The following is a 54,906-nucleotide window of genomic DNA, read 5'->3' as shown; positions in this document are numbered from 1 at the left end:
CCTCACCGCGGAACCCGCCGCCGGATACCGCGTCGCCGCCTGGGTGGTCGACGGGGAGCGACGCGACATCACCGAGGAGGACGTGACGCTGACGATGGACCGTCCGTACACCGTGAGCGCGGTCTTCGTCCCGGTCTGAGCGGAGGCGGACACAAGAACGGCCCGCACCCGGTACGGGGTGCGGGCCGCTCAGAGATCAGAGACCGGAGGCCGGACGAGGGGTCAGACGGCGGAGCCGGCCTTCCACTGCGCCCAGTCCATGTTCCAGCCGTTGAGGCCGTTGTCCGGGGCGATGGTCTTGTCGCCGGTGTTGCGGACGTCGACGACGTCACCGGTGATGGAGTTCTCGTAGAACCAGGAGCCCGGGGTGCTCTTGTCGTTGGCGCCCTTGGCGTCCTGCAGACCGATGCAGCCGTGGCTGGTGTTCGCGCCGCCGAAGATGGAGGGCGAGCCCCAGTAGTTGCCGTGGATGAAGGTGCCGGAGCTCGACAGACGCATGGCGTGCGGCACGTCCTTGATGTCGTACTCGCCCTTGCCGTCGCCGTCCTTGAAGCCGACGGTGGCACCGTCCATGCGGGTCTCCTTGAACTTCTCGGAGATCACCATCTTGCCGTTGTACGTCTTGTTCTCGGGCGAGCCGGCGGAGATCGGGATGGACTTCACGACCTTGCCGTCCCGCGTCACCTTCATCGTCTTGGTCTTGGCGTCGACGATGGAGACCTGGTTGCGCCCGATCTTGAACTGGACGGTCTTCTGCTGCACTCCATAGACACCGTCGGCACCCTCGACTCCGTCGAGGTTCAGCTTCAGGGTGACGGTGGAGTTGCCCTTCCAGTAGTCCTCGGGGCGGAAGTCCAGACGGTTCGCGCCGAACCAGTGGCCGACGATCTCCTGGCCGCTGTCGGACGACACCTTGACCGCGGACTGGACTTCCTTCTTGTTGGTGATCGCCTTGTCGAAGTTGATCGACACGGGCATGCCGACGCCGACCGTGGAGCCGTCCTCGGGCGTGAAGTTCCCGATGAAGCTGTTGGCCTTCGAGACGGTCGTGAACGCCGAGTTCTCGTGCGCCTTGCGGCCCTCGGAGTCCTTGGCGGTAGCCGAGATCTTGTACTTCGTGGCGCGCTCGAGCTGGCCGCTGGGCTTCCAGCTCTTCTTGTCGGCCGATATCTGCCCCTGGACGGCGGCGCCGCCGTCGGCGGGCTTCATCGTCACGTCCGTGAGCGTGCCCTCGGTGACCGTGACCTTGGCCGCGCTGTTGATGCTTGCGTTGTCGGAGCCGTTCTTCGGGGCGATCTCGATCCGGGCGGCAGAGGTCTTCTTGGCCGCCGCCTCGTCGACCTGGTTCTGCGACTCCTTGCCGCCCGAGGCCTTGTCGCCGTCGTCGCTGCTGCACGCCGAGAGCACGAGCACGCCGCCCATCAGGGCGGACACGGCCGCGACGCTCCTGCGTCCGCGCCCGAGCCTGCGAGGCCTACTGTCCGTCATCACACGCATCTCCATAGTTGCCGAATCCCCGAACTCCCCCCGAGATGTCCCGCTGTCCCGGGAGTCCCCGTAACCCCGCATAACGTCCTGCCCGGTTCGTCCCGTTCCACATCTGCGGAAAATGTGGGGAACACCACGTCCGCGGTACTGGATCACCGGTACCGGAACGCTCCCGTCGATCACCGCGCACGCTGAGACGACGGAACCCCGGGCGGCGGTTGCTGCCCGGGGTTCCCGATTCCGGATCCTTCAATCAGGATCCGTCCCACCGCTCACGCCCTACAGCTCGTCGTCCTCTTCGTCATCATCCTCGTCCGGGTCCCAGTCCGGCGAATCGGGGTCGTAGTCGATCAGCTCGCTGCTCCAGGAGGCCCGGGTGAGCTCGGTCCCCGGCACCTGGCTGACCATGTCGAAGGGGTCCACGAGGTAGGCGAGCGCCTCGGCGACGTCCTCCTGGACGGCGGTCTCGGCGTGCGCCCGCTCCTCGGCCGGCATGTGTGCGTCCTCGGCGATGCGGCCGAGGGCGGCGCCGGTCAGCTTCTCGGCGTCACCGACCTCGACCACCATTTCCACCCGTAGCCGTACAAACCGTGATGTCTCGTCTCCACTCATACGACGGAGCGTACGGCCCCCGCCCCTCGCGACTTTCCCGCGACCCGCACCTTTCATTAGCATCGCCCCACACGGCCAATTCGCCAGCGCCACAAGGGGGATCCGATTCCGTGTCCGCACGCCGATCGTTGCTGACCACCGCCGCCGCGGGAGCCCTTCTCGGCGCCCTGTGCTTCGTCCCCTCCGCGAACGCGACCTCCCCCGCGACGCCCGAGACCCCCCGGGACGACCGCCCCGCCGCGTCGTCCGCGACCGCGACGTCCGCCCGCCACGAGGCCCAAGGGGCCACCACCACGGCCTCGGCCCACCTGGCCGAGACGGGCGGCTTCGACACGACTCCGTACGTGGTGGGCGGCACGGCGTTCCTGAGCCTGGGCGCCGGCTTCGTCGTCTTCTCGGTACGCAGGGAAAGGTCCCCGCGCGCGGCGTGAGCGACTCATACGCGTATGCCGATGACGTCGAGGTCGCGACAGCCGCGGCATGTGCCGGGGCGGACGTGGTGCGTGCCCTCTACGGCCGGCGGCTCGACCGCTTCGACAAGGGCGCGGGGGACTTCGCCACCGCTGCCGACGTGGCGGCGGAGAAGGCGATCCTCGACGTCATCCGTGCCGCCCGGCCCGAGGACTCGCTGCTCGGCGAGGAAGGCGGACAGCAGGGTGCCGCGGACGCCGCCCGCCAGTGGCTGGTCGACCCCCTGTGCGGGACGTTGAACTACGCCGTCGGCAACATGCTCGTCGCCGTCAACGTCGCGCTGCGCGACGGGGCCGCGGCGGTGGCCGACCCGTTCAGCGGCGAGGTCTTCTGCACCGACGGGACCACGGCCTGGGTCCGGCACGAGGAGGCCGACACCCCGCTCTCCCCCACGTCGGCCACCCGCCTGGTGGACGTCAACCTGGATCCGCCGTTCCCGAGCGCCCCCGGGTTCCGGGCCGTGGACCTGCTGGCCGACCCCGACTTCGTCGCCGGGTTCCGGCCGCGGGTCGTGTCCACGACGCTGGCCCTGGCCTGGGTCGCGGCCGGCCGGCGCGCCGCGTACGTCACCGACGGCGGCGACCTCTCGCAGAGCGTGCACTTCGCCGCGGGCATCGCCCTGTGCCGGGCGGCGGGATGCGTGGTCACCGGGGTCGACGGCGCCCCGATCGGCCCCGGGAGCCGCGGACTTGTGGCGGCGGCGGACGCCGAGACCCACGCGCGACTGCTGTCCCATACGCTCGCCCCGTGACGCACGCACCCTGGGACATCCTGCTGATCGGCGGCGCCTCCGGTGTCGGCAAGAGCCGGGTGGCGGCCCGGCTGGCCGAAGCGCACCGCGCCTTCGTCGTCGAGTTCGACGACGTCGTCGAGGCCGTACAGACGATCACCACCGCCGAGCAGCACCCGGGGCTGCACCTCTTCGACCAACTCGGCGACCCCGCGGCCCTGCCCGCCGACCGCGTGCTCGACCTGCAGATCGCCACCGCACGCGCCCTGGAGCCCGCCGTCCTCGGCGTCGTGCGCAACCGCCTCACGGTCGACGTGCCCGCCGTGGTCGAAGGGGACTACCTCACCCCGGCCGCCGCCGCGCGGGCCGTCCGCGAGGGGAGCGCCGCGGGCCGGCGCGTGCGGGCCGTGTTCGTGCACGAGGGCGACCCGGAGCGGATCGCCCTCAACTACGCCGCGCGGGAGCCGGAGCACGGGGTCCAGCGGGAGCGCGCCGAGGTCAGCGCGGCGTACTCGCACTGGCTGCGCCGCGAGGCCGCCCCGCACTCCCTCCCCGTGCTCGACGCGCGCCCCTGGGACACCCTCGTGCCCCGCATCGGGGCGGCGCTCGCGGAACCGCTTACGCCAGCGTCCCCGTGACCGGCTCCACCGCCGCCACGAGCGCACCCGCGCGCACGAACGCGTCCGCCGCCGCGAGGTCCGGCGCGAGGAAGCGGTCCGGGCCCGGACCCTCCAAGCCCGCCTTGCGGACGGCCTCGATGACCGCCTGCGTCGCCGGCGCGGGAGTGAGGCCCTCGCGGAGCTCGACGGCGCGTGTGGCGGCGTACAGCTCGATGGCGACGATGCGGGTGAGGTTGTCGACGGCCGTGCGGAGCTTGCGGGCCGCCGACCAGCCCATCGACACGTGGTCCTCCTGCATCGCGGAGGACGGGATGGAGTCGGCCGAGGCCGGGACGGCGAGCCGCTTCATCTCGCTGACCAGCGCCGCCTGCGTGTACTGGGCGATCATCAGGCCGGAGTCGACGCCCGCGTCGTCCGCGAGGAACGGCGGCAGGCCGTGCGAGCGGTTCTTGTCGAGGAGGCGGTCCGTGCGGCGCTCGGCGATGGAGCCGAGGTCGGCGGCGGCGATCGCGAGGAAGTCCAGGACGTACGCGACCGGGGCGCCGTGGAAGTTGCCGTTGGACTCCACGCGGCCGTCGGGCAGGACGACGGGGTTGTCGACGGCGGCCGCCAGCTCGCGCTCGGCGACGAGCCGGGCGTGCGCCATCGTGTCCCGGCCCGCGCCCGCGACCTGCGGGGCGCAGCGCACCGAGTACGCGTCCTGCACGCGCGGCGCGTCGTCCTGGTGGTGGCCGGTGAGGCCCGAACCGGCGAGCACCGCCAGCATGTTGGCGGCGGAGGCGGCCTGGCCCGGGTGCGGGCGGATGGCGTGCAGCTCGGGGGCGAGGACCTTGTCCGTGCCGAGCAGGGCTTCGAGGGTGAGGGCCGCCGTAATGTCCGCGGACTTGTAGAGGGTCTCCAGGTCGGCGAGGGCCATGATCAGCATGCCGAGCATGCCGTCGGTGCCGTTGAGGAGGGCGAGGCCCTCCTTCTCGCGGAGCTCGACGGGCGCGATCCCGTGCGCGGCGAGGAGCTCGCCCGCGGGCCGCACCACCCCGTCGGGCCCCTCCGCGTCGCCCTCGCCCATCAGCGTCAGCGCGCAGTGGCTGAGCGGCGCGAGGTCGCCGGAGCAGCCCAGCGAGCCGTACTCGTGGACGACGGGCGTGATGCCCGCGTTCAGGACGTCGGCCATCGTCTGCGCGACCTCGGGGCGCACGCCCGTGTGGCCCGAGCAGACCGTCTTGAGGCGCAGGAACATCAGCGCGCGGACGACCTCGCGCTCCACGCGCGGGCCCATGCCCGCCGCGTGCGAGCGGACGATGTTGCGCTGGAGCTGGGCGCGGAGGTCGGGGCCGATGTGGCGGCTGGCCAGGGCGCCGAACCCGGTCGAGACGCCGTACACCGGCTCGGGCTTGGCGGCGAGCGCGTCGACGATCTCGCGGGATGCGGCGAGCGCCGCCAGCGCCTCGGCGGAGAGTTCGATCCGTGCGTTTCCGCGCGCGACGGCGACGACGTCCGCCGCGGTCGTCCCGGAGGTCCCAAGGGCCACGGTGCCCACGCTGTGCATATCCATATTCAGCAGCGTACGGACTGAATCGCCGAGTGTCACGGGTGGATTCGGCGGGAGCCACTTACCGCGAGGTCAGCCGCGGCCGAGCGCCCCGCGGAACGTGATGCCGTGATGACCCCGCAGCCTGCGGATCTCCCACACTGACAGCGCGGTCACGGAGACCGGGGCCCCGAGCATGAACGCGTAGAGGACCGTGGGAGGCGCGGCCACCACCGCGTCGTCGAAGAACTGCAGGACCGCCAGGCCCCACAGCAGCACCGGCGAGAGGACGGGCGGCAGGAGCTCGTGGATCGCGCCGGCGCGGAAGCAGCTGTTCACGGCGTACACGAGGAGCGCGACCGTGTAGACGAGGGCGACCAGGATGCCGACGAGGGCCGCGGCGCCGGCGGCGAAGGAGAGGAGGTAGTAGAAGAGGACGGTCAGGAACGAGCCCTGGTTGTCGGTGAGCCCGATGCCCTCGCGCAGCACGTACCCGCAGAGCCAGACCGCCCCCGCGCCCGCCGCGAGCGCCGCGAGCGTGCCGAGCGGCTGGACGGACCGGCGCAGATAGACGCGGCGCAGCGAGGCGTCGGCGAGGCCGGTGAAGAGCGCGGCGGCGACGAGGATCGCGACGACCGCGCAGCCTGCGGCGATCACCAGGTCCTCGATCTTCCCCATCACGAACTCCTCCCGTCCCTGCCGCAGCGGATAGGCGAAGACGAGCCAGACGGTGGCGCCGAGGCCGAGCAGCGTCCGGGCGGACTGGAGGGCGGTGATGGTGCGGTCCTCGACGGCGCCGGGGCGGTCGGGGGTGCCGAAGCGGCGGGCGAGCCCGAGGGGCTGCGCGGCGGCACCGCGGACGCCCCGGGCCGGGGGCCGGGGGCGGGTGGGGTGCGGGGGGTTCGTGGGGTGGGTGGTCGTGTGGTGGTACGCCGCCGGGTCCCCGTACCCGTATCCCTGGCCGTACCCCTGCCCCTGCCCGTACCTCTGATCGCTCAACGCCCGCTCCCCCGCGCGGTCTTGTGCGGTCCCGCGTACCGCGCGGCCCGGCTTCCGGGCGCGGCACACCCTAACTGATCATGCTCATGCCGCCGGTCGGAGGTGCGTCGCCCGCTAGCCGGAGGTGCGCCGCCCCCGGAACCTCCGCCGCTCTCCGGCCCAGGGGACACCGGGGGGCGAGTCGGCGAGGCGGACCACCGGGTCGTCCGCGCCCTCCCGGCCCGCCACCACCGGCTTCGCCGCGCGTGCGGCCTTCGCGCGGTACTGCGCCGCGTCGGCGAGGCGGAAGAGGCGGCGGGCCGAGCGGACGGGACCGATCGGGTCCCCGGTCGACGCGACACCGCAGGCGACCCCGTCGCCCAACTCCAACTCCGCCGCGCGTACGCAGAGTTCGTCGGCGGCCCGCACCACCTCGTCGGCCGTGGGGCCGACCGAGAGCAGGCAGAACTCGTCGCCGCCGAGGCGCGCCGCGAGCGCCCCCGGCAGCATCGCGCCGCAGAGCGAGAGGACCGACCCGAAGCGCTCGAGGAGGCGGTCGCCGACCGCGTGGCCCTGGGTGTCGTTGACCTGCTTGAGGCCGTTCAGGTCGCAGACGACCAGGCTCACCACGGCCCCGTCGGCGAGGTGCCGCTCCACCGCCCGGTCGAGCCTGAGGTCGACGGCGCGGCGGTTGGCGAGGCCCGTCAGGGCGTCCGTGTAGGCGAGGCGGCGCGCCTCCTCCAGGCGCTCCGTCTGCGCGATCCCCGCGGCCACCACGGCGGCGAGGACCGTCGCGAAGTCGGCGTCGGCCCGGTCGAAGACGGGGGCGCCCGGCGGGCGCGCCACATACAGCTCGCCCCACGCGCGCCCGTGCAGCACGACCGGCGCGACGACGCAGCAGCCGCGGCCCCTGCGGCGCAGCGCGGCCACGCGCTGGTGGCAGTAGCCGGGCGCGCGGGAGTCCGCCGGGCCTTCGGCCGTCTCGACCCAGGCGTGCGGTTCGCCGCCGCCGGCCCAGTGCTCGTGCAGGAACTCGGTGATCTCGGGGAAGCGGTTCACGGGATACGCCTCGTTCTCCGGGAACTCCTCCTCGCCCTGGACGCGCTCGCCGGCGTTCACCAGGACCCGCAGCCGTCCCATGTCCCGCTCCCAGACGGAGAGCGCCGCGAAGGTGCCGTTCAGCGCGCGGCAGGCGCCGGCGGCGGCCGCTCGCCAGGACTCGCGCGGAGTCTGCGCGGCGGCCATTCCCTGCGCCAGCTCCACCACGGCCCGCAGCCGGACATCCTCTCCCATTTCCCCAGGTTAGGAGGTTTGCACCGGTTTGGAACCTCGAGCCGTCACGGAACGTGAGGCTCCGAGGGGCGCGCCCCTGCTCCCCAGGCCACTCGGGCTTTTACTCTCCAGGCCACTCCGGCTTCCGCTTCTCGTTGAACGCCGCGACGCCCTCCGCCCGGTCGCCCGAGAAGGCCACCGTGCGCCACGCCGCGTCCTCGACCTCCAGACCCGCCCGCAGGTCGAGGCCGTGGCCGAGGCGCAGGGCGCGCTTGGCCGCGCGCAGGCCGACTGGCGAGTTCGCGGCGATGCGGGCGCCGAGCGCCAGCGCCTCCGTACGGGCCTCGCCCTCCGCCACCAGCAGGTCGACCAGGCCCAACTCCCTTGCCTCCGCGGCCTCCACGCGGCGCGCGGAGAAGATCAGCTCGGCGGCGCGGGCGGCGCCGACGCGGCGCGGCAGGAGCTGGGTGCCGCCGCCGCCCGGGATGACGCCGACGGAGACCTCGGGGAGTCCGACGACCGCGGTCGGGTCGGCGACGATCATGTCGCAGGAGAGCGCGAGCTCGAACCCGCCCCCGAGTGCGAAGCCGTGCACGGCCGCGACGGCGGGCATGGGCAGTTCCAGTACGCCGGTGTAGGAGGCCCGCGTCGTGGGGCGCTGGCGGCGCAGCTCGGCGTCGCTGAAGGAGTTCCGCTCCTTCAGGTCGGCGCCCACGCAGAAGGCCCGCTCGTGCGTGGACGTCAGGACGACGACGCGGGCGTCCTTGTCGTCGTTGAGCGCGGCGCAGGCGGCCGCGATGGAGCGGGCCATCTCGGAGGAGACGGCGTTCATCGCCTTGGGGCGGTCCAGGACGAGCTCGACGACGTGGCCGTGCCGCCTGACCGCCACGTACTCCCCGTACCGCTGCTCGTCACCCATGACGCCTCCTCCACCTTCCGGTTAACGACCGTTACCCGGGGATCATGTCAGCCGGGCGTCGCGCCGGAAAGGGGTGGTGGGGGGTGGTGGGGCAGCCGCGCGTGCGCTCCAGGAACCGCGCGTGCGCTCCAGGAACCGGGAGTGCGCTTTAGGAGCCGCGGCGGGCCAGCAGCCACGGTTCGACGACGCCGAGACCGCGGACGGGGCGCTGCCACATCGGCTGGAGCGCAAAACGGTAGGTGGGCGGCTCCTCGCCCTCCTTCTCGGCGACGGCCGCCGCCTCCGCGGCCTCCGTCTCGGAGGCCGGCGCGTCGCCCGTGCGCGTCAGCTCCTCCGCGAAGGCGCCGTCCACGAGGACCGCGTCGCGAGGCGCTATCGAGGTCAGCCTGCTCGCGAGGTTCACGGTCGTGCCGAAGACGTCGCCCATGCGGGTCGTCACGGTCCCGAAGGCGATGCCGACGCGCAGCTCCGGCATGGTCTCGTCGTTGGCCATGGTCTCGATGAGCCGCAGCGCGATCTCCGCGGCGACGCCCGCGTCGTCGGCGGCGTACAGGACCTCGTCGCCGAGGGTCTTGATGAGCCGTCCGCCGTGCGCGGCGACGAGGTCCGCAGCCGTCGTCTCGAAGGCCTCGACGAGCTCGCCGAGCTCCTCCTCCTCCATGCGGCGGGTCAGCCGGGTGAAGCCGACGAGGTCGGCGAAGCCGACGGCGAGCCGCCGGTCGACCATCTCGTCGTCGTCCGCGGCCTGCACGACGCGGCCGGTGGCGGCGGCCAGCTGGCGCCGCCACACGTACACGAGGAACTCCTCCAGCTCGGGCAGGAGCAGCTCGATGAGCGGATACGTGACCTCGGTGCGGGTCATGCCGGGCTCCGGCGGCTCCGTCAGCCCCTCCAGGAAGGAGTCGATCTGCCACTCGGCGAGCCGGGCGGTGGTCTGCCCGGTCGACCGGGCCACCTGGACGGCCATGGCCTCGCTGAGCAGGCCCGCCTCGACGAGGCCGGCGAGGCGGCGCAGGGCCAGCACGTCCGCCTCGGTCAGCGCCTTGGCCTGGCCGATGTCGGGAAAGCCCATGGCCCGCCAGAAGCGGGACGCCAGCTCCATCGAGACGCCCGCGCTGCGGGCCGCCTGGAAGGGGGTGTAGCGGCGGTCGGCGCCGAGGATCAGCTGTTCCAGCCGGAGGGCGAGCGGGTCCCTGTCCGCGCCGTCCTCGCTCTTGTCGTCCACGTCGGGCATCTCGGGCGGCCCCGAGACGTCTCTCGCACCGTCCGCGTCCGGCGCCGCACCGGGGTGTGCACCCTCGCCGGAGCCCGTGTCGTCGACGGTCACGCCTGCTGCCCTTCCGATCTGCCGCGGTCAGGTATCGACCGGCGTCAACTTTACGGCAGGTGTGCCGCAGCTCACTCCCGACTCCCCCGAGGGGTCGCTTGACGGGGTGGGGTGGCGGGACTTCCCCTCCGGGGAACGCGACGTCGGGGGGGTGCGCCGCACCCCCTGCCCTACGTGCCCCACAGGCCAAGCCCCGCCCCCCACCTGCCCCCCTCAGGCACACCGTGACTGCCCACACAATCCCCCGCGCTCCTGCCCGAGGGGGCAATCCCGTCCGACACCTGCGAGCGCGCGGTGGCTGGCCGCGCAGTTCCCCGCGCCCCTAAAAGCCCCACGCCACCCCACGCCACCGTAGGGGCCCGCCCCAACAGGCCGTCGAGCCCCCGCAGGCGCATCGTGGCTGGTCGCGCAGTTCCCCGCGCCCCTGAAAAGCCCCAGCCCATCCGCCCACACCACGTCCCCTGGGGGACTCGCCGCACTAGGCCGTCGAACGCCCGCGGGCTCGTCGCGGCCGGTCGCGCAGTTCCCCGCGCCCCTAAAAGACCCACGCCACCCGCCACACCACGCCCCCGACGAACGCCCGCAGGCGTGTCGTGGCCGGTCGCGCAGTTCCTCGCGCCCCTGAAGGCCCGCGCAACCCGCGCCACCGCAGGGGCCCGCCGCAACAGGCCGTCGAACGCCCACAGGCGCGTCGTGGCTGATCGCGCAGTTCCCCGCGCCCCTGAAAGACCCACGCCACCCGCCACACCACGACCCCGCCGGGACCCACCCCCACAGCCCGTCGAACGCCCGCGGGCACGTCGCGGCCGGTCGCGCAGTTCCCCGCGCCCCTGAAAGGCCCGCGCCACCCCGCGCCACCGCAGGGGCCCGCCGCAACAGGCCGTCGAACGCCCACAGGCGCATCGTGGCTGATCGCGCAGTTCCCCGCGCCCCTGAAAGACCCACGCCACCCGCTACACCACGCCACCGCCGGGACCCGCCCCCACAGCCCGTCGAACGCCCGCGGGCACGTCGCGGCCGGGCGCGCAGTTCCCCGCGCCCCTCGGGCGCCCCCCCGGGGCCGGGGGCTTACGGCGCCGGACGCAGGTGCACGATGTCGGCTGCGGCCACCGGGTGTTGGATGCCCTCCTCTGTCGCCAGAATCAGGCGGCCCGTGTCGTCTAGGGCTACTGCCTCGCCGGTGATGGAGTCGTTGCCGGGGAGTTCCGCGCGGACCTTGCGGCCGAGGGTTGCGCAGCCTGCGGCGTAGGTTTCCTGGAGGCCGGATGTGGCCGGGTCGCCGGTGGCGGCGCGCCAGTCGTCGTACCAGCGTTCCAGGGAGCGCAGCACGGCCCGCAGCAGCGGGTCGCGGTCCGTGGTGCGCGCGCCGGCCAGGGCGAGTGAGCCCGCCGTCGGGACGGGCAGCTCGTCGTCGCGCAGCGTGACGTTGAGGCCGACGCCGATGACGACGCCCCCGCCGTCGGGGGACCCGGCGCGCTCCACGAGGATGCCGCCGGCCTTGCGCTCGTCCTCACCCACGGTCACCAGGAGGTCGTTGGGCCACTTGAGTGCCGTGTCCACGCCGGCCGACCGTGAGAGCCCCGTGGCGACGGCGACGCCGGTGAGCAGGGGCAGCCAGCCCCACCGCTCCACCGGCACCTCCGTGGGCTTGAGGAGTACGGAGAAGAAGAGGCCCGAGCGCGGCGGCGCCGACCACCGGCGGTCGAGGCGGCCGCGCGCCGCGCTCTGCTCCTCGGCGACGAGCACCGCCCCCTCGGGAAGCTCGTCGGCCCGCGCCGCGAGGTCGGTGTTGGTGGAGCCGGTGACGGGCACCACGTCGAGGGAGGACCACAGCCCACCGTCCCGCAGCAGCGCCCGCCGCAGCGAGGCGGCGTTCAGCGGCGGCCTGTCGAGGTCGGACCAGCGGTTGTCTTCAGCATCTGGCGGCGTCATGCAAGCCACCTTAGGTGTGGTAAACGCCGCACTGCCGAACGGTATGCGCGCCGATACGCTACGGGTCAGTAGCCAGCCGCACAGCCGTAGACAAGCACCTTTGAGCAGGCAGGGAGCCGCATCCCGATGTCCGAGCCGGAAGAGCCCAACGTGCCCGCGTCAGACCGCACCGCCGAAGACGGCGCCATCGACATCCATACGACCGCGGGGAAACTTGCCGACCTGCAGCGCCGCATCGAGGAGGCCAAGCACGCGGGCTCGGCCAGAGCGGTGGAGAAGCAGCACGCCAAGGGGAAGCTGACGGCGCGCGAACGCATCGAACTGCTGCTCGACGAGGGTTCCTTCGTCGAGTTCGACGAGTTCGCGCAGCACCGGTCCACCAACTTCGGCCTGGAGAAGAACCGGCCGTACGGCGACGGCGTCGTGACCGGTTACGGCACCGTCGACGGCCGCCCGGTCGCCGTGTTCTCGCAGGACTTCACCGTCTTCGGCGGCGCGCTCGGCGAGGTCTTCGGCCAGAAGATCGTCAAGGTCATGGACTTCGCGCTGAAGACCGGCTGCCCGGTCGTCGGCATCAACGACTCGGGCGGCGCCCGCATCCAGGAGGGCGTCATGGCCCTCGGGATGTACGGCGAGATCTTCCGCCGCAACACGCACGCCTCAGGTGTCATCCCGCAGATCAGCCTGGTCGTCGGCCCCTGCGCGGGCGGCGCGGTCTACTCCCCCGCGATCACCGACTTCACGGTCATGGTCGACCAGACCTCGCACATGTTCATCACCGGCCCCGACGTCATCAAGACCGTCACCGGTGAGGACGTCGGCTTCGAGGAGCTGGGCGGCGCCCGCACGCACAACGCGACGTCGGGCGTGGCGCACCACATGGCGGGTGACGAGAAGGACGCCATCGAGTACGTCAAGTCCCTCCTGTCGTACCTCCCTTCGAACAACCTCAGCGAGCCGCCCGCCTTCCCCGAGGAGGCGGACCTGGCGCCCACGGACGACGACCTGGCGCTGGACACGCTGATCCCCGACAGCGCCAACCAGCCGTACGACATGCACGGCGTCATCGAACACGTCCTGGACGACGGCGAGTTCTTCGAGACGCAGCCGCTGTTCGCGCCGAACATCCTCACCGGCTTCGGCCGCGTCGAGGGCCACCCGGTCGGCATCGTCGCCAACCAGCCGACGCAGTTCGCCGGCTGTCTGAACATCGACGCCTCCGAGAAGGGCGCCCGCTTCGTCCGCACCTGCGACGCGTTCAACATCCCGGTCATCACCTTCGTGGACGTGCCGGGCTTCCTGCCGGGCGTCGAGCAGGAGCACACGGGCATCATCCGGCGCGGCGCGAAGCTCATCTACGCGTACGCGGAGGCCACCGTCCCGCTGATCACGGTCATCACGCGCAAGGCCTTCGGCGGCGCGTACGACGTGATGGGCTCCAAGCACCTGGGCGCCGACCTGAACCTCGCCTGGCCGACCGCGCAGATCGCCGTCATGGGCGCGCAGGGCGCGGTGAACGTCCTGCACCGCCGCACCATCGCCGCCGCCGGCGACGAGGCCGCCCAGGAGGCGACCCGCGCACGGCTCATCCAGGAGTACGAGGACGCCCTCCTCAACCCGTACACGGCGGCCGAGCGCGGCTACGTGGACGCGGTGATCATGCCGTCCGAAACTCGCTCCCACCTCGTACGCGGTCTGCGTCAGCTGCGCACGAAGCGGGAATCCCTCCCTCCGAAGAAGCACGGCAACATCCCCCTCTAGACCCCTTCAACCGTCCAGACCCTTCCGAACCCCCAAGGAGGGCTCATGATCAAGGTCGTACGGGGCAACCCGACGCCCGAGGAGCTCGCCGCCGCCCTGGCGGTGGTCCAGGTGCGCGCCGCGGCCGTCGCCGGCGAGCCGTCCGGCGCGCCCGCGCTGCCCGACTCCTGGGCCGACCCCGCGCGGGTGGCCAGGCACCGGCTGCCCGCACCGTCCCCGACGGCGTGGGGCCGCACGTACTGGCCCGGCTGAGTCGGTGGGGCCGGGGAACCTGAGTACGCGTACTCAGGCGTCCCGGCCCGCCCGGTCGCAGTATCGGATGCATGCTGTGGTCGGATCCGGAGGACAACCCTCCGAAGGACATGAGGGACCTCCAGGCGAAGATGCGCCGCGCCGGACTGGTCCTCGCCCTAGCCATGGTGGTGGCGATGTTCGTCCTCGGCATCCACTGACCGCGCCCCGGTATCCACCGACTGCGCGCGTCCGGGCGTGCTCGCTACGCTGACCGCATGAGTGATCAGCCCCGCCGTCTCGTCCTCGCCTCCCAGTCCCCCGCCCGGCTCGGCCTGCTCCGGCAGGCGGGCCTCGCCCCCGAGGTGATCGTCAGCGGGGTCGACGAGGACAAGGTGTCCGCGCCGACCCCCGCCGAGCTCGCCCTCGCCCTGGCCGAGGCCAAGGCGTCCGTGGTCGCCGCGCGGCCCGACGCGAAGGGCGCGCTGGTCGTCGGCTGCGACTCCGTCCTCGAACTGGACGGCAGGGCGCTCGGCAAGCCGGCCGACGCCGAGGAGGCCACGGCCCGCTGGAAGGACATGCGCGGCCGCGCGGGCGTGCTGCAGACGGGCCACTGCGTCTACGACACCGTCTCCGGGCGGTACACGTCGGCGACCGCCTCGACGGTGGTCCGTTTCGGCGAGCCCTCCGACGACGAGATCGCCGCGTACGTCGCGAGCGGCGAACCGCTGCACGTGGCGGGCGCGTTCACGCTGGACGGCCGCTCGGCGCCGTTCGTCGAGGGCATCGAGGGCGACCACGGCAACGTGATCGGCCTCTCCCTGCCGCTGCTGCGCCGCCTCCTCGCGGAACTGGGCGTGGGCATCACGGAGTTGTGGCGCAAGTAGCCTCAGGCGGCCTGGGGGGCGGCCACTTCGCCCTCCTGCTGCGCCTTCTTCTCGTACGCCACGAGCGTGAGGACGATCAGGCCGAGCACGGCCATCATGAAGGCGAACGCGGCCCAGCCCACCAGGCCGACGCAGAAGGCGCCGAGCAGCGCGTGCACGACGGCGCAGCTGATCAGGAGCACCCGCCCGAAGGCGCCGGGGGCGCGGTCGCGCACGGCGGCACGGGCGAGGACGAAGGCGCACAGGGCGAGATACCCGCCGATGAGGGCGCCGGCGATCCAGGTCGACACGGACATCGCCCGCGGGTCGAGGCCCGCGAGGGACATCTTCTGGTTGTCGACGACCTGGCCGAGGAACCAGTTGAGGAGCGCGAGGCCGACCGCCTCCGCGAGGAGAACGATCGCGCCCACCCAGGCCACCGGTCTGCGCGCCACGGCGCCCCACCCTCTTCCGCTGCTGTTACCCGTAGTACGTCGAAGCCATCGCGAACGCTACATGGGGGCGCCCCCTGCTCATCAAGAGCTCGGGGGAGGGTAAACCGGGGGACAAGAGCTGTGTCGAGGGCAAAGAATCATTGGGCCATTCGTAGGGACTCCACAAAGAAAGCCCCGGGTCCGCAGCGCTGACTCACAGAGACCTTGGCCACACCGGAGGGCTACGCTGCCGTGGAGGGACCCTGCGTATCGCGGTACGACAAGGGATTTCACGAACCTAGCCGGTCTCGAGTCACACTCCGTGTGGGCAAGCTCACCATTGGGGACGGGTCGTAAGCCCGTGTCGGCAGTCCCTAAACTCGGCTTGTTTCAAGGAGGGAGCCATCGTGCGCAAGGTGCTCATCGCCAACCGTGGCGAAATCGCTGTCCGCGTTGCCCGGGCATGCCGGGATGCAGGGATCGCGAGCGTAGCCGTCTACGCAGACCCTGACCGGGACGCGCTGCATGTACGGGCAGCCGATGAGGCGTTCGCGCTGGGCGGTGACACTCCGGCCACCAGCTACCTGGACATCTCCAAGGTGCTGGCCGCGGCCAAGGACGCGGGGGCGGATGCCATCCACCCCGGCTACGGCTTCCTTTCGGAGAACGCCGACTTCGCGCAGGCCGTCATCGACGCGGGCCTGAACTGGATCGGCCCGCCGCCGCAGGCCATCCGTGACCTGGGCGACAAGGTCGCCGCGCGGCACATCGCGCAGCGCGCCGGTGCCCCGCTGGTCGCGGGCACGCCCGACCCGGTCTCCGGCGCCGACGAGGTCGTCGCCTTCGCCGAGGAGAACGGCCTGCCGATCGCGATCAAGGCGGCGTTCGGCGGTGGCGGCCGCGGTCTGAAGGTGGCCCGCACCCTCGAAGAGGTGCCGGAGCTGTACGACTCGGCGGTGCGCGAGGCCGTGGCGGCCTTCGGCCGCGGCGAGTGCTTCGTGGAGCGCTACCTCGACAAGCCGCGGCACGTGGAGACCCAGTGCCTGGCCGACAAGCACGGCAATGTGGTCGTCGTCTCGACCCGTGACTGCTCGCTGCAGCGCCGCCACCAGAAGCTCGTGGAGGAGGCGCCCGCGCCGTTCCTGACCCCCGAGCAGAACGCCGAGCTGTACGCCGCCTCCAAGGCGATCCTCAAGGAGGCCGGCTACGTCGGTGCGGGCACCGTCGAGTTCCTCGTCGGCGTCGACGGCACGATCTCCTTCCTGGAGGTCAACACCCGTCTGCAGGTGGAGCACCCGGTCACCGAAGAGGTCTCCGGCATCGACCTGGTCCGCGAGATGTTCCGCATCGCCGACGGCGAGGAGCTCGGTTACGGCGACCCCGAACTGCGGGGTCACTCCTTCGAGTTCCGTATCAACGGCGAGGACCCGGGCCGCAACTTCCTGCCCGCGCCCGGCACCGTCACCACGTTCGCGCCGCCGTCGGGCCCCGGTGTCCGTCTGGACGCGGGCGTCGAGTCCGGCTCGGTCATCGGCCCGGCCTGGGACTCGCTCCTGGCCAAGCTGATCGTCACGGGTGCCACCCGTGAGCAGGCGCTCCAGCGTGCCGCCCGCGCGCTGGAGGAGTTCGAGGTCGAGGGCATGGCCACCGCCATCCCCTTCCACCGCGCCGTCGTCAAGGACCCGGCGTTCGCGCCCGAACTGACCGGCTCGACCGGCCCGTTCACGGTCCACACCCGCTGGATCGAGACGGAGTTCGTCAACGAGATCAAGCCGTTCACGGCTGCCGCGGACACCGAGACGGACGAGGAGCCGGGCCGCGAGACGGTCGTCGTCGAGGTCGGCGGCAAGCGTCTGGAGGTCTCGCTGCCCTCCTCGCTGGGCATGACCATCGCGCGCACCGCGGCGGCGGGCGGCGCCCGTCCCAAGCGCCGCGCGGCCAAGAAGTCCGGCCCGGCCGCCTCCGGCGACAGCCTCGCCTCGCCCATGCAGGGCACGATCGTGAAGGTCGCGGTCGAGGAGGGCCAGGAGGTCAAGGAGGGCGACCTGGTCGTCGTCCTGGAGGCCATGAAGATGGAACAGCCGCTGAACGCGCACCGCTCGGGCACGGTCAAGGGCCTCACCGCGGAGGTGGGCGCGAGCCTGACCTCCGGTGCGGTGATCTGCGAGATCAAGGACTGAACCGCGAGAGCGGAGTGACATACCGCCGGGCCGGGCTGGATCTTCCAGCCCGGCCCGGCGGCGTACTCACCACCGCAACCGCCCCTGCCCGCCCCGCGTCTTCTCCCCCGTAGAGCCGAAGACCACGGGGGGACTTCAGTGACACGTACGGGGGACGTACTGTGCCTGCTGGCCGCGGCAGGCGTCATCACAGCAACCGGCTGGCTCGCGGCCACCGCCGACACCGGACAGCGTTACGAGGCGGGACTCGTCCTGGGCCTCGCCGCAGGACTCTCCGTGGCGCTCCTGCGCCGCTTCACCCGCCTGCCACTGGGGCGCCGCCGCCCCTACACCTTCGCCCTGCCGCTGCCCGCACCCGACTGGCGCGCCCCGCTGCCGGACCCGGGCTGCGATCCGGAGGCCCTGCGGCCGCACGCCGAGCGCCGCGCCGCGCTGCTCAGCGACGCGTCCGCGCTCGGCGACACACTGGACCACACCTGCTCGCTGCCGCCGCAACTCCGCGCCGAACTGGCCCTGTTCGCCGTCACGGCGGCCATCCAGGCGAGCAACTCGGTGATCCTCCCGCCCTGCGAAGGACCGCTGAGCCCCGACCCGGCGTACGACACCGCGCACGCGCTCGGGGAGCTCGTCGCGGCCGTCGAGTTCAGCCGCATCGGGATGCGCGCCCTGGAGGCCCTGGTGACGGAGCAGCCGCTGCGGCCCGACCCGCCCTGCTACTTCAACCCGCTGCACGAGCGCGGCGCCGTCTCCGTCGGGGAGGTCGCCGCCTGCCACGGCTGCGCGAAGGCGCCCGTGCCGCTCCTGGTGCCGTCGGCGGCGGGCCCGGTGCCGTACTACGAGAGCGACGCCGTCGACCGGCGCTGGCGGCTGCTCGGCTATGGCGCGGTGCCGCAGGACAACGGCGCCACGATGATCGCCGCGGCGCGCGACGGCTTCCGTCCGAGCCCCGCGAAGCACCGTACGAAGGTGAGTTGATGATCATGGGGGAACTGGCCGCCGGGGTGCTGACCGGACTCGCCGTCGGCACCTGCGTCACGTATCCGCTGGTGCTCCGGCTGGCCCGGAACCTGCGCGGCGGCGCCCTGCCGCCGCACCGGCGCGAGCGCAGGGCCAGGGCGGAGCTGGACGCCTTCTTCACCCGCCGGGAGTCCTGACCCGGGCCGAGCCCGCCGGGTGGGCTGGCAGTGGCATCCTTGAGGGACGCGTACGTTCACGAAGGGTGCGGGGATGACGACCGGCATGAGCCAGCAGGCGAGGGCGCCGCGGCAGGCGGCACAGTCGGCGCGCACCATGCGGGCCGACGCCCGCCGCAACTACGACAGGCTGCTCGCCGAGGGCCGCGCCGCCTTCGCCGAGCACGGCACGGGCGCCTCCCTGGAGGACGTGGCCCGCCGCGCGGGCGTCGGCATCGGCACGCTCTACCGGCACTTCCCGAACCGGCACGCGCTGGTGAGCGCGGTCTGGGAGGACGCCGTGAGCGACCTGCTCGCGCGCTCGCGCGCACTGCTCGACGACCCGCAGCCCTGTGCGGCACTCGTGGTGTGGCTGCGCGCCATCATCACTCATGCGGGTGAGTACCGCGGCCTGTCGAGCGCCCTCATGACGGCGTCGCACGACGACACTTCGGCGCTCGCGCGGTGCAGCAAGCCGATGCGCGAGGCCGGTGCGGCGCTGCTCGTCCGCGCGCAGGAGGCAGGGGCGGTGCGCCCCGACGTCTCCATCTCCGACCTGCTCCAGCTGACCAACGCGATCTCGCTGGCGGCCGAGGAGACCCCGGACGATCCGGAGCTGGCCGACCGCCTGCTCACGCTGACCCTGCGGGGCCTGAAGGCCGACGGGCAGGCGGCGGCGTAACACCGCGCCCCCGTCGCGCTCCCGGCCCCGCGGCCGGTTCGGTCAGCGGCGGCGCAGGTCCGCGACCCGCGCCGCCCGCTCCCCGGGCGGCTGCTCCCCGAGGATCGCGCTGCGCAGCTGCTGGCCGGGGCCCGTCCCGTGCGTACGGCGCTGACCCGGCAGGGGCACGTCCCGGCGCGGCTGGCGCCCCGCCGGGACGGAATCGACACCGGGGCCGGCGTTGGGGCCGATGGCACCGCCGGCCACCGTGATCTGCACGCCCTGGTCGGCCAGCGCCTGCAGCTCCGTGGCGGCCCGGTCGTCGTGGCCCGGCGGCTCGTCCGTGACCAGGCGGGTGATGACGTCCGTCGGCACCGTCTGGAACATCGTGTCGGTGCCGAGCTTGGTGTGGTCGGCGAGGACCACGACCTCGGCCGCCGCCTGGACCAGCGCGCGGTCCACGCTCGCGGAGAGCATGTTGGACGTGGAGAGGCCGCGCTCGGCGGTCAGACCACTGCCCGAGAGGAACGCGCGGGACACCCGCAGCCCCTGGAGGGACTGCTCGGCCCCGCTGCCCACGAGGGCGTAGTTCGAACCGCGCAGGGTGCCGCCGGTCATGACGACTTCCACCCGGTTGGCGTGGGCCAACGCCTGTGCCACCAACAGGGAATTGGTGACGACGGTCAGGCCGGGCACCCGCGCGAGCCGGCGGGCCAGCTCCTGCGTGGTCGTACCCGCCCCGACGACGATGGCTTCGCCTTCTGCGACGAGTCCCGCCGCGAGATCGGCGATAGCCGTCTTCTCGGCGGTCGCGAGATGTGATTTCTGCGGAAAGCCGGACTCCCGCGTGAATCCGCCCGGCAATACCGCACCGCCATGTCGGCGATCGAGGAGTCCTTCTGCCTCCAGCGCGCGCACGTCCCGCCGTACGGTCACTTCGGAGGTCTGGACGACGCGGGCGAGCTCACGGAGCGATACCGCCCCGTTGGCCCGCACCATTTCGAGGATCAATTGGCGACGTTCTGCAGCGAACACGAAACTGACAGTAACCCCAACGACCGTCTGCTTTCAGCAGTTTGCGCCGAATTACAGAAGTTGTGCGCACCGCAGGGTGGGAAGTGGTATAGGTGCTTACTCTGAGTGCCTATGCCGCGCAAATGGGCGACAACACTGCGTGACCTGCGGAGAGTTGATTCGGAACGCCGCGCGGATCAGCCCTCGCCCGCCGTCTTCCGGGTGTGGAGCTGACGCGCCACCTCGGCGATCGACCCCGAAAGCGACGGGTACACGGTGAACGCATTCGCGATCTGCTCGACCGTCAGATTGTTGTCGACCGCGATCGAGATGGGATGGATCAGTTCCGAAGCGCGCGGTGCGACAACCACACCGCCGACCACGATGCCCGTTCCCGGCCGGCAGAAGATCTTGACGAATCCGTCGCGGATGCCCTGCATCTTCGCGCGCGGATTCCGCAGCAGCGGCAGTTTGACGACGCGGGCGTCGATCTTGCCGGCGTCGACGTCGGACTGGCTGTAGCCGACGGTCGCGATCTCGGGGTCGGTGAAGACGTTCGCCGACACGGCCTTCAGATTCAGCGGCTGCACCGCGTCGCCCAGGAAGTGGTACATCGCGATGCGCCCCTGCATGGCGGCGACGGAGGCCAGCGCGAAGATCCCGGTCACGTCACCGGCCGCGTAGACGCCCGGCGCGGAGGTGCGCGACACCTTGTCGGTCCAGATGTGCCCGGAGTCCTTCAGCTTGACCCCGGCCTCCTCCAGCCCCATGCCGCTGCTGTTCGGAATGGCGCCGACCGCCATCAGGCAGTGCGTGCCGGAGATGACGCGGCCGTCGGCGAGCGTGACCTCGACCCGGTCCCCGACCCGCTTGGCGGAAGCGGCACGCGAACGGGACATCACGTTCATCCCGCGACGCCGGAAGACGTCCTCCAGGACGGCGGCGGCGTCGGGGTCCTCCCCCGGAAGCACCCGGTCCCGACTCGACACGAGGGTCACGTTCGACCCGAGGGCCTGATAGGCGCCGGCGAACTCGGCACCCGTCACACCCGAGCCGACCACGATGAGCTCCTCGGGCAGCTCGTCGAGGTCGTACACCTGCGTCCAGTTCAGGATCCGCTCGCCGTCGGGCTGCGCGTCCGGGACCTCGCGGGGGTGGCCGCCGGTCGCGATCAGCACAGCGTCGGCGACGAGGGTCTCCTCGCTCCCGTCGGCGGCCCGGACCACGACCTTCCGCGACCCGTCGGTGTCCTGCTGCCCTTCCAGGCGCCCGCGACCGCGCAGCACGCGCGCGCCCGCACGCGTGACGGACGCGGTGATGTCGTGGGACTGCGCGAGCGCGAGCCGCTTCACACGGCGGTTGACCTTGCCCAGATCGACGCCCACCACGCGCGCGGGGCTGTCGATGTGGGGGGTGTCGTCCGCGACGATGATCCCCAGCTCCTCGTACGAGGAGTCGAAGGTGGTCATCACCTCGGCCGTGGCGATCAGAGTCTTCGACGGCACGCAGTCGGTGAGCACCGACGCCCCGCCCAGACCGTCGCAATCGACGACGGTCACCTCCGCGCCGAGCTGGGCGGCCACGAGCGCCGCCTCATATCCGCCGGGTCCGCCACCAATGATCACGATCCGAGTCACGTACTCCATTGTCCCGCACGCTTCAAGGTGGTCACGCGCCGGGGCCCTCCGTCCGTGCGAGGACCCCCCGTCCGGGCGGTCCTTCCACTTCAGGAGGGGCGTACTTGATTGCTGCCGTACCCTCGACGTCATGTCGCTCTACGCCGCGTACGCCGGCAATCTGGATCCGCGGCTCATGTCACGCCGCGCCCCGCACTCACCGCTGCGCGCGACCGGCTGGCTGAACGGCTGGCGGCTCACCTTCGGCGGGGAGCACATGGGCTGGGAAGGCGCGCTCGCCACCCTCGTCGAGGCCCCCCGCTCCCAGGTCTTCGTCACGCTCTACGACATCGCCCCCATGGACGAGGACTCCATGGACCGCTGGGAAGGCGTCGGGCTCGACATCTACCGGCGCATGCGGGTCCGCGTGCACACGCTGGAGGGCGAGGAACCTGCCTGGGTGTACGTCCTCAACGGATACGAGGGCGGGCTGCCCTCCGCGCGTTACCTGGGCGAGCTGGCGGACGCCGCCGAATCGGCCGGAGCCCCCCACGACTACGTGATGGAACTCCGCAAACGCCCCTGCTGACGTCACCGCTCAGCACCGTTCGCCACTCTCGTCGGAAACGACAAGACAACGATCGGAATCCCGTGAGCATCGTCATCTACGCGCGTAGGCCATAAACGGCTACTCTCGTCCGCGTGAACGCTTCAGTTATTCCGGACGACATCCAGGGCGACCCCTACGCCTCCGCCGACGCCGCCGCCGCGCGCCTGCGCGAGCTGACGGGCGCCGAGACCCACGACGTCGCGCTCGTGATGGGCTCCGGCTGGGCGCCGGCCGTCGACGCGCTGGGCGAGCCCGAGGCCGACTTCGCCGTCACCGAGCTGCCCGGCTTCCCGCCGCCGGCGGTCGAGGGGCACGGCGGCCGCATCCGCTCCTTCAAGATCGGCGACAAGCGCGTCCTGGTCTTCCTGGGCCGCACCCACTACTACGAGGGCCGTGGCGTGGCCGCCGTCTCGCACGGTGTCCGCACCGCCGTGGCCGCCGGCTGCAAGACCATCGTGCTGACCAACGGCTGCGGTGGCCTCCGCGAGGGCATGCGCCCCGGTCAGCCGGTGCTGATCAGCGACCACCTCAACCTGACGGCGACGTCCCCGATCATCGGCGCGAACTTCGTCGACCTCACGGACCTGTACTCGCCGCGGCTGCGCGCCCTGTGCAAGGAGATCGACCCCTCCCTCGAGGAGGGCGTCTACGCCCAGTTCCCCGGCCCGCACTACGAGACGCCTGCGGAGATCCGCATGGCCCGCACGATCGGTGCGGACCTGGTCGGGATGTCCACGGTTCTCGAGGCCATCGCCGCGCGCGAGGCGGGTGCGGAGGTCCTCGGTATCTCCCTCGTCACGAATCTTGCCGCGGGCATGACGGGTGAGCCTCTGAACCACGAGGAGGTCCTCCAGGCGGGGCGCGACAGCGCCACCCGGATGGGGGAGCTGTTGGGCAAGGTCCTCAACCGCATTTAACGGGCGGGGGCGCCTTGACCGGGGGCGGCTCCCTGGTCGACCTCCCTGTGCCGCCTCCGTGCGTGCCCGGACCAGCCCGCCGCTTCGCGGCGGATGTCTCCCACCCACCCACCCGTTTGCCCCGCGACGTCCCGCGGGGGCAGGGGCGGGTGGGTGGGGAGCTCCCCGGACGTCCGGCGGGGGTCGGGCGGGTGGGAGAGGGCTCCTGGGCCGCCCGGCGGAAGTAGGGGCGGGTGGACGGGGGAGCTCCCGGGACGCCCGGTGGAAGTAGGGGCGGGCGGGAGGAGGTCTCCCGCGCCGTCCAGCGGAAGTAGGGGCGGGCGGGAGGAGGTCTCCCGTGCCGTCCAGCGTGGGCCCCCGGGAGGGCGGCCCGCGCTAGACGCCCCACGGAGCCCAGCTACCCGCCAGCACCGCTTGCGTTTAATGTCGGCGCTTCGGTGGGAGCAGAGGAGGCGGCGGGGTGGCGTTCGAGTCGTCCTGGGCCGTCCCACGGAACGCAGGCGAGGGACGACACCGAACCGGGAGCCGCGCAGGGCCGGGCCCCCACCGGGCCGCAGCCGCCAGCGCGCCCGAGGGGACGTGGGGGTATGTGCGAACGGAGCACCGAGCACACCATGGCGCCTTTGTCCGTGCAGCGCGGCGCAGGGATGGCGAGTACGCACATACCCCCGCGGCCCCGCCCCACAGACGAACAAAAGGCGAGACGGCCCGCCCAAGGCGCCCCCGCCAGACAACGCGTACACGAGAGGCTGAAGAAATCGTGCAGGACACCTCTGAACTCATCGCGCGGGCCCGGGCCTGGCTGGCCGAGGACCCGGACCCCGAGACCCGCGAGGAGCTCGGCAAGCTCATCGACGCCCAGGACGTCGACGAGCTGACCGCACGCTTCGCCGGCACCCTCCAGTTCGGCACCGCCGGCCTCCGCGGCGAACTCGGCGCGGGCCCCATGCGGATGAACCGCTCCGTAGTGATCCGCGCCGCCGCCGGCCTCGCCGCGTACCTCAAGGCCCAGAGCGGACAGGCCCAGGGCGGAAAGGGCACCCCCGGCGGCACCGGCGGCCTCGTCGTCATCGGCTACGACGCCCGCCACAAGTCCGCCGACTTCGCCCGCGACACCGCCGCCGTCATGACCGGCGCCGGCCTCCGCGCCGCCGTCCTCCCCCGCCCCCTCCCCACCCCGGTGCTCGCCTTCGCCATAAGGCACCTCGGCGCGGTGGCGGGCGTAGAGGTGACGGCCAGCCACAACCCCCCGCGCGACAACGGCTACAAGGTCTACCTCGGCGACGGTTCCCAGATCGTGCCGCCCGCCGACGCGGAGATCGCCGCGCAGATCGACGCGATCGCGAGCCTCCACGACGTCCCGCGCCCCGAGTCCGGCTGGGAGACCCTCACGGACGACGTCCTCGACGCCTACCTGGCCCGCACGGACGCCGTCCTCTCCCCCGGCTCCCCGCGCACCGCCCGCGCCGTCTACACGGCGATGCACGGCGTCGGCAAGGACACCCTCCTCGCCGCCTTCGCCCGCGCCGGCTTCCCCGCGCCCACGCTCGTCGCCGAGCAGGCCGAGCCGGACCCGGACTTCCCCACGGTCGCGTTCCCGAACCCGGAGGAGCCGGGCGCGATGGACCTGGCCTTCGCGACGGCGGCCCGCACCACCCCCGCTCCCGACCTGATCATCGCCAACGACCCGGACGCGGACCGCTGTGCCGCCGCCGTCAAGGACGGCGCCGAGTGGCGGATGCTCCGCGGCGACGAGGTCGGCGCCCTCCTCGCCGCGCACCTGGTCGAGCGCGGGGCGCAGGGCACGTTCGCCGAGTCGATCGTCTCCTCCTCCCTGCTCGGCCGGATCGCCGAGAAGGCGGGCCTCCCGTACGAGGAGACCCTGACCGGCTTCAAGTGGATCGCCCGCGTCGACGGCCTGCGCTACGGCTACGAGGAGGCGCTCGGCTACTGCGTCGACCCCGAGGGCGTACGCGACAAGGACGGCATCACGGCGGCGCTGCTCCTCACCGAGCTGGCCTCCGAGCTGAAGGAGCGGGGCCGCACGTTCCTCGACCTCCTCGACGACCTGGCCCTGGAGCACGGCCTGCACGCCACCGACCAGCTGTCGGTCCGCGTGGAGGACCTGTCCGTGATCGCGGACGCGATGCGCCGCCTGCGCGAGCAGCCGCCGACGGAGCTCGCGGGCCTGCCCGTGACGAAGGCGGAGGACCTGACGCAGGGGACGGACACGCTGCCGCCCACGGACGGCCTGCGCTACACCCTCGACGGCGCCCGCGTCATCGTCCGCCCGAGCGGCACGGAGCCGAAGCTGAAGTGCTACCTGGAGGTGGTGGTCCCGGTCGGGTCCAGGACGGACCTCCCCGCGGCCCGCACCCGGGCGACGGACACCCTCGCCGCGATCAAGCGCGACCTCGCGGCGGCGGCGGGCATCTGACCCGTCCCGCGTGCGCGGGCGGAGACCACGCGAGGCCGGACCACCCGTCCGAGTGGTTCCGCTGACGCAACTGCCGCAGTGCCCCGGTGCGCTGCCGGTCCCCCAGGAAGGGAGGACCGGTAGCGCACTTTCACGTTCCGGGAGCCGCCGCAGTGCCGTACGGATTCTCCGAGCCCTCGACCGCCGTCCCGTCCCGCGTCCCCGCGTCCAGGAGCCCGCAGGGCGGGCCGTCCGCGCCCCGGGGGCCGATGGCGCACGCGGCCCGCGCCCTGCGCCACGCCGCGCCCGCCCTCGCCGCGTACACGGCCGTACGCGGGCTCGGCCTGCTCGTGTTCACCCTGTGGGCGCACCGCGACGGCCGCGGGGTGCGGCATCTGCTCATGGAGTCCTGGGACTGCGACTGGTACCTGCGGATCGCGAGCGACGGTTACGCCCACGAGCTCGGCACCCGCATCGACGGGAACAACCTCGCCTTCTTCCCGCTGTACCCGTCCCTCATCAGGGCGGGCGACGCCCTGCTGCCCTGGCTCCCGCGCGGCGCGGCGGGCCTGTCGGTCTCGGTGGCCGCCTCGCTGCTCGCGGCGTGGGGGATCTTCGCGGTGGGCGACCGGCTGTACGGCCGTCGGGCCGGGATCGTCCTCGCGGTGCTCTGGGGCAGCCTGCCGGTCGCTCTCGTGCAGTGGATGGGCTACACGGAGTCCCTGTTCACCGCGGTCTGCGCCTGGTCGCTGTACGCGGTGCTCAGCGGCCGCTGGCTGTGGGCGGGCTCCCTGGCCGCCCTGGCGGGGCTCACGCGGCCCACGGGGGTGGCGCTCGCCGCGGCGGTGTCCCTGACGGCGCTGCTCGCCCTGCGCGGGGCCTTCTCCGCACGATCGGCCGCGCGAGCCACGGCGCGAGCCACGGCGCCAGCCACCGCACGGTCCGCCGTACGCCCGCTCCTGGGCGCCGTCCTCGCCCCCCTCGGCTGGCTCTCGTACGTCGGCTGGGTGGGCCTGCGCCTGGGCCGCTGGGACGGCTACTTCGCCGTACAGAAGCTGTGGCGCAACGAGTGGGACGGCGGCGTCGGGACACTGCGGCGGATGCGGGACCTGTTCCTGGCCGAGCGTCCCGCGCTGTTCGTGGCGATGGTGACGGCGGTCCTGCTGGCCTCGGTCGTGCTCTTCGTCCTGTCGGCGGGCGACCGGCAACCGCTGCCCCTGCTGGTCTTCAGCGGCCTGCTGCTCCTCATCGTGCTCGGGAGCAGCGGCGTCTACTTCCCGCGGGCCCGCTTCCTCCTCCCCGGCTTCCCGCTGCTGCTCCCGGTGGCCGTGGCGCTGGCGCGCGCGAGGACGCACGTCCTCGTGACGGTGCTGACCTCGGCGGCGCTCATGTCAGCCGTGTTCGGCGGCCACATGCTCCTGGGCTGGCACGGCCCTCCGTAGACGACCCCGCCTCTCCGTAGCCCTCAGGTCGCCCCTCAGGCCACCGCCAGCACCACCGCGAGCAGCACGGCCCCCGCCACGCACGGCGCGACGATCTCGTACGCCCAGCGCACCACCGGCTCGCCCTGCGCGGTCTCCGCGTCGGCGCGCTGCTCGGCGAGTTCGCGGAGCTCGTCCATGGACTGGTCGCCCGAGGCGCGGTTGGGCGGTGCGTGGGGGTCGAGGAAGGGGCGGCCCCCCGTGGGGTCGCCGGACGCGGCGGCCTGCGACTGCCGGCGCGCCGCCTTCTTGCGGCCGCGCAGCGAGACGGGGATCGCCCAGAGCTGGAACTTGGCTCCGGCGTTGGTGAGGACCTCGTTCGAGTAGCCGGAGCGGAGCGTCGCGACGGACGCCCAGGGCAGCGTGATGGTCCTGAAGGGGTTGCGGACGCGGAGCCGGTCGTCGTTGGCGTACACGGCGGGCCGCACGGTGAACGCGACGACGAGCGGCACGGCGAAGAGCAGCCCGGCGAGCGCGAGCCAGGGGGTGCGGCCCTCGCCGCGGATCGCGGCGTCGATGCCGAGCCAGGCGCCGAGGGCGAGCAGCAGGACACCGCCGGCGATCCCGGCGGGGGACCGGAAGGTGCGGTCCTTGTACGCGGGCTCGGCCTCGGGGTTCCGGGAGTCGCTCATACCCTGGTGCTTCTGAGGGTCGCTCATACCCTGATTCTGCCTGAAGCCCCGTACCGGGGTCCGGCCCCCACCCCTGTACAGCAGCTACGCGCGTAGATATGCTCCCCTCGTGACCATGCCCACTGCATTCGCTGACGTGACCGCGTCCGAGAGCACGCTCCGCCGCTTCCTGCACGGACTGCCCGGCGTCGACGCGGTCGGCCTGGAGGCGCGTGCCGCCTCGCTCGGTACCCGTTCGATCAAGACCACGGCGAAGGCGTACGCCATCGACCTGGCCATCTCCATGATCGACCTGACGACGCTGGAGGGCGCCGACACCCCGGGCAAGGTCCGGGCGCTCGGCGCGAAGGCCGTCAACCCCGACCCCACGGACCGTGGCACGCCGCGCACCGCGGCCGTCTGCGTCTATCCGGACATGGTCGCCACCGCCAAGGAGGCCGTCGCGGGCAGCGGCGTGAAGGTCGCGTCCGTCGCGACCGCCTTCCCCGCGGGCCGCGCGGCCATCGAGGTGAAGCTCGGCGACGTGCGCGAGGCGGTCGCCGCCGGCGCCGACGAGATCGACATGGTCATCGACCGGGGAGCCTTCCTCTCCGGGGACTACATGACGGTGTTCGAGCAGATCCGCGCCGTGAAGGAGGCCTGCGGCACCGCCCGCCTGAAGGTCATCTTCGAGACCGGTGAGCTCTCGACGTACGACAACATCAAGCGCGCCAGCTGGATCGGCATGATCGCGGGCGCCGACTTCATCAAGACCTCGACCGGCAAGGTCGGCGTCAACGCCACCCCTTCGAACACCCTGCTGATGCTGGAGGCCGTCCGCGACTTCCGCGCGCAGACCGGGGTGCAGATCGGCGTGAAGCCCGCGGGCGGCATCCGCTCGACCAAGGACGCGGTGAAGTTCCTCGTCCTGGTGAACGAGACGGCGGGCCCGGACTGGCTGGACAACCACTGGTTCCGCTTCGGCGCCTCGTCGCTCCTCAACGACCTGCTGATGCAGCGCCAGAAGCTGGCCACCGGCCGCTACTCCGGCCCTGACTACGTGACGGTGGACTGACCCATGACCTCCACTCCTTTCGAGTACGCACCCGCGCCGGAGTCCCGCTCCGTCGTCGACATCGCCCCGTCGTACGGCCTGTTCATCGACGGCGAGTTCACCGAGGCCGCCGACGGCAAGGTCTTCAAGACCGTCTCGCCGTCCACCGAAGAGGTCCTCTCCGAAGTCGCGCAGGCCTCCTCCGAAGACGTCGACCGCGCGGTGCAGGCCGCCCGCAGGGCCTTCGTGAAGTGGTCGGCGCTGCCGGGCGCCGAGCGCGCCAAGTACCTGTTCCGCATCGCCCGGATCATCCAGGAGCGCAGCCGCGAGCTGGCCGTCCTGGAGACGCTGGACAACGGAAAGCCGATCAAGGAGACCCGCGACGCGGACCTCCCCCTGGTCGCCGCGCACTTCTTCTACTACGCGGGCTGGGCCGACAAGCTCGACCACGCGGGGTACGGCGCGAACCCCCGGCCGCTCGGCGTCGCGGGCCAGGTCATCCCGTGGAACTTCCCGCTCCTGATGCTGGCCTGGAAGATCGCCCCGGCGCTCGCCACCGGCAACACGGTCGTCCTGAAGCCCGCCGAGACGACCCCGCTGTCCGCGCTCTTCTTCGCGGACATCTGCCGCCAGGCGGGCCTGCCCAAGGGCGTCGTCAACATCCTCCCCGGGTATGGCGACGCGGGCGCGGCCCTGACCGCCCACCCCGATGTGAACAAGGTGGCCTTCACCGGCTCCACCGCCGTCGGCAAGGCGATCGCCCGCCAGGTCGCGGGCACCGACAAGAAGGTCACGCTCGAACTGGGCGGCAAGGGCGCGAACATCGTCTTCGACGACGCCCCCATCGACCAGGCCGTCGAGGGCATCGTCACCGGCATCTTCTTCAACCAGGGCCAGGTCTGCTGCGCCGGTTCGCGCCTCCTCGTACAGGAGTCGATCCAGGAGGAGCTGCTCGACTCGCTCAAGCGCCGTCTGTCGACGCTGCGCCTCGGCGACCCGCTCGACAAGAACACCGACATCGGCGCCATCAACTCCGCCGAGCAGCTGGCCCGCATCACCACGCTCGCCGAGACCGGCGAGGCGGAGGGCGCCGAGCGCTGGTCGCCCGCGTGCGAGCTCCCCACGTCCGGCTACTGGTTCGCGCCGACCCTCTTCACGAACGTGACGCAGGCGCACACCATCGCCCGCGACGAGATCTTCGGCCCGGTCCTGTCCGTGCTCAGCTTCCGCACGCCGGACGAGGCCGTCGCCAAGGCCAACAACACGCAGTACGGCCTCTCCGCCGGCATCTGGACGGAGAAGGGCTCCCGCATCCTCGCGGTCGCGAACAAGCTCCGTGCGGGCGTCGTCTGGGCCAACACGTTCAACAAGTTCGACCCGACCTCGCCCTTCGGCGGCTACAAGGAGTCGGGCTTCGGCCGCGAGGGCGGCCGCCACGGTCTGGAGGCGTACCTCGATGTCTGACAAGTCCGAGCAGCAGCGACTTGGCGTCTTCAAGACCTACAAGCTGTACGTGGGGGGCAAGTTCCCCCGCAGCGAGAGCGGCCGGGTGTACGAGGTGACCGACACGAAGAACACGTGGCTGGCCAACGCGCCGCTGTCGTCCCGCAAGGACGCCCGTGACGCCGTGGTGGCCGCCCGCAAGGCGCAGGGCGGCTGGGCCGGCGCGACCGCGTACAACCGCGGCCAGGTCCTCTACCGCGTCGCCGAGATGCTGGAGGGCCGCCGCGACCAGTTCGTCCGTGAGGTCGCCGAGGCGGAGGGCCTCTCCAAGTCCAAGGCCGCCGCCCAGGTCGACGCGGCGATCGACCGCTGGGTCTGGTACGCGGGCTGGACCGACAAGATCGCCCAGGTCGTCGGCGGCGCCAACCCGGTCGCGGGCCCGTTCTTCAACCTGTCGACGCCCGAGCCGACCGGTGTGGTCGCGGTCCTCGCGCCCCAGGAGTCGTCGCTCCTCGGCCTGGTCTCGGTGCTCGCCCCGGTGATCGCGACGGGCAACACGGCCGTCGTCGTCGCCGCCGAGAAGTCGCCGCTCCCCGCCCTCTCGCTGGGCGAGGTCCTTGCGACCTCGGACGTCCCGGGCGGTGTGGTCAACATCCTCACCGGGAAGACCGCCGAGATCGCGGCCCCGCTCGCCGCCCACCAGGACGTCAACGCGATCGACCTGACGGGCGCGGGCACGGAGCTCGCCCGTGAGCTGGAGATCGCGGCCGCGGACAACCTCAAGCGCGTCCTGCGTCCACAGCCTGTGGACACGGACTGGACCGCCGACCCCGGCACGCGCCGCCTGACGGCGTTCCTCGAGACCAAGACGGTCTGGCACCCGACGGGTTCGCTGGGCGCGTCCGGCTCGGCCTACTAGCCACTGCCGCACGGCGAAGCCCCGGCCTCCTCCGTCCAGGAGGCCGGGGCTTCGCCATGTTCAGGGTGCGAGGCCGTTTCAGGGTGCGAGGCCGAGCCTGACCGCGATGCCGTCCAGGACGCAGTCGAGGCCCGTCTCGAACTGCCAGGCCGCGTCGTCCTTGCGCCCCGCCGCCAGGGCGTAGCGCTGATAGGCCGGGTAGCGGCCGGTCTCCATCAAGTACCTCATCTGCGGCGCGAGCCCTCGGCGCGTGTCGTCGCCGCTGGTCCAGCCGTTCTCCTCCATGTACTGGCGCAGTGCCACCTCCGACTGGCTGACGCCGTGCACATAGGCGCCGACCGTGCGGAAGGCCGCCATGGTCGTGTCGGCGTCGAGTCCGTGCCGCTCCAGCGCGGCGAGCTGGCGGTCCGCCATCGCCATGCGGTTCGGCGTCAGGGCGAAGTGCGGTGTGGGGAGCTGGGCGAGCCAGGGGTGGTTCAGCATCAGCAGCCGGCTCGCGACGGCGTAGGCGCGCAGCACCTCGCGCCAGCCGGTCACCTCCGCCGGCACGACGATCTCGGCCGTCACCCGGTCGACCATGAGCGCCCACAGGTCGTCCTTGCCTGAGACATGGCGGTACGCGGCCATGGGCGCGACGCCCAGCTCGGTGGCGAGGCGGCGCATCGTGACGGCGGCGAAGCCCTCGGCGTCGGCGACCTTCACGGCGACTTCCGCGATCTTCTGCGGCGTCAGCGCGGCGCGCTGCGTGGCTGCCGGGCGCTCCATGCGCTCCCAGAGCGAGACGTCGGGTTCGCTCTTCTTCTGTGTGGCCATGCGTACACCGTATCCCCAGTAGACGCCGTACACATCGGTGTGTACGTTGTACGCACAGGATACGCCGTACACATTCCGCCCGTCCTCACGCACACACTTCAGGGACACCCCATGACCGCGCACACCTCGGCCCCGCCCCCGCTCCGCGTCGCCGTCCTCGTCGGCAGCACCCGCGAGGGCCGCTTCGCCCCCGTCGTCACCCAGTGGATCAAGGGCCATCTCGACCAGCGCGCCGACATGACCGTCGACGTCGTCGACCTGGCCGAGACCCCGCTCCCCACGGTCCTCCCGGCCTTCGGGCGGCCGCCCGCGCCCGGCACCGAGGAAGCCCTCGCGCTGGTCTCCCCGCGCCTGGCGGCGGCCGACGCCTTCGTCTTCATCACGCCGGAGTACAACCACAGCTATCCCGCGTCCCTGAAGAACGCCATCGACTGGCACAACAAGGAGTGGCACGCCAAGCCCATCGGCTTCGTCTCCTACGGCGCCATCTCCGGCGGCCTGCGCGCGGTCGAGCACCTCCGCGTCGTGATGGCCGAGCTGAACGCGACGACCATCCGCAACACGGTCAGCCTGCACAACGCGTGGGGCCTGTTCGACGACGAGCAGCGCATGACGGAGCCCGCGAGCGACGCCGCCGTCAAGGTCATGCTCGACCAGCTCGCCTGGTGGGCCCTGGCGCTCCGCGACGCCAAGGCCAGCCGTCCGTACGCCGCCTGACGCCACGTCACGACCCCGGGGGAAGCCATGACCCAGACCACGAATCAGCGCACCGAACCCGCCGAGGAACCAGCGGACGCCCCGGAACTCCCGTCGCGCCTCGTCATCCTCGGACTCCTGCTCGGCATCATCCTGGCGACGCTCGACGGCACGATCGTCGGCACCGCGCTTCCGACGATCGTCGGCGACCTCGGCGGCCTCGGCCACTTCTCCTGGGTGGTGACGGCCTATCTGCTGACCACCGCCGTCTCCACCCCGATCTGGGGCAAGGCCGGCGACCTGTACGGCCGCAAGGGCAGCTATCTGACCTCGATCGTGGTCTTCCTCGTCGGCTCCGTGTTCTGCGGACTCGCCCAGAACATGGAGCAGTTGATCGCGTTCCGCGCCCTCCAGGGGATCGGCGCGGGCGGCCTCTTCGTGGGTGCGCTCTCCCTCATCGGGACGCTGCTGCCGCCCGCGCAGGCCGGGCGCGCGCAGTCGATGATCGGCGTGCTGCTGCCGGTCGCGATGATCGGCGGCCCGCTGCTCGGCGGCTTCCTCACCGACCAGTTGGACTGGCGCTGGGTCTTCTACGTCAACGTGCCCGTCGGCGTCGCCGCGCTGCTGCTCGTCGGCGTCCTCGTCAAGCTGCGCACCGAGCGCCGCACGGCCCGGATCGACTACGCGGGCACCGCACTCCTGGCGGCCGGCATCCTGGCGCTGACGCTGCTCGGGACGTGGGCCGGATCGACGTACGACTGGTTCTCCCCGCAGATCGCCGGTCTCGCGCTGCTCGCGGCGGCCGCGCTCGCCGCCTTCGTACGGGTGGAGCGCCGCGCCCCCGAACCGATCGTCCCGCCCCGCCTGTTCCGCGACCGCAACTTCACGCTCGCCCAGGTCCTCACCTTCCTCGCGGGCGCGGCGATGCTGGGCGCGGCCAGTTACCTGCCGCAGTACATGCAGTTCGTGCGCGGCATGTCGTCGACGGAGAGCGGCCTCCTGCTGCTGCCGCTGATGCTGGGCATGATGGGCGCGCAGCTGTACATCGGCCGGGCGGTGGGGAACGGCGGCGGGTACCGGGCGTATCCGATCGTGGGCGCCGCCGTCGCCACGGCGGGCGCCCTGGCCCTTCTGGCGGTCGGCGTGGACACGGCCACGGCGGTGGCGTCCGCGCTGACGTTCGTCCTCGGCGCGGGTCTCGGCTGTCTGCTGCAGCCGTCGCTGCTGATCACGATGAACAGCGCGGAGCTCCGCGACATGGGGGCGGCCAGCGGCACGAACACGCTCCTGCGCACCATCGGCGGCTCGCTCGGCGTCGCGGTGCTCGGCTCGGTCTTCACCGGCCGTCTGACCGACACCCTCACGGACCGGCTCGGCCCGGACGGGGAGCGTCTCGCGGGCGGCCACGAGCTGACCCCCGCGGTGCTCGGCGGCCTCCCCGAGCCGGCGCGGGACGCCTTCCGGGCCGGGGTCACCAGCGGCCTGCACGGCGTCATGATCGGCACGGCCGCGCTCTGTGCGGCCACCTTCGCGGCCGCCTGGCTGATCCGCGAGGTGCCGCTGCGCTCCCGGCCGAGCAGCTCCTAGCGGGGCAGCAGCGGGCCCACCACCGGAAGCTCGCCCAGGGACGCGCCGCTGGCCAGCGGACCGGTGGCGATCGCGGTGCTGACCGGCTTGAAGTCCGCGACCTGCGTGCCGAGGGTGTTGCTGAGCGGGTCGACGCTGGTGTTGGCCAGCGGGTCGAGCTGGAGGTCCCTGACCGGGGCGAGCCCGCCCTTCGTCGAGTGCTCAAGCGCCGTCACGAGGCCCTGCACCGGGCTGCCCGCGTCGATGTCGTCGAGCGGCGCGGCACCGGCGACCCCCGTGCCGCCGACACCGAGGGCGGCTCCCGCGGCGGTGACGGTGAGGCCGACGCGGAGCAGTGCGCGCGAGCGGGCCCGGGGGGACTTGTTCACTGAGTGTCGTGCCATGGGTAGCGCCCACATCCGTAGGTATCGAGTAATCAGGCGAGCACGTAGCGTAGTTGAGTGGTGGCGTGCGTACCAAAGGCCGACTCGCCGGACGGGCTCCGCAACCCCCTTCCCGGTTGATAATGGCTCCCGACCACGCTGACGAGCCGTGTCGGGAGATGCGGTCCACCCCAGGTGCAAAGGTTCACAGAATTGGGCTCCCATCCCCCGATACCGACCCGCGTCGTGCTGCTCACGGGCCCCTCAGGCTCGGGGAAGTCGTCGTTCGCCGCCCGCTCCGGGCTGCCCGTCCTGTGCCTCGACGACTTCTACAAGGAAGCCGGCGACCCGACGCTGCCGCAGGTGCCGGGCAGCGCGGACATCGACTGGGACTCCCCGGCCTCCTGGGACGCGGACGTGGCGGTCGCCGCCATCGAGGAGCTGTGCCGGACGGGGCACACGAAGGTTCCGGTGTACGACATCGCGACCAGCTCGCGCGTCGGCCAGGAGGTGCTGGACATCCAGCGCACGCCGCTGTTCATCGCGGAGGGCATCTTCGCGGCGGACATCGTGGAGCGGTGCCGGGAGCTCGACGTGCTCGCCGACGCGATCTGTCTGCGGGGCCGGCCGTCGACCACCTTCCGGCGCCGGCTGCTGCGGGACCTGCGAGAGGGCCGCAAGTCCGTGCCGTTCCTGCTGCGGCGGGGGTGGCGGCTGATGCGCGCCGAGCGCGCCATCGTGACGCGGCAGGCCGCGCTGGGGGCGCACCCCTGCGGGAAGGACGAGGCGCTGGGCCGGGTCGCGGCCGCCGCGGCGGGCCGGTGCGTATCGGCGCGGGCCGAGGTCGCGTAGCCGACGGAGGCAGCGCCCGGAAAAGCAGAAGGACCGGAAAGACCCCCCGGCCTTCCGGTCCTCTACTTGATTCCCCCGTGCTTTCCCCGTGCTTCCGCCGCGTCCCCCCGGAGCGACGGCCCCCGTGCTTCCCCCGTGTCCCCCTCCGATCCTCAGGCGACCAACTCGCCGAAGGACTCCTCCTGGTCACGGCCGAAGCTGAGGACCTCGTCCTCGCGCAGCCGGCGGAGCGACCGCCAGATGCTGGACTTCACCGTGCCCACGCTGATGTCGAGGATGTCCGCGATCTCGGGGTCCGTACGACCCTCGTAGTAGCGGAGCACGAGCATCGTCCGCTGCAGTTCGGGGAGGCGGGCCAGGGCCTGCCAGAGAACCGCGCGCAGCTCCGTGCCGCGCATCGCGTCCGTGTCGCCCACCGTCTCCGGCAGCTCCTCGGTCGGGTACTCGTTCAGCTTGCGGCGGCGCCACGCGCTGATGTGCAGATTGGTCATGGTGCGGCGGAGGTAGCCCCCGACCGCGGCCTTGTCGCTGATCCTGTCCCACGCCCGGTACGTCGAGAAGAGGGCGCTCTGGAGCAGGTCCTCGGCCTCGAAGCGGTCGCCGGTCAGGTGGTAGGCGGTCGCGTACAGGGAGGCGCGGCGCTCCTGGACGTAGGCGGTGAACTCCGCCTCCGACAGGGACTTCCGCTCCCCCGGGCCCTCCCCGTACGCGGCTCCCCCGTGAGCCCCGTGTCCCCCCTGACAGGAGTCAACCACCGTCATGTACGCGGTGTGCTGACGCCCGGTGCCGCGAGCGCACCCCCGCCCGCTCACGGCACCGGACTTCTCAGATCCCCGCCCGACGTCGTGAAGACGCGTGACAACTGCGCTTGAGCTGGTGCTGTGCAGCGTATTCATCTCGCGCCCCCCGTCGGTGGAGTCCGGCTTCTTGCGTGTGACCAGAACTCTGCCGGAGCCACTTCATGACGGTGTCCGCCGACTGTCACAGGCCTGTCACAGGGGTCGGGGACGTCTTCCACCTGTGAAGGTCACGTGTGGGTGCGGCGTTCCGCCGCTCATTGGGGACGCGGACAGGCGCCAGCAGTCGTACTGGGGCCGTGACATGGGACAGAATGACGTCCGTGCCTTCCCTGTTGCTGATCGAGGACGACGACGCCATCCGGACGGCCCTGGAGCTTTCGCTGACGCGCCAGGGGCACCGGGTGGCCACTGCTGCCACCGGCGAGGACGGCCTGAAACTGCTCGGTGAGCAGCGGCCCGACCTGATCGTGCTGGATGTGATGCTGCCGGGCATCGACGGGTTCGAGGTGTGCCGTCGCATCCGGCGCACCGACCAGCTGCCGATCATCCTGCTGACCGCGCGCAACGACGACATCGACGTGGTGGTGGGCCTGGAGTCCGGCGCCGACGACTATGTGGTCAAACCCGTGCAGGGGCGGGTCCTGGACGCGCGGATCCGCGCGGTGCTGCGGCGCGGCGAGCGGGAGGCCAACGACGCGGCGACGTTCGGTTCGCTCGTCATCGACCGGGCCGCGATGACCGTGACGAAGAACGGCGAGGACCTGCAGCTCACGCCGACCGAGCTGCGGCTGCTCCTGGAGCTGAGCCGCAGGCCGGGCCAGGCCCTGTCGCGGCAGCAGCTGCTGCGTCTGGTGTGGGAGCACGACTACCTCGGCGACTCGCGGCTCGTCGACGCGTGCGTGCAGCGGCTGCGCGCCAAGGTCGAGGACGTGCCCTCGTCGCCGACCCTGATCCGCACGGTGCGCGGCGTCGGTTACCGGCTGGACACCCCTCAGTGACCAAAGCGCAGGACAAGCTCCGCGGCTGGGCCGCGGCGCGCAAGGCCATACTGGCGGGGCTGCGTTTCACCAGTCTGCGGCTCAGGCTCGTCGTGGTGTTCGGTCTGGTGGCGCTCACCGCCGCCGTCTCCGCGTCCGGCATCGCCTACTGGCTCAACCGGGAGGCCGTGCTGACGCGTGCGCAGGACGCGGCGCTGAAGGACTTCCGGCAGCAGATGCAGAACCGCGCGGGCGCGCTGCCCGCCGACGCCTCGCAGGACGAACTGCAGGCGACCGCCGAGCAGATGGCGAACAGCGGCCAGCGTTACAGCGTGCTCCTGGTCGGCGAGAAGAAGGGCGGCGGCCAGATCGTCGGCTACAGCGACCTGGACGCGTTCACGCTCGCCAAGGTGCCGGAGTCGCTGCAGCAGGCCGTGACCGAGAAGCAGCCGCTCACCTCGGGCAACAAGAGCCCGTACCACCTGTACTGGCAGCGGACCGTCAACCACGGCACCCCGTACCTGGTGGGCGGCGCCACGGTGATCGGCGGCGGCCCGACCGGTTACATGCTCAAGTCGCTGGAGCCGGAGGCGAAGGACCTCAGTTCGCTCGGCTGGTCCCTGGCCATCGCCACGGGGCTCGCGCTGATCGGCTCCGCGCTGCTCGCGCAGGCCGCGGCGACGACCGTCCTGAAGCCCGTGCACCGGCTCGGCGTCGCCGCGCGGCGGCTCGGCGAGGGCAAGCTGGACACCCGCCTCCGGGTGTCCGGCACCGACGAACTCGCCGACCTTTCCCGTACGTTCAACAAGACCGCGGAGAACCTGGAGAAGAAGGTCGCCGACATGAGCGCCCGCGAGGAGGCGTCCCGGCGCTTCGTCGCCGACATGTCGCACGAGCTGCGCACCCCGCTGACCGCGATCACCGCCGTCACGGAGGTCCTGGAGGAGGAGCTCGACGCGGAGACCGGCTCCGTGGACCCGATGATCGAGCCGGCCGTCCGGCTCGTGGTGAGCGAGACCCGCCGTCTGAACGACCTCGTGGAGAACCTCATGGAGGTCACCCGCTTCGACGCGGGCACCGCGCGCCTCGTCCTGGACGACGTCGACATCGCCGACCAGATCACCGCGTGCATCGACGCGCGCGCCTGGCTCGACGCGGTCGAGCTGGACGCCGAGCGCGGCATCACCGTCCGGCTCGACCCGCGCCGCCTCGACGTCATCCTGGCGAACCTCATCGGCAACGCCCTCAAGCACGGCGGCTCCCCGGTGGAGGTGTCGGTCCGGCTGGCCGACACCAAGCTGGTCATCTCCGTACGCGACCACGGCCCCGGCATCCCGGAGGACGTGCTGCCGCACGTCTTCGACCGGTTCTACAAGGCGAGCGCGTCCCGGCCGCGGTCCGAGGGCAGCGGCCTCGGCCTCTCCATCGCCCTGGAGAACGCGCACATCCACGGCGGCGAGATCACCGCGGCCAACTCTCCGGAGGGCGGCGCGGTCTTCACGCTGTGGCTGCCGCAGCACGACGACGCCGACGACGAGACCGACGCCGAGGACGACGAGCGCGCCGAAGGGGGCCAGGCATGAACGGACGCCGGATGCGGTCCTTCGCCGCCGCGGCGGGGCTGACCGCCGTGCTCGCCGGGTGCGGGATCAGGTCGACCGAGGTGCCGACCGACTACGGCGCCGCGCCGTCGCGGGTGCCGTGCGTGATGTCGGGCTCCGACATCGCCTCGCGCTCGGGCAGCGGCGTGCCGGTGGAGGTCTACCTGGTGTGCGCGGCCCAGCTGGTGAACGTCGACCGCGAGCTGCGGCTCCGTACGGACAAGGCGACCACCGACCGGGTCCGGATCGCCCAGGCGCTCCTCGACGAGCTGGCGGCGCCGCCCTCCGAGCCGGAGAAGCAGGCGGGCTTCGCCACCGACGTGCGCGGCGGCACCACCGTCTCCGGGCCGCGCGCGGGCGACCCGGAGGAGGCGCTGCGCCTGAGCTCCCGGCCGGAGGAGCTGTCCGCGTTCGCGCTGGCCCAGATCGTGTGCACGCTCGCGGGCAACGCGGCGTCGGGCGATCACGAGGTGGTCATGGGCGGCCCCGGGGACAGCCCCCTGCGGAGCTACGAGTGCACCGCGGAGGTCCGGTCCCGGCCGGGCACGGTGGCGCCGCCCGTGAAAACCGTCGAGTAGCCGTCGGCGGGTACGCGGAACCGATCCTGCCGCCTCTGACGTCCTGGGGGGTGTGCGTCAAGGCTCGGGCGGCCACGGTGCCGCCATCCGCTTCCGTGCGGCGGGGGGATTCCTCCTCGTCGCACATCTTCTGCTCGTCGGGTGGATCACGCTGCGTCCACTGGACGTGCCCTGGGTGAGCGCCGCGAATCTGCGGCCACTCGCCGGGATCAAGGCGGATCTGGCGCTGGGCGGTCTCCAGGCCGCCCGCCGGATCGGGGAGAGCGTGCTGCTGCTCGCCCCGCTCGGGGTGCTGCTGCCGCTGGCCGGCGGCCGTCTCGTGGTCTCGCCGTGGGGTTCGCTGGTCCGCACGGTCGCCGCAGGGGCCCTGCTCTCGCTCGGCATCGAGCTGCTGCAGACCGGGGTCCCCGGTCAGGTCGTCGACATCGACTCGCTGCTCCTGAACACCCTCGGGGTGGCCGTCGCGCACCTCGCGGTCGTGCCCGCGGTCCGGGCCAGGCTCCGTCGCGGTGAGGACGGCGGGAGCCGCGCGGCCCTTCCCCGGGAGGACGTGTCTCAGGGGTCGACCCCGACGATTCCCAGGGTCGGTATCGCACCGTAGAGCGATGCTTTGACCCGCTTCGCGTACGTACTGTCGAAGTATCGGGGCACAAGAGAAGCCTCGTACCGACGTTCGCGAAGGAGCCCGACATGACCGCCCTTGCCCGCCCCACCCACGGCCGGATGATCGGCGGAGTGTGCGCAGCCCTGGCCAAGCGCTTCGGCACCTCCGCCACGACGATGCGCGTGATCTTCGTGGTCTCGTGTCTGCTGCCGGGCCCGCAGTTCCTGCTCTACATCGCGATGTGGATCCTGCTGCCCTCGGAGAGCAAGGCCCGCCAGGCCTGGTGACGACAGCGCGATGGGGCGCCCCTCTTCAAAGGGGCGCCCCATCGGCGTACGCGGAGGCGGGTCAGCCGAGCGGCAGGCCGTTGAGGCCGGTGCCGCCGAGCGGCAGACCGCCGAGGAGGCCCGAGACCGGGGAGGTCGGGCCGCCCGGCTTGGGGCCCGCGGTCTTGTCGAGCGCGGGCTTGGTGGCGTTCAGGCCGCTGCCGAGGGCGTTCTGCCCGGCGGACAGGGACTCGGTGGCGCCGGCGGCGGGGACCACGGAGGAGACGGGGCCGAGGGCGGCGGTGGGGTCGGCGGGAGCGGCGTTCGCGGCGCCGGCGCCCGCGGCGGCGAAGGCGGCGCCCAGAGCGGCGACACCGAGGGTCTTGGCGGCTGACTGCTGCTTCATCTTCAATGCGTCCTTGCGTCTTCTGCTCAGGGATTCGAGCGGCGGATCGGGGAGGGGGGTTGCGCGGTTCAACGACCGTGAGCAGCCCCGATCACGGTCCGGGGGCAAAGGAAAAGCGGCCGGGAGAGAGATCTCCCGGCCGCCTGCCCGCCGCGCGGACGCGGACGAATCGCGTCAGCTTCCGGCAGAAGCGCTGGTCGAGACGGTCTGACGGAACAGCCATTCGGACTTCAGCTCGGCATAGCCGGGCTTGATCACGTCATTGATCATGGCCAGTCGTTCATCGAAAGGAATGAATGCTGATTTCATCGCATTGACTGTGAACCACTGCATGTCGTCGAGCGTGTAGCCGAACGTGCCGACCAGGTGCTCGAATTCGCGGCTCATGCTGGTGCCCGACATCAGGCGGTTGTCGGTGTTCACCGTCGCGCGGAAGTGCAGCTTGCGCAGCAGCCCGATGGGGTGCTCGGCGTACGAGGAGGCGGCGGCCGTCTGGAGGTTGGACGTCGGGCAGAGCTCCAGCGGGATCCGCTTGTCGCGGACGTACGACGCGAGGCGGCCGAGCTTCACGGTGCCGTCGTCGGCGATCTCGATGTCGTCGATGATGCGCACGCCGTGGCCGAGCCGGTCGGCGCCGCACCACTGGAGGGCCTGCCAGATCGACGGCAGGCCGAAGGCCTCGCCCGCGTGGATCGTGAAGTGGTTGTTCTCGCGCTTCAGGAACTCGAAGGCGTCGAGGTGGCGGGTGGGAGGGAAGCCCGCCTCCGCGCCCGCGATGTCGAAGCCGACCACTCCCAAGTCGCGGTAGCGGTTGGCGAGTTCGGCGATCTCCAGGGCGCGGGCCGCGTGCCGCATGGCGGTGAGCAGCGCGCCGACGCGGATGCGGTGGCCGTTGGCCTTCGCGCGGCGCTCGCCCTCGCGGAAGCCTTCGTTGACCGCCTCGACGACCTCTTCGAGGGTGAGGCCCTGCTCCAGGTGCTGCTCGGGGGCGTACCTGATCTCGGCGTAGACCACGCCGTCCTCGGCGAGGTCCTCGGCGCACTCGGCGGCGACGCGCTTGAGTGCGTCCTTCGTCTGCATCACCGCGCAGGTGTGGGCGAAGGTCTCCAGGTACCGCTCCAGGGAGCCGGAGTCGGCCGCCTCGCGGAACCAGATCCCGAGCTTGTCGGGGTCGGTCTCGGGCAGGTTCTCGTACCCGCAGTCGCGGGCGAGGTCGACGATCGTGCCGGGGCGCAGGCCGCCGTCGAGGTGGTCGTGCAGAAGCACCTTGGGGGCACGGCGGATCTGCTCGACGCTGGGCGTTTCACGGTCCGTGTGACCGGTCGTGTGTGTCTGGCTCGTCATTTCGGCACTCTAGCGCCTACGCGCGTAGAACTCACTGGTCGATACGTAACAGTGACCCTGCGGACGGGTGGCGTACACCATGGCTTCTGACACTGTTCTGTCATGGCACAGCAAGGGACCGCGGGGCCGGCGGGCGCGGCCAGGCTCGGGCGCGCGATCGGGACGGCGCCCTCGGCGGTGGGCGGAGCGGTGCTCCTGCTGCCCGGCGGCACCGAGACCTCCACCCGCAGACCGTCGCCGCTGGCGGGCTCCGGCGTGCGCGCGCTGGGCCGCAGACTGGCCCACGACGGGCGCGAGGCAGGCCTCGTCACACATGTCGTGCGCTACCGCTGCCGGGGCTGGAACGGCGCGCAGGCGGAGCTGGCCCGCGACACGGCCTGGGCGGCGGACGAGATCGTACGTCTCTACGGCGACGTCCCCGTCTGTCTCGCCGGAGTGGACATGGGCGGCCGCGCGGCGCTGCGCGCGGGCGGGCACGAGGCCGTCAACTCGGTCCTGGCGATGGCGCCCTGGCTGCCCGAGGACGATGTGGCCGCGCCACCCGAACCGGTGAAGCACCTCGCGGGGCGGCGGGTGCTCATCGTGCACGGCACGAACGACGAGCGGACCGACCCGGAGCTGTCGTTCCGGTTCGCCGAGCGGGCGAAGAAGGCGAACCGCGACGTGTGCCGGTTCGAGGTGCACTCCGACGGGCACCGGTTGCAGCAGCACCAGTCCGAAGTCCTCGCGCTGGCCTCGGACTTCGTGCTGGGCGCGCTGTTCGGGACGGGCTTCGCCCGCCCCTTGGAGGACGCGTTGGCCGCTCCCCCGCCGCTCGGGCTGCGGATGCCGTTGGCCTCCGGCTTCGGGCAGTCACTCAGGCACTGAGAGGCTCTGCTGCTGCAGCAGCTTTCCCTTCCTGCTCAGCAGGAACTCCTTGAACGCCGCCACCGGCGGGGTGTCCGGATGGCCGCCCAGCCAGGCCACGCCGATCTCGCGCACCGCCCGCTGCCCGGTCACCGTCAGCTCCACGACCCCGGGCCGGGGCACGGCGGGCGGCGGCAGCAGGGCCACGCCGAGGCCCGCGGCGACCAGGCCGCGCAGCGTCTCCGCCTCCTCGCCCTCGAAGGCGACGCGGGGCTTGAAGCCCGCCTCCCGGCAGAGGTCGTCCGTGATGCGGCGCAGGCCGTAGCCCGGCTCCAGGGTGACGAAGGCCTCCTCGGCGGCCTCGGTGAGGCGGACCCGCTTGCGGGCGGCAAGCCGGTGGTCGTCGGGCACGACCAGGCGCAGGCGCTGCTCGTCGAGGCGGCGGGCGACCAGATCCGGGGCGTCGGGCACGGGTGAGGTGAGGCAGAGGTCGAGCTCGCCGGCGCGCAGCCGCTCGATCATCGCCTCGCCGTAGTTCTGCACCAGGCTGAAGCGCACGCGCGGGTGGTCGGCGCGGAAGGCGCGGATCAGTCCGGGCACCGTCTCGGAGCCCATGGTGTGCAGGAAGCCGAAGGCGACCTTGCCGGTCTCCGGGTCGGCGTCGGCGCGCACCGACTCGGCGGCCCGCTCCACCTCGCCGAGCGCCCGCTCGACCGAGGTGAGGAAGGTGCGGCCCGCCGGGGTGAGCGAGACGGTGCGGCCGCGGCGCGCGAACAGGTCGACGCCGAGGTCCCGTTCGAGCCGGACGAGGGCGCGGGAGAGCGTCGACTGGGGGATCCGCATCTGCTGGGCGGCGCGCGTGACGTGCTCGGTCCGCGCGGCTCCCGCGAAGTACGCCAGGCGAGGCGCGAGCAGCGCCACGATGTCCTCCACGTCACTGTTCTGTGACACGCGCGGCTGTGACCTCGGCTGATGCTGCATAGGAATGATTATGGCGATTCCATGCATTGGACGCATCAAAAATCCGGCCGTACGTTCGTGGCATGCCTCCTGCCAGTAGCGGGGCGGCCGCCACCCACGCGGCCGCCCTCCCCTCGTCGTCCCCCGCCGCCGATTCCCGTCTGACCCCGGGCGGACCCGGCTACCGCCGGATGAGCTTCGCGCTCTTCCTCGCGGGCGTCGCCACCTTCGCCCTCCTCTACTCCACGCAGGCCCTCCTGCCGCTCGTCTCCGCGGACTTCGGCGTGAGCGCGAGCACGGCGAGCTGGACGGTGTCGGCGGCCACGGGCGCACTGGCTCTCTTCGTCCTTCCGCTGAGCGCGCTCAGCGAGCGCTACGGACGGCGCGCGGTGATGACGGCCTCGCTGACCGTCGCCGTCGCCGTCGGGCTTCTTGTCCCCTTCTCCCCCTCGGTCGAGGTGCTGATCGCGCTGCGCGCCGTGCAGGGCGCGGCGCTCGCCGGGCTCCCCGCGTCCGCGATGGCGTTCCTCGCCGAGGAGGTGCGGCCGAAGGCGCTGGTCGCCGCGATCGGCATGTTCGTGGCGGGCAACTCCATCGGCGGCATGAGCGGGCGGATCGTGACCGGCTGGGTCGCGCAGGCGTGGGGCTGGCGCGCCGCGGTCGGCGTGGTCGGTGTCATGGCGTTGCTGTGCGCGGTCGCCTTCCGGGTGCTGCTGCCCGCGCCGCGGCACTTCACCGCGGGCACGCTCAGCCCCAAGTCCCTCGCCCGCACGGTGCGTACGCATCTGTCGAACCCGCTCCTGTGCAGGCTGTACGCGATCGGGGCGCTGTTCATGACCGTCTTCGGCGCGGTCTACACGGTGATCGGATACCGGCTCACCGAGGCGCCGTTCTCGCTCCCGCAGGGCGTCATCGGCTCGATCTTCCTGGTCTACCTCGTCGGTACGGTCTCGTCGGCGGCCGCGGGGAAGCTGGTGGCCCGGCTCGGGCGGCGCGGGGCGCTGTATCTGGCGGTGAGCACGACGGCCGGCGGGCTGCTGCTCTCCCTCTCCTCCTCGCTGGGCCTCGTCCTGCTCGGCCTCGTGCTGATCACCGCCGGTTTCTTCGCGGGCCACGCGGTCGCGTCCTCTTCCGTGAGCCGTACGGCGACGACCGGGCGTGCGCAGGCGTCGGCGCTCTACCAGTCCGCGTACTACCTGGGTTCCAGCGCGGGCGGCACGCTCGGCGCGGTCGCCTTCCACGCGGGCGGCTGGGCCGGGACGGTGGGGCTCGGCGTCCTCGCCGTGCTCGGCGTCGTGTCGGTGACGGTGTGGGGCTCGCACGCGGCGCGGACGGAGCGGCGGCGCGGGCTCGTGGCCCGCTCCTGCTGATTTCACCTGCGGGTTTTCCCACTCCGGGGGCCGTTGTCAGTGGGCTGCGGTAGCTTCCGATGTGTGGGGCCTCACATCGGGCTCCGTTCGGCAGCCAGGGGTGGGTTGGGATGAGCGACAGCGCAGGGACGACGACCGAGCTGGACGTCACGCTGGAGAAACACCGGGTCGAGCTGACCGGGTACTGCTATCGGATGCTCGGCTCGGCCTTCGAGGCCGAGGACGCCGTGCAGGACACGATGGTGCGCGCCTGGCGCAGCTTCGAGAAGTTCGAGGGCCGCTCCAGCATCCGCTCCTGGCTCTACCGCATCGCGACGAACGTCTGCCTGGACATGCTGAACGCAGGCAATCGCCGCGCCCGCCCCATGGATCTGACCGCCGCCGCCCCGCTGGCCCAGGCCGCGCTCACCCCCCGCCCGGACAACACCTGGCTGGAGCCGATGCCCGACGCCCGCGTCCTGCCGTCGCTCCACGACCCCGCGGAGGCGGCGGTCGCCAAGGAGTCCGTGCGCCTCGCGTTCGTCGCCGCGCTGCAGAGCCTGCCGCCCAAGCAGCGTGCGGTGCTGATCCTGCGCGAGGTCCTCGCGTGGAAGGCCAGCGAGGTCGCCGAGCTGATCGACACCTCCGTCGCCTCGGTGAACAGCGCGCTGCAGCGGGCCCGCGCCACCCTCGCCGAGCGGCCGGCGGACGACACGGCCGTCTCCGATCCGCTCGACGAGGAGCAGCAGAAGCTCCTCGACCGCTATGTGGCGGCCTTCGAGGGGTATGACATGGCGGCGCTCACCGCGCTGCTCGCCGAGGACGCCGTCATGACGATGCCGCCGTTCGACCTGTGGCTGCGCGGCACGGCGGACATCACGGGCTTCATGTCCACCATGGGCGCCGCGTGTGCCAACGGCCGCCTCCTGCCGGTGCAGGTGAACGGCACACCGGGCTTCGCGCAGTACAAGCCCGACCCCGACAACGGCGGCTTCATGCCCTGGTCGATCCAGGTCGTGGAGATCTCAGAGGGCCGTATCGCCGGCTTCCACTGCTTCCTGGACACCCAGCGGTGGTTCCCGCTGTTCGGCGTGCCCCTCCATCTCGACGACTAGGCCGAGCAGTTCGACGATCCCGACGAGTCCGAGGAGGGCGTGCAGTCCGGGTCTGGGGTTCCTCAGCCGGATCCGGCTTCCGGCTCTGCGGGCGGCGAGGTGCAGCCGGGCGATGGCGTCGACGGTGGTGAGGTCGGCGGTGGTGACGGCGGAGACGTCACAGATCACGTCGCCCGCCGCGCCGTCGCCGGGCCCGTGCCGGGCGGCGGCCACCTGCTCGCACAGACGCGGGATGTCGTCCGGGCGCAGGGGTCCCTCGATTCGGATGAGGTGCTCTTCGGAGTCAGCCACGCAGGGTTGACCGAAGCGGTGGGCGGAACTCATCGGTGCCCGCGCCCACGGTGGGGTCCGCCCGCGTCAGTCCACGGGGAACGCGCTGGTGTCGATCTCCAGCCCGAAGGGCTCGGGAAGCTTGACGACCTCACCGAACTTGCAGGCGCTCAGGGTTCGGTAGACGTCGCCTCGGGGTTCGCCGTAGAGGGTGACCTTAGGGCCGCCGGGGGCCCAGCGGTCGATGAGGAGGTAGAGGGGGACACCCGCTGCTGCGTAGCTCGCGGGCTTACTGATGCGGTCGTGGTGGGCGTTCGACGGTGATGTCACCTCGACGACGAGTTCGGCGGCGCCCGCTGAAATGTAGGTGCCGGGGACTCCGGCTTCCGCAACAGGAACCACGACAAGATCCGGGATGAACACGCCCAGCCTCGATGGCACGGCAACGGACAGCGTCTGGTAGATCCCCCAGTCCTCTGGGATTACGGAATAGAGGCGGCGGTGAACCTTCTCCGCAATGACGTTGTGCTGGTTCGCAGGGCTAGGTGACACGGTGATGACCCCATCGATGATCTCCACCTTGCTGCCCTCGGGCCACTCCATCTCCTCCCGGAGCCGGAGCAAGTCGTCCCAGCTCTGGCCGGGCCAATGGCCTACGGTGAGTGCGCTCATGGCGGTCTCCTCTTTCGGTACGTCACCGATCCCAGCATGCCGAACGGGACCGGCGGCGGTCCACCGATCCCGTTCACCCGTACGAGTACGCCCTGGTCAAGGCCCCGCCAAGGGCCCGCCGAGCTCTCAGCCGATCCGGTCCCGCACGATCGCCCCCGGCGAGAAGTCCGTCCCCGCCGGAGCGATGTCGTACGAACCCTCCAGGGACTGGACCGCGTACGCGAACCGCTCCGGCGTGTCCGTGTGCAGGGTCATCAGGGGCGCGCCCGCCTCGACGGAGTCGCCCGGCTTGGCGTGGAGTTCGACGCCCGCGCCCGCCTGCACGACGTCCTCCTTGCGCGCACGCCCCGCGCCGAGGCGCCACGCGGCGACGCCGACGTCGTACGCGTCGAGGCGGGTCAGCACGCCCGACGACGGCGCGGTGACCACATGCCGCTCCCGTGCCACCGGCAGCTCCGCGTCCGGGTCGCCGCCCTGCGCCGCGATCATGCGGCGCCACACGTCCATCGCCGAGCCGTCGGCCAGCGCCTTCGCCGGGTCGGCGTCCTTCAGGCCCGCCGCGTCCAGCATCTCGCGGGCCAGCGCGAGGGTGAGCTCGACGACATCCGCCGGGCCGCCGCCCGCGAGGACCTCGACCGACTCGCGGACCTCGAGGGCGTTGCCCGCCGTGAGGCCGAGCGGCGTCGACATGTCCGTGAGCAGGGCCACCGTACGGACACCGCTGTCCGTGCCCAACTCGACCATGGTCGAGGCCAGTTCGCGCGCGTCGTCCAGGTTCTTCATGAAGGCGCCGGTGCCGACCTTCACGTCCAGGACCAGCGAACCCGTGCCCTCGGCGATCTTCTTCGACATGATGGACGAGGCGATCAGCGGGATCGCCTCCACCGTGCCGGTGACGTCACGCAGGGCGTAGAGCTTCTTGTCGGCGGGGGCCAGGCCGTCGCCCGCCGCGCAGATGACCGAGCCGACGCCGTCGAGGACGCTCAGCATCTCCTCGTTGGAGAGCAGCGCGCGCCAGCCGGGGATGGCCTCCAGCTTGTCGAGGGTGCCGCCGGTGTGGCCGAGGCCGCGGCCCGACAGCTGCGGGACGGCCGCGCCGCACGCGGCGACCAGCGGGGCGAGCGGCAGCGTGATCTTGTCGCCGACGCCGCCGGTGGAGTGCTTGTCGGCGGTCGGGCGGGACAGCGAGGAGAAGTCCATGCGCTCGCCGGACGCGATCATCGCGGCGGTCCAGCGGGCGATCTCCTTGCGGTTCATGCCGTTGAGCAGGATCGCCATCGCGAGGGACGACATCTGCTCGTCGGCGACCGCGCCGCGGGTGTAGGCGTCGATGACCCAGTCGATCTGCTCGTCGCTGAGCTCGCCCCGGTCGCGCTTGGTGCGGATGACGGAGATGACGTCCATGGCATGTCCTTCCAGCAGTTACGGCGTCGTACCGGCCAGACTCTACGCGCATAGAGCCCGACCGCGAAGAAGGCCCCCGCCAACAGACGGGGGCCAGGCTTCAGTTGAGGTGCTGCGGACCGAACGCGTCGGGGAGCATGTCGGCGAGCGTGCGCACGCCCGACGCCGTCTCCAGGAGCAGCTCGGGCCCCCCGAACTCGTAGAGCAGCTGGCGGCAGCGGCCGCACGGCATCAGGATCTCGCCCTTGCCGTCCACGCAGGTGAAGTGCGTGAGGCGGCCGCCGCCGGTCAGCTGGAGCTGCGAGACCAGGCCGCACTCGGCGCAGAGACCGAGGCCGTACGACGCGTTCTCCACATTGCAGCCGGAGACGGTCCTGCCGTCGTCGACCAGGGCCGCGGCGCCGACCGGGAAGCCCGAGTAGGGCGCGTACGCGCGGGCCATGGCCTCGCGCGCGGCCTCCCGCAGGGAGTCCCAGTCGGTGTCCGCGGCGGCGGTCGTCACTTGCCCTGCCCCTTCCGGTACGGCATTCCGTCCGCCTTCGGCATCCGCAGCCGCTGGGCGGAGAGCGAGAGGACCAGCAGGGTCACCACGTACGGAGTGGCGGTGACGACCTGGTTGGGCACCTCGTCGGTCAAGCCGTACCACAGGAACATCAGCGCGGAGACGGCCGCGGTGATCACCGCGGGGACGTATCGCTTGCGCCACGCGAGGTAGATCGCGCCGATGACCAGCAGGATCGCGATGAGCAGGAGCAGCGCGTGGACGTTGGTGCCGCCACCCCGGAGCTTCAGGCTGTCGGTGTAACCGAACAGGCCCGCGCCGAGCGCGAGTCCGCCCGGCATCCAGTTGCCGAAGATCATCGCGGCGAGGCCGATGTAGCCGCGGCCGCCGGTCTGGCCCTCCAGGTAGATGTTGGAGGCGACGAGCGAGAGGAAGGCGCCGCCGAGGCCCGCGAGGCCGCCGGAGATGACCACGGCCAGGTACTTGTACTTGTAGACGTTGACGCCGAGCGACTCGGCGGCGATCGGGTTCTCGCCGCAGGAGCGCAGCCGCAGGCCGAACGCTGTGCGCCACAGGATCCACCAGCTCAGCGGGACCATGGCGACCGCGACGACGGTGAGCGGCGAGAGGTCGGTGAACAGGCCGCCGAACAGGCCCGCGAGGTCGGAGACCAGGAACCAGTGCTTGCCGTTGAGGTCGGCGAGCCAGTCGGAGAGGCCCGGCACGGAGAAGTTGCCGAGCGATTCGACGGGCGGCGACTGCTTCGACGTACCGCCCTCCTCGCCCTCGAAGGCGAAGGTCGCGAGGTAGCGGGTGGCGCCGAGGGCCAGGATGTTGAGGGCCACGCCGGAGACGATGTGGTTGACGTTGAAGGTGATCGTGACGATCGCGTGCAGCAGGCCGCCGAGCGCGCCGCCGGCGATGCCGAACAGGACGCCCACCCACGGGCCCCACTGGAAGCCGGCCCAGGCGCCGAACCAGGTGCCGAGGATCAGCATGCCTTCGAGGCCGATGTTGACGACGCCCGCGCGCTCGGCCCACAGGCCGCCGAGGCCCGCGAGGCCGATCGGCACGGCGAGCTTGAGCGCCGTGGACATCTGGCCGGTGGACGTGATGCCGTCGGCGCCGGTGATCATGCGGACCACGGAGGTCAGCACCAGGACGCCCGCGATGACCAGCAGGAGCACGGGGAGCGAGATGCGGCGGCGGCCCGGCGCGGGCTGCTTGGCCGAGGGCTTGGCGACGGTTGCCGAGCTCATCGGGCAGCCACCTCCTTCACGGAGTCGTTGTTGCCGTTCGCCCGGGCGGCGGCGGCCAGTTCCTCACCGACGCGGCGCTGCTGGCGGCGCAGGCCCCAGCGGCGCACCTCCTCGTAGGAGACGACGACCGCAATCACGATGAGGCCCTGCATGATCACCGCGATCTCCTTGTCGTACGCCTCGGGCTGGGCGTAGTCGAGGGCGGGCGACGCCTTGTCGAGGAAGGCCCAGAGCAGCGCCGCGAAGGCGATGCCGACGGGGTTGTTGCGGCCGAGGAGTGCGATGCCGATGGCGGTGAAGCCGAGGCCCGCGGGGAAGGAGAGGCTGTACGTGTGGGTGTCGCCGAGCAGGATCGGCAGGCCCGCGAGGCCCGACACCGCGCCGGAGATCAGCATCGCGCTGAGCACCATGCGCTTGGCGTTGACGCCGGAGGCGGCGGCGGCCGACTCGGAGGCGCCGGTGGCGCGCAGGTCGAAGCCGAACCGGGTGCGGTTGAGGACCAGCCAGTACAGGACGCCGGCGAGGACCGCGACGACCACGAAGCCGTAGATCTCGCCGCCCGCCACCTTGATGCCGGGGAACCAGCCGGACTTCTCCATCACGCCGGTGGTCTGGTTGTTGCCGACCGGGACGCCGAAGTTCTCGGTGAGGGTGAGGTAGGCGATGACGCTCGTCGCGATGGCGTTGAGCATGATCGTGGCGACCACCTCGCTGACACCTCGGGTGGTCTTGAGGACGCCCGCGATGCCGGCCCAGAAGGCGCCGGTGAGCATGGCGACCAGCATGAGCACGGGGATCTGCAGGAACGACGGCAGCGCGAGGTGCGTGCCGACAACGGCGGTGGCCATCGCGGCGAGCCGGTACTGGCCGTCCACGCCGATGTTGAACAGGTTCATGCGGAAGCCGATGGCCACCGCGAGCGCCGCCAGGTAGTACATGCCGGCCTGGTTGAGGATCAGCACCTGCACGTCGGAGAAGGTGGCCTGCTCCAGCATCAGGCTGTACGGCTCGATCGGGCTCTTGCCCGACGCGAGCAGCACGACCGAGGTCAGCGCCACGGCCGCGATCAGCGCGATGACCGGTCCGGCCACCGCGAGGAGCACGCGCTCCTTGTCGAACTTCTTCATCGGGCCTCGTCCTCCGGGGCGTCTTCTTCCACGTGCTCCAAGTGACCCGACGCGGCACCGGTCATCGCCGAGCCGAGCTCTTCCGGCGTGATGGTGGACGGGTCGGCGTCCGCCACGAGCCGGCCGCGGTAGATCACGCGGAGCGTGTCGGAGAGGCCGATCAGCTCGTCCAGGTCGGCGGAGATCAGCAGCACGGCCAGGCCTTCGCGGCGGGCCTCGCGGATCTGGTCCCAGATCTGCGCCTGCGCGCCGACGTCCACACCGCGGGTGGGGTGGGCGGCGATCAGGAAGCGCGGGTGGTGGCTCATCTCGCGGCCGACGATCAGCTTCTGCTGGTTGCCGCCGGAGAGGGAGGCCGCCGTCACGTCGATGCCGGGCGTACGGACGTCGTACTCCTCGACGATGCGGCGGGTGTCGGCCTGCGCGCCCTTGGGGTCGAGCCAGAAGCCGCGTGCGTTGGGCTTCTCGGTGACGTGGCCGAGGATGCGGTTCTCCCACAGCGGGGACTCCAGGAGGAGGCCGTGGCGGTGGCGGTCCTCGGGGATGTACCCGATGCCGTCCTCGCGCCGCTTGCGGGTCGCCGTGCCGGTGATGTCCTCGCCGGCCATGCGGATGACGCCGGAGTCGGCGTGCTTGAGGCCGATGAGCGCGTCGATCAGCTCGGTCTGGCCGTTGCCCTCGACGCCCGCGATGCCGAGGACCTCGCCCTCGTGGATCGTGAAGGAGATGTCGTCGAGCAGCGCGCGGCCCGAGTCGCCCTCGGCGAGCAGCTTGAGGCCCTCGACCTGGATCATCGGGCGGTCGGTGACCGTCGACTCCGCCGTCTCGGGGGTGGGGAGTTCGCTGCCCACCATCAGCTCGGCGAGCTGGCGCGGGGTCGTCTCGGACGGGATCGCCGTGCCGACCGTCGTGCCGCGCCGGATGACGGTGATGTCGTCGGCGACGGACAGGACTTCGCCGAGCTTGTGCGAGATGAAGATGACGGAGAGGCCCTCGGCCTTGAGCTCGCGGAGGTTGTCGAAGAGCGCGTCGACCTCCTGCGGCACGAGCACGGCCGTCGGCTCGTCGAGGATCAGCGTGGTGGCGCCGCGGTAGAGGACCTTGAGGATCTCCACGCGCTGCCGGTCGGCGACGCCGAGGTCCTCCACGTACGCGTCGGGGCGCACGCCGAGGCCGTAGCGGTCGGAGAGGTCGAGGATCGTGCGGCGGGCGGCGCCGCCGATGCCGTGCAGCTTCTCGCTGCCGAGCACGATGTTCTCGAGGACGGTGAGCTGGTCGGCGAGCATGAAGTGCTGGTGCACCATGCCGATGCCGCGGGCGATGGCGTCGGCGGGGCTGCCGAAGGCGACCTGCTCGCCGTCGACAGTGATGGTGCCCTCGTCCGGCTTCTGCATGCCGTAGAGGATCTTCATCAGGGTCGACTTGCCCGCGCCGTTCTCACCGACGAGGGCGTGCACGGTGCCCTTGCGGACGGTCAGGTGGATGTCGTGGTTGGCGACGACTCCGGGGAAGCGCTTGGTGATGCCGACGAGTTCGACGGCGACGGGCGGAGGGTTGGTGGACGCGTCGATGGCGCACTCTCCTCGGGGGCCAGAAGGCCCGAAGGGCCTGAAGGAAAGGGGCCGCCTACGCGCGCAGTGCCCCTGCTGCTGAAATATGGCTCGCGCGAACGGGGCGCGGGTGAACCATCGTCCCCCACACCCCGTCGCACGAGAATCACGCTGCCGTTACGGCAGTCGTCGGATCAACTGCCGCCTTACGGCTTGGTCTTGACCTTGATCTTGCCGCTCTTGATGCCCTCTTCGGCCTTCTTCAGGGCCGCCTGGACGTCCTTCATCTTCATGAACTCGGGGTTCGACTCGGCGAGCGCGACACCGCCCGACTTCAGGTCGGCGCGGACGACGCCGCCCTTGGCGGTGCCGTCCTCGACGGCCTTCGCCAGGTTGTACACGGAGCCCGCGACGTCCTTGGTCGCCGAGGTCAGGATGTACTTCTTGTACTTGGCGAGGGCGTCCTGCTTGTACTGGTCGGAGTCGACGCCGATCGCCCAGATCTTCTTGGCGGCGGCGGCCTCGATGACGCCCTGACCGGAGAGGCCGGCGGCGTGGTAGACCACGTCGGCGCCCTTCTCGATCTGGCCCTGGGCGGCGGTCTTGCCCTTGTCGGGGCTGGTGAAGCCGCCGTCCTCGGCCTTCTCCGTCAGGTACTGCTTGACGACCTTGACCTTGGGGTCGGTGTCCTTGACGCCCTGCGCGAAGCCCGCCTCAAACTTGTGGATGAGGGGGACGTCCACGCCGCCGACGAAGCCGACGGTCTTGGACTTGGTGGTCTTGGCGGCGGTGACGCCCGCGAGGTAGGACGCCTCCTGCTCGCTGAAGACCAGGTCGGAGACGTTGTCGGCCTTGACGGTCTCGTCGTCGACGATGCCGAAGGTGACCTTCGGGAACTGCTCCGAGACCTCCTTGATCGCCGGCGCGTACGCGTAGCCGACGCCGATGACCGGGTTGTAGCCCTGCTTGGCGAGCTGCGTCAGGCGCTGCGTCTTGTCGGCGTCGGACTCGCCGTCGACGGGCTCGACGGCCTTCTCGCCCGTCTTGAACTCCTTGGCGGCCTTCTTCATGCCCTCGGTGGCGGCATCGTTGAAGGACTGGTCGCCGGCGCCGCCGACGTCGTAGGCGATGGCGACGCCCTTGTTCTTGTCGTCCTTGCTCGCGGCGGCGTCGCTGGACGTGCCACCACAGGCGGAGACGGTTACGGCAAGAGCGGCGGTCGCGGCGCCCGCGACAGCTATTCGAGACACCCGGCGCATAGAGACGAACTCCTTAGTACAAGCAAGCACAAGCACGTTCGAGCGCCTCACCCGGCGCTGATTTCGCCGCAGCGTAACGCGCGTAGACCTGACATAAGAACCCTTCTGTCCGGTCCGTTATCGAGCTGTGGCCACCGGGTGTCGGACAGCCGAACGACGGGTGGGCGCCCCCTTGATGGGGGCGCCCAGTCGTCACACGCAGTACTACGTAAAACGTCCCGGACCGTGCGCTACGGAACGATCTTCACCTCGACCTTGCCGCCGACGATGTCCTTCTCGGCCTTCTCCACGGCGGCGACGACGTCCTTCATCTCCCGGTACTTCGGATTCGAGTCGGAGAAGCCGACGCGGCCCGACTTGAGGTCGTAGCGCTGCTCGCCCTTCATCGGCTTGCCCTCGACGACCGACTTCGTCAGGTCGTAGACCGCGCCGCCGACGTCCTTG

Annotated in this window: 57 protein-coding genes (2 of these 57 running past the window's edge); 30 read left to right on the top strand and 27 right to left on the bottom strand. The window is 71.8% G+C overall.

The features are described from left to right. A protein-coding gene (locus ACZ56E_RS08245; RefSeq protein ID WP_471212305.1) for an InlB B-repeat-containing protein crosses the window boundary here: on the top strand, positions 1-139 show its 3' portion. 1,553 nt of this gene lie to the left of the window's left edge; 139 of the gene's 1,692 nt are visible here — the last part of the coding sequence; its start codon lies off the left edge, out of view; it ends in the stop codon at positions 137-139. Between the two features lie 83 nt (positions 140-222). Here ACZ56E_RS08245 and ACZ56E_RS08240 read toward each other — a convergent pair whose 3' ends face one another. Both ACZ56E_RS08240 and ACZ56E_RS08235 read right to left on the bottom strand, forming a co-directional pair. Then, positions 223-1,488: a L,D-transpeptidase gene (locus ACZ56E_RS08240; protein ID WP_468604860.1), complete on the bottom strand. Its 1,266-nt coding sequence runs from the start codon at positions 1,486-1,488 to the stop codon at positions 223-225. A gap of 279 nt (positions 1,489-1,767) precedes the next feature. After that, positions 1,768-2,100, bottom strand: coding sequence for a hypothetical protein (locus tag ACZ56E_RS08235; RefSeq protein WP_468604858.1), 333 nt, complete (start codon positions 2,098-2,100; stop codon positions 1,768-1,770). A 110-nt stretch (positions 2,101-2,210) separates the two neighbouring features. Between ACZ56E_RS08235 and ACZ56E_RS08230 the strand changes: the two genes are divergently transcribed. The 3 genes from ACZ56E_RS08230 to ACZ56E_RS08220 are packed head-to-tail and all read left to right on the top strand — an operon-like array spanning position 2,211 to position 3,939. Continuing rightward, on the top strand, positions 2,211-2,531 hold the full coding sequence (locus ACZ56E_RS08230) for an LAETG motif-containing sortase-dependent surface protein (protein ID WP_471212302.1): 321 nt from the start codon (positions 2,211-2,213) through the stop codon (positions 2,529-2,531). Then, positions 2,528-3,322, top strand: coding sequence for an inositol monophosphatase family protein (locus ACZ56E_RS08225; protein WP_471212300.1), 795 nt, complete (start codon positions 2,528-2,530; stop codon positions 3,320-3,322). Before ACZ56E_RS08230 ends, ACZ56E_RS08225 begins: the two co-directional genes overlap by 4 nt. Beyond that, complete coding sequence (locus tag ACZ56E_RS08220) at positions 3,319-3,939, top strand: AAA family ATPase (protein WP_471212298.1); 621 nt, start codon at positions 3,319-3,321, stop codon at positions 3,937-3,939. The genes ACZ56E_RS08225 and ACZ56E_RS08220 overlap by 4 nt, the downstream gene beginning before the upstream one ends. Here the strand turns inward: ACZ56E_RS08220 and hutH are convergent. From hutH to ACZ56E_RS08190, 6 genes are all read right to left on the bottom strand, one after another. Beyond that, positions 3,920-5,458 carry a histidine ammonia-lyase gene (hutH, locus tag ACZ56E_RS08215; RefSeq protein WP_471213110.1) on the bottom strand — a complete coding sequence of 513 codons (1,539 nt, stop codon included), beginning with the start codon at positions 5,456-5,458 and terminating at the stop codon, positions 3,920-3,922. The genes ACZ56E_RS08220 and hutH overlap by 20 nt on opposite strands. A gap of 84 nt (positions 5,459-5,542) precedes the next feature. Then, positions 5,543-6,448: a hypothetical protein gene (locus ACZ56E_RS08210; protein WP_471212295.1), complete on the bottom strand. Its 906-nt coding sequence runs from the start codon at positions 6,446-6,448 to the stop codon at positions 5,543-5,545. 114 nt (positions 6,449-6,562) lie between these two features. Then, a complete protein-coding gene (locus ACZ56E_RS08205) occupies positions 6,563-7,720 on the bottom strand; it encodes a GGDEF domain-containing protein (protein ID WP_471212293.1) in 1,158 nt (385 codons plus the stop codon). A gap of 100 nt (positions 7,721-7,820) precedes the next feature. Next, complete coding sequence (locus ACZ56E_RS08200) at positions 7,821-8,618, bottom strand: enoyl-CoA hydratase/isomerase family protein (RefSeq protein WP_471212291.1); 798 nt, start codon at positions 8,616-8,618, stop codon at positions 7,821-7,823. A 148-nt stretch (positions 8,619-8,766) separates the two neighbouring features. Next, positions 8,767-9,945: an adenylate/guanylate cyclase domain-containing protein gene (locus ACZ56E_RS08195; protein WP_471212289.1), complete on the bottom strand. Its 1,179-nt coding sequence runs from the start codon at positions 9,943-9,945 to the stop codon at positions 8,767-8,769. Positions 9,946-11,013: 1,068 nt separating this feature from the next. Continuing rightward, positions 11,014-11,877 (bottom strand): biotin--[acetyl-CoA-carboxylase] ligase, encoded by an 864-nt coding sequence (locus ACZ56E_RS08190; RefSeq protein ID WP_471212287.1) that lies wholly within the window; start codon positions 11,875-11,877, stop codon positions 11,014-11,016. Positions 11,878-12,003: 126 nt separating this feature from the next. Between ACZ56E_RS08190 and ACZ56E_RS08185 the strand changes: the two genes are divergently transcribed. The 4 genes from ACZ56E_RS08185 to ACZ56E_RS08170 all read left to right on the top strand — a co-directional run bounded on the left by ACZ56E_RS08185 (position 12,004) and on the right by ACZ56E_RS08170 (position 14,756). Further along, positions 12,004-13,638, top strand: coding sequence for an acyl-CoA carboxylase subunit beta (locus tag ACZ56E_RS08185; RefSeq protein WP_471212286.1), 1,635 nt, complete (start codon positions 12,004-12,006; stop codon positions 13,636-13,638). 45 nt (positions 13,639-13,683) lie between these two features. Further along, positions 13,684-13,890: an acyl-CoA carboxylase subunit epsilon gene (locus tag ACZ56E_RS08180; RefSeq protein WP_398300569.1), complete on the top strand. Its 207-nt coding sequence runs from the start codon at positions 13,684-13,686 to the stop codon at positions 13,888-13,890. Between the two features lie 71 nt (positions 13,891-13,961). After that, positions 13,962-14,090: a morphogenic membrane protein MmpB gene (mmpB, locus tag ACZ56E_RS08175; RefSeq protein ID WP_361170439.1), complete on the top strand. Its 129-nt coding sequence runs from the start codon at positions 13,962-13,964 to the stop codon at positions 14,088-14,090. A gap of 57 nt (positions 14,091-14,147) precedes the next feature. Continuing rightward, positions 14,148-14,756, top strand: a complete 609-nt coding sequence (locus ACZ56E_RS08170) for a nucleoside triphosphate pyrophosphatase (protein ID WP_398300568.1) — start codon at positions 14,148-14,150, stop codon at positions 14,754-14,756. Positions 14,757-14,758: 2 nt separating this feature from the next. On the opposite strand, the gene ACZ56E_RS08165 is transcribed toward ACZ56E_RS08170, so the two are convergent. Next, positions 14,759-15,190, bottom strand: coding sequence for a hypothetical protein (locus tag ACZ56E_RS08165; protein ID WP_471212283.1), 432 nt, complete (start codon positions 15,188-15,190; stop codon positions 14,759-14,761). Positions 15,191-15,576: 386 nt separating this feature from the next. Between ACZ56E_RS08165 and ACZ56E_RS08160 the strand changes: the two genes are divergently transcribed. From ACZ56E_RS08160 to ACZ56E_RS08145, 4 genes are all read left to right on the top strand, one after another. Then, positions 15,577-17,349, top strand: a complete 1,773-nt coding sequence (locus ACZ56E_RS08160; protein WP_468604835.1) for an acetyl/propionyl/methylcrotonyl-CoA carboxylase subunit alpha — start codon at positions 15,577-15,579, stop codon at positions 17,347-17,349. Between the two features lie 138 nt (positions 17,350-17,487). After that, on the top strand, positions 17,488-18,324 hold the full coding sequence (locus ACZ56E_RS08155) for a hypothetical protein (RefSeq protein WP_471212281.1): 837 nt from the start codon (positions 17,488-17,490) through the stop codon (positions 18,322-18,324). Further along, positions 18,324-18,503 (top strand): hypothetical protein, encoded by a 180-nt coding sequence (locus ACZ56E_RS08150; RefSeq protein WP_471212279.1) that lies wholly within the window; start codon positions 18,324-18,326, stop codon positions 18,501-18,503. Before ACZ56E_RS08155 ends, ACZ56E_RS08150 begins: the two co-directional genes overlap by 1 nt. Before the next feature lie 136 nt (positions 18,504-18,639). Next, on the top strand, positions 18,640-19,203 hold the full coding sequence (locus tag ACZ56E_RS08145) for a TetR/AcrR family transcriptional regulator (RefSeq protein ID WP_471213107.1): 564 nt from the start codon (positions 18,640-18,642) through the stop codon (positions 19,201-19,203). 42 nt (positions 19,204-19,245) lie between these two features. Here the strand turns inward: ACZ56E_RS08145 and ACZ56E_RS08140 are convergent, their stop codons facing one another. Together ACZ56E_RS08140 and ACZ56E_RS08135 are read right to left on the bottom strand one after the other, a co-directional pair. Continuing rightward, entirely contained in the window at positions 19,246-20,217 is a 972-nt protein-coding gene (locus ACZ56E_RS08140) for a DeoR/GlpR family DNA-binding transcription regulator (RefSeq protein ID WP_471212277.1), read from the bottom strand. Between the two features lie 176 nt (positions 20,218-20,393). Next, a complete protein-coding gene (locus ACZ56E_RS08135) occupies positions 20,394-21,842 on the bottom strand; it encodes an NAD(P)H-quinone dehydrogenase (RefSeq protein ID WP_471212276.1) in 1,449 nt (482 codons plus the stop codon). 121 nt (positions 21,843-21,963) lie between these two features. Between ACZ56E_RS08135 and ACZ56E_RS08130 the strand changes: the two genes are divergently transcribed. The 4 genes from ACZ56E_RS08130 to ACZ56E_RS08115 all read left to right on the top strand — a co-directional run bounded on the left by ACZ56E_RS08130 (position 21,964) and on the right by ACZ56E_RS08115 (position 27,197). Next, the gene (locus ACZ56E_RS08130; protein WP_362998771.1) at positions 21,964-22,401 is read left to right on the top strand and encodes a gamma-glutamylcyclotransferase family protein; all 438 of its coding nucleotides are present in this window, start codon (positions 21,964-21,966) and stop codon (positions 22,399-22,401) included. Positions 22,402-22,514: 113 nt separating this feature from the next. Beyond that, complete coding sequence (locus tag ACZ56E_RS08125) at positions 22,515-23,339, top strand: purine-nucleoside phosphorylase (RefSeq protein WP_362998769.1); 825 nt, start codon at positions 22,515-22,517, stop codon at positions 23,337-23,339. A gap of 760 nt (positions 23,340-24,099) precedes the next feature. After that, positions 24,100-25,776, top strand: coding sequence for a phospho-sugar mutase (locus ACZ56E_RS08120; RefSeq protein ID WP_471212273.1), 1,677 nt, complete (start codon positions 24,100-24,102; stop codon positions 25,774-25,776). A 152-nt stretch (positions 25,777-25,928) separates the two neighbouring features. Next, positions 25,929-27,197: a hypothetical protein gene (locus ACZ56E_RS08115; RefSeq protein WP_471212272.1), complete on the top strand. Its 1,269-nt coding sequence runs from the start codon at positions 25,929-25,931 to the stop codon at positions 27,195-27,197. A gap of 35 nt (positions 27,198-27,232) precedes the next feature. On the opposite strand, the gene ACZ56E_RS08110 is transcribed toward ACZ56E_RS08115, so the two are convergent. After that, positions 27,233-27,895, bottom strand: coding sequence for a PH domain-containing protein (locus ACZ56E_RS08110; RefSeq protein ID WP_468604825.1), 663 nt, complete (start codon positions 27,893-27,895; stop codon positions 27,233-27,235). 88 nt (positions 27,896-27,983) lie between these two features. Here ACZ56E_RS08110 and deoC point away from each other — a divergent pair, with 88 nt between their 5' ends. From deoC to ACZ56E_RS08095, 3 genes are read left to right on the top strand one after another with little or no spacing between them, the layout of a single operon-like run. After that, positions 27,984-28,922, top strand: coding sequence for a deoxyribose-phosphate aldolase (gene deoC, locus ACZ56E_RS08105; RefSeq protein ID WP_398301411.1), 939 nt, complete (start codon positions 27,984-27,986; stop codon positions 28,920-28,922). Positions 28,923-28,925: 3 nt separating this feature from the next. Continuing rightward, on the top strand, positions 28,926-30,365 hold the full coding sequence (locus tag ACZ56E_RS08100) for an aldehyde dehydrogenase family protein (RefSeq protein ID WP_471212269.1): 1,440 nt from the start codon (positions 28,926-28,928) through the stop codon (positions 30,363-30,365). Continuing rightward, the gene (locus tag ACZ56E_RS08095) at positions 30,358-31,263 is read left to right on the top strand and encodes an aldehyde dehydrogenase family protein (RefSeq protein WP_471212266.1); all 906 of its coding nucleotides are present in this window, start codon (positions 30,358-30,360) and stop codon (positions 31,261-31,263) included. The genes ACZ56E_RS08100 and ACZ56E_RS08095 overlap by 8 nt, the downstream gene beginning before the upstream one ends. A gap of 78 nt (positions 31,264-31,341) precedes the next feature. Here ACZ56E_RS08095 and ACZ56E_RS08090 read toward each other — a convergent pair whose 3' ends face one another. Continuing rightward, a complete protein-coding gene (locus tag ACZ56E_RS08090) occupies positions 31,342-32,076 on the bottom strand; it encodes a TetR/AcrR family transcriptional regulator (RefSeq protein WP_471212263.1) in 735 nt (244 codons plus the stop codon). A 111-nt stretch (positions 32,077-32,187) separates the two neighbouring features. Here ACZ56E_RS08090 and ACZ56E_RS08085 point away from each other — a divergent pair, with 111 nt between their 5' ends. Both ACZ56E_RS08085 and ACZ56E_RS08080 read left to right on the top strand, forming a co-directional pair. Next, complete coding sequence (locus ACZ56E_RS08085) at positions 32,188-32,793, top strand: NADPH-dependent FMN reductase (protein ID WP_471212261.1); 606 nt, start codon at positions 32,188-32,190, stop codon at positions 32,791-32,793. 27 nt (positions 32,794-32,820) lie between these two features. Then, positions 32,821-34,359 (top strand): MDR family MFS transporter, encoded by a 1,539-nt coding sequence (locus ACZ56E_RS08080; protein WP_471212259.1) that lies wholly within the window; start codon positions 32,821-32,823, stop codon positions 34,357-34,359. On the opposite strand, the gene ACZ56E_RS08075 is transcribed toward ACZ56E_RS08080, so the two are convergent. Next, positions 34,356-34,742, bottom strand: coding sequence for a hypothetical protein (locus tag ACZ56E_RS08075; protein ID WP_471212257.1), 387 nt, complete (start codon positions 34,740-34,742; stop codon positions 34,356-34,358). The two genes, ACZ56E_RS08080 and ACZ56E_RS08075, sit on opposite strands and share 4 nt — an antisense overlap. Positions 34,743-34,934: 192 nt before the next feature. On the opposite strand from ACZ56E_RS08075, the gene ACZ56E_RS08070 reads away from it, so the two are divergent. Continuing rightward, positions 34,935-35,573, top strand: coding sequence for a uridine kinase family protein (locus tag ACZ56E_RS08070; protein ID WP_468604812.1), 639 nt, complete (start codon positions 34,935-34,937; stop codon positions 35,571-35,573). 152 nt (positions 35,574-35,725) lie between these two features. Here ACZ56E_RS08070 and ACZ56E_RS08065 read toward each other — a convergent pair whose 3' ends face one another. Beyond that, positions 35,726-36,469, bottom strand: coding sequence for a SigE family RNA polymerase sigma factor (locus ACZ56E_RS08065; RefSeq protein ID WP_471212256.1), 744 nt, complete (start codon positions 36,467-36,469; stop codon positions 35,726-35,728). Positions 36,470-36,693: 224 nt separating this feature from the next. On the opposite strand from ACZ56E_RS08065, the gene afsQ1 reads away from it, so the two are divergent. The 5 genes from afsQ1 to ACZ56E_RS08040 all read left to right on the top strand — a co-directional run bounded on the left by afsQ1 (position 36,694) and on the right by ACZ56E_RS08040 (position 40,420). Continuing rightward, positions 36,694-37,371: a two-component system response regulator AfsQ1 gene (gene afsQ1, locus ACZ56E_RS08060; protein WP_033264947.1), complete on the top strand. Its 678-nt coding sequence runs from the start codon at positions 36,694-36,696 to the stop codon at positions 37,369-37,371. Beyond that, positions 37,368-38,933, top strand: a complete 1,566-nt coding sequence (locus ACZ56E_RS08055; protein WP_471212252.1) for an ATP-binding protein — start codon at positions 37,368-37,370, stop codon at positions 38,931-38,933. The genes afsQ1 and ACZ56E_RS08055 overlap by 4 nt, the downstream gene beginning before the upstream one ends. Then, entirely contained in the window at positions 38,930-39,529 is a 600-nt protein-coding gene (locus ACZ56E_RS08050; protein ID WP_471212251.1) for a hypothetical protein, read from the top strand. The genes ACZ56E_RS08055 and ACZ56E_RS08050 overlap by 4 nt, the downstream gene beginning before the upstream one ends. Positions 39,530-39,581: 52 nt before the next feature. Beyond that, positions 39,582-40,130 carry a VanZ family protein gene (locus ACZ56E_RS08045; protein WP_468604804.1) on the top strand — a complete coding sequence of 183 codons (549 nt, stop codon included), beginning with the start codon at positions 39,582-39,584 and terminating at the stop codon, positions 40,128-40,130. Between the two features lie 89 nt (positions 40,131-40,219). Next, on the top strand, positions 40,220-40,420 hold the full coding sequence (locus tag ACZ56E_RS08040) for a PspC domain-containing protein (protein ID WP_268773123.1): 201 nt from the start codon (positions 40,220-40,222) through the stop codon (positions 40,418-40,420). Positions 40,421-40,481: 61 nt separating this feature from the next. On the opposite strand, the gene ACZ56E_RS08035 is transcribed toward ACZ56E_RS08040, so the two are convergent. Both ACZ56E_RS08035 and ACZ56E_RS08030 read right to left on the bottom strand, forming a co-directional pair. Beyond that, positions 40,482-40,805 carry an ATP-binding protein gene (locus ACZ56E_RS08035; RefSeq protein WP_471212247.1) on the bottom strand — a complete coding sequence of 108 codons (324 nt, stop codon included), beginning with the start codon at positions 40,803-40,805 and terminating at the stop codon, positions 40,482-40,484. A 174-nt stretch (positions 40,806-40,979) separates the two neighbouring features. Continuing rightward, positions 40,980-42,149 carry an adenosine deaminase gene (locus tag ACZ56E_RS08030; protein ID WP_471212245.1) on the bottom strand — a complete coding sequence of 390 codons (1,170 nt, stop codon included), beginning with the start codon at positions 42,147-42,149 and terminating at the stop codon, positions 40,980-40,982. A 102-nt stretch (positions 42,150-42,251) separates the two neighbouring features. Here ACZ56E_RS08030 and ACZ56E_RS08025 point away from each other — a divergent pair, with 102 nt between their 5' ends. Then, on the top strand, positions 42,252-43,016 hold the full coding sequence (locus tag ACZ56E_RS08025; RefSeq protein WP_468604798.1) for an alpha/beta hydrolase: 765 nt from the start codon (positions 42,252-42,254) through the stop codon (positions 43,014-43,016). Here ACZ56E_RS08025 and ACZ56E_RS08020 read toward each other — a convergent pair. Beyond that, complete coding sequence (locus tag ACZ56E_RS08020; RefSeq protein WP_471212243.1) at positions 43,002-43,976, bottom strand: LysR family transcriptional regulator; 975 nt, start codon at positions 43,974-43,976, stop codon at positions 43,002-43,004. The genes ACZ56E_RS08025 and ACZ56E_RS08020 overlap by 15 nt on opposite strands. A gap of 62 nt (positions 43,977-44,038) precedes the next feature. Here ACZ56E_RS08020 and ACZ56E_RS08015 point away from each other — a divergent pair, with 62 nt between their 5' ends. Together ACZ56E_RS08015 and ACZ56E_RS08010 are read left to right on the top strand one after the other, a co-directional pair. Further along, complete coding sequence (locus ACZ56E_RS08015) at positions 44,039-45,325, top strand: MFS transporter (protein ID WP_471212241.1); 1,287 nt, start codon at positions 44,039-44,041, stop codon at positions 45,323-45,325. Between the two features lie 110 nt (positions 45,326-45,435). Further along, on the top strand, positions 45,436-46,419 hold the full coding sequence (locus tag ACZ56E_RS08010) for a sigma-70 family RNA polymerase sigma factor (protein ID WP_468604792.1): 984 nt from the start codon (positions 45,436-45,438) through the stop codon (positions 46,417-46,419). Here the strand turns inward: ACZ56E_RS08010 and ACZ56E_RS08005 are convergent. The 9 genes from ACZ56E_RS08005 to ACZ56E_RS07965 all read right to left on the bottom strand — a co-directional run. Further along, a complete protein-coding gene (locus ACZ56E_RS08005) occupies positions 46,330-46,710 on the bottom strand; it encodes an STAS domain-containing protein (RefSeq protein WP_471212236.1) in 381 nt (126 codons plus the stop codon). The two genes, ACZ56E_RS08010 and ACZ56E_RS08005, sit on opposite strands and share 90 nt — an antisense overlap. A 66-nt stretch (positions 46,711-46,776) precedes the next feature. Beyond that, positions 46,777-47,361, bottom strand: coding sequence for a Uma2 family endonuclease (locus ACZ56E_RS08000; RefSeq protein ID WP_471212235.1), 585 nt, complete (start codon positions 47,359-47,361; stop codon positions 46,777-46,779). 126 nt (positions 47,362-47,487) lie between these two features. Then, complete coding sequence (locus ACZ56E_RS07995) at positions 47,488-48,765, bottom strand: thymidine phosphorylase (protein WP_471212233.1); 1,278 nt, start codon at positions 48,763-48,765, stop codon at positions 47,488-47,490. A 100-nt stretch (positions 48,766-48,865) separates the two neighbouring features. Continuing rightward, positions 48,866-49,267 (bottom strand): cytidine deaminase, encoded by a 402-nt coding sequence (locus ACZ56E_RS07990; RefSeq protein ID WP_471212231.1) that lies wholly within the window; start codon positions 49,265-49,267, stop codon positions 48,866-48,868. Further along, entirely contained in the window at positions 49,264-50,526 is a 1,263-nt protein-coding gene (locus ACZ56E_RS07985; RefSeq protein WP_471212229.1) for an ABC transporter permease, read from the bottom strand. The genes ACZ56E_RS07990 and ACZ56E_RS07985 overlap by 4 nt, the downstream gene beginning before the upstream one ends. Continuing rightward, positions 50,523-51,653, bottom strand: a complete 1,131-nt coding sequence (locus ACZ56E_RS07980; RefSeq protein WP_471212227.1) for an ABC transporter permease — start codon at positions 51,651-51,653, stop codon at positions 50,523-50,525. Before ACZ56E_RS07980 ends, ACZ56E_RS07985 begins: the two co-directional genes overlap by 4 nt. Next, positions 51,650-53,224, bottom strand: a complete 1,575-nt coding sequence (locus ACZ56E_RS07975; RefSeq protein ID WP_471213105.1) for an ABC transporter ATP-binding protein — start codon at positions 53,222-53,224, stop codon at positions 51,650-51,652. The genes ACZ56E_RS07980 and ACZ56E_RS07975 overlap by 4 nt, the downstream gene beginning before the upstream one ends. A gap of 185 nt (positions 53,225-53,409) precedes the next feature. Further along, positions 53,410-54,462 carry a BMP family lipoprotein gene (locus ACZ56E_RS07970; RefSeq protein WP_471212224.1) on the bottom strand — a complete coding sequence of 351 codons (1,053 nt, stop codon included), beginning with the start codon at positions 54,460-54,462 and terminating at the stop codon, positions 53,410-53,412. Between the two features lie 230 nt (positions 54,463-54,692). Next, positions 54,693-54,906 carry the 3' portion of a BMP family lipoprotein gene (locus ACZ56E_RS07965; RefSeq protein ID WP_471212222.1) on the bottom strand. Its footprint extends 887 nt past the window's final position, so only the last 214 of its 1,101 coding nucleotides appear in the window; its start codon lies beyond the right edge, outside the window — the gene reads right to left on this strand; its stop codon occupies positions 54,693-54,695.

The sequence above is a fragment of the Streptomyces sp. NPDC039480 genome (genome assembly GCF_055597165.1).
The sequence above is the reverse complement of the archived record's forward strand: the minus strand, read 5'-3'. Positions and strand labels throughout refer to the sequence as shown.

Excerpts from the sequence above, each read along its gene's own strand:
- ACZ56E_RS08030 (WP_471212245.1), bottom strand. The coding sequence starts at position 42,149 with ATGACGAGCCAGACACACACGACCGGTCACACGGACCGTGAAACGCCC.
- deoC (WP_398301411.1), top strand. The coding sequence starts at position 27,984 with ATGCCCACTGCATTCGCTGACGTGACCGCGTCCGAGAGCACGCTCCGC.
- ACZ56E_RS08080 (WP_471212259.1), top strand. The coding sequence starts at position 32,821 with ATGACCCAGACCACGAATCAGCGCACCGAACCCGCCGAGGAACCAGCG.
- ACZ56E_RS08200 (WP_471212291.1), bottom strand. The coding sequence starts at position 8,618 with ATGGGTGACGAGCAGCGGTACGGGGAGTACGTGGCGGTCAGGCGGCAC.
- ACZ56E_RS08150 (WP_471212279.1), top strand. The coding sequence starts at position 18,324 with ATGATCATGGGGGAACTGGCCGCCGGGGTGCTGACCGGACTCGCCGTC.
- ACZ56E_RS08110 (WP_468604825.1), bottom strand. The coding sequence starts at position 27,895 with ATGAGCGACCCTCAGAAGCACCAGGGTATGAGCGACTCCCGGAACCCC.
- ACZ56E_RS07980 (WP_471212227.1), bottom strand. The coding sequence starts at position 51,653 with ATGAAGAAGTTCGACAAGGAGCGCGTGCTCCTCGCGGTGGCCGGACCG.
- ACZ56E_RS08170 (WP_398300568.1), top strand. The coding sequence starts at position 14,148 with ATGAGTGATCAGCCCCGCCGTCTCGTCCTCGCCTCCCAGTCCCCCGCC.
- ACZ56E_RS08190 (WP_471212287.1), bottom strand. The coding sequence starts at position 11,877 with ATGACGCCGCCAGATGCTGAAGACAACCGCTGGTCCGACCTCGACAGG.
- ACZ56E_RS08085 (WP_471212261.1), top strand. The coding sequence starts at position 32,188 with ATGACCGCGCACACCTCGGCCCCGCCCCCGCTCCGCGTCGCCGTCCTC.
- ACZ56E_RS08090 (WP_471212263.1), bottom strand. The coding sequence starts at position 32,076 with ATGGCCACACAGAAGAAGAGCGAACCCGACGTCTCGCTCTGGGAGCGC.
- ACZ56E_RS08025 (WP_468604798.1), top strand. The coding sequence starts at position 42,252 with ATGGCACAGCAAGGGACCGCGGGGCCGGCGGGCGCGGCCAGGCTCGGG.
- ACZ56E_RS08205 (WP_471212293.1), bottom strand. The coding sequence starts at position 7,720 with ATGGGAGAGGATGTCCGGCTGCGGGCCGTGGTGGAGCTGGCGCAGGGA.
- ACZ56E_RS08180 (WP_398300569.1), top strand. The coding sequence starts at position 13,684 with ATGATCAAGGTCGTACGGGGCAACCCGACGCCCGAGGAGCTCGCCGCC.
- ACZ56E_RS08095 (WP_471212266.1), top strand. The coding sequence starts at position 30,358 with ATGTCTGACAAGTCCGAGCAGCAGCGACTTGGCGTCTTCAAGACCTAC.
- ACZ56E_RS08040 (WP_268773123.1), top strand. The coding sequence starts at position 40,220 with ATGACCGCCCTTGCCCGCCCCACCCACGGCCGGATGATCGGCGGAGTG.
- ACZ56E_RS08000 (WP_471212235.1), bottom strand. The coding sequence starts at position 47,361 with ATGAGCGCACTCACCGTAGGCCATTGGCCCGGCCAGAGCTGGGACGAC.
- ACZ56E_RS08050 (WP_471212251.1), top strand. The coding sequence starts at position 38,930 with ATGAACGGACGCCGGATGCGGTCCTTCGCCGCCGCGGCGGGGCTGACC.
- ACZ56E_RS07995 (WP_471212233.1), bottom strand. The coding sequence starts at position 48,765 with ATGGACGTCATCTCCGTCATCCGCACCAAGCGCGACCGGGGCGAGCTC.
- mmpB (WP_361170439.1), top strand. The coding sequence starts at position 13,962 with ATGCTGTGGTCGGATCCGGAGGACAACCCTCCGAAGGACATGAGGGAC.
- ACZ56E_RS07985 (WP_471212229.1), bottom strand. The coding sequence starts at position 50,526 with ATGAGCTCGGCAACCGTCGCCAAGCCCTCGGCCAAGCAGCCCGCGCCG.
- ACZ56E_RS08065 (WP_471212256.1), bottom strand. The coding sequence starts at position 36,469 with ATGAATACGCTGCACAGCACCAGCTCAAGCGCAGTTGTCACGCGTCTT.
- ACZ56E_RS08035 (WP_471212247.1), bottom strand. The coding sequence starts at position 40,805 with ATGAAGCAGCAGTCAGCCGCCAAGACCCTCGGTGTCGCCGCTCTGGGC.
- ACZ56E_RS08235 (WP_468604858.1), bottom strand. The coding sequence starts at position 2,100 with ATGAGTGGAGACGAGACATCACGGTTTGTACGGCTACGGGTGGAAATG.
- ACZ56E_RS08240 (WP_468604860.1), bottom strand. The coding sequence starts at position 1,488 with ATGACGGACAGTAGGCCTCGCAGGCTCGGGCGCGGACGCAGGAGCGTC.
- ACZ56E_RS08015 (WP_471212241.1), top strand. The coding sequence starts at position 44,039 with ATGCCTCCTGCCAGTAGCGGGGCGGCCGCCACCCACGCGGCCGCCCTC.
- ACZ56E_RS07970 (WP_471212224.1), bottom strand. The coding sequence starts at position 54,462 with ATGCGCCGGGTGTCTCGAATAGCTGTCGCGGGCGCCGCGACCGCCGCT.
- ACZ56E_RS08100 (WP_471212269.1), top strand. The coding sequence starts at position 28,926 with ATGACCTCCACTCCTTTCGAGTACGCACCCGCGCCGGAGTCCCGCTCC.
- ACZ56E_RS08075 (WP_471212257.1), bottom strand. The coding sequence starts at position 34,742 with ATGGCACGACACTCAGTGAACAAGTCCCCCCGGGCCCGCTCGCGCGCA.
- ACZ56E_RS08130 (WP_362998771.1), top strand. The coding sequence starts at position 21,964 with ATGTCGCTCTACGCCGCGTACGCCGGCAATCTGGATCCGCGGCTCATG.
- ACZ56E_RS08135 (WP_471212276.1), bottom strand. The coding sequence starts at position 21,842 with ATGGAGTACGTGACTCGGATCGTGATCATTGGTGGCGGACCCGGCGGA.
- ACZ56E_RS08185 (WP_471212286.1), top strand. The coding sequence starts at position 12,004 with ATGTCCGAGCCGGAAGAGCCCAACGTGCCCGCGTCAGACCGCACCGCC.
- ACZ56E_RS08010 (WP_468604792.1), top strand. The coding sequence starts at position 45,436 with ATGAGCGACAGCGCAGGGACGACGACCGAGCTGGACGTCACGCTGGAG.
- ACZ56E_RS08145 (WP_471213107.1), top strand. The coding sequence starts at position 18,640 with ATGCGGGCCGACGCCCGCCGCAACTACGACAGGCTGCTCGCCGAGGGC.
- ACZ56E_RS08020 (WP_471212243.1), bottom strand. The coding sequence starts at position 43,976 with ATGCAGCATCAGCCGAGGTCACAGCCGCGCGTGTCACAGAACAGTGAC.